The following is a 57,671-nucleotide window of genomic DNA, read 5'->3' on the forward strand; positions in this document are numbered from 1 at the left end:
CTGCAGTTATTAATTACGAAAAAGGAAGAGGTGTATGTATGCGGGACTCGATTAAAGTCGGCGTTATCGGTACGGGAACCATTTCCCAATTTCATCTTGATGCTTATCGAAATAATCCCTATGCGGAAATAACCGCTATTTGCGATGTGAATGAGGCCCGCGCGCAGTCGGCAGCGGAGATTTACGGCGCTGAAAAGGTGTACACCGACTACCGGGAGCTGCTGGCCGACCCGGCCATCGAGGCCGTCAGCGTCTGCACCTGGAACAGCACGCATGCGGAGATCAGCGCGGCGGCTGTCCGCGCGGGCAAAGCAGTGCTTGTGGAGAAACCGCTCAGCCGGACGATGGAGGAAGCGCTTGAGGTCCAGCAGGCCGTCAAGGAGACCGGCGGACTGCTCCAGGTCGGGTACGTACGCCGTTATGACAACAATGCTCTTCTGGTCAAACAGTTCGCAGGCGCCGGAGAATTCGGCGAATTTTATTACGCCAAAGCAAGCGGTATCCGCAGAATCGGCAATCCCGGCGGCTGGTTTGCCGACAAGTCGCGGTCGGGAGGAGGGCCGGTCATCGATATCGGCGTCCACCTTGTGGACCTGTGCTGGTATCTGATGGGCAGGCCGAAGGTCAAGTCCGTCAGCGCCAATATGTACAGCAAATTAGGCAATAGGGGGCATATCCGGAATTTGCGCAGGTACCAAGCCGCAGACTATGGGGCGTCCCTGAATACGGTGGAGGATATGGCGAATGCCCTGATCCGTTTTGAGAACGGGGCTTCGCTTGCCCTGGACGTCAGCTTTACGCTTCACGCCAAAGAAAACCGGACCTCTATTGTTCTTTATGGGGATAAAGGCGGCGTGGAGATCGATCCGGAGCTGACGATGATCACTGAGAAACACGACACTATCCTTAACGTGACCCCGCAGACGGATCATTCCGGCATTCATATTGAATCCGCCTTCCAGAATGAAATCGACCATTTTATTACCTGTGTCCGGACCGGAAACGAAACTATCAGTCCGGTGAATGACGGCGTGGAGGTTATGAAGATTTTAACCGCTATTTATGAATCCGCCGAGAAGGGGATGGAGATTACATGGTAATCCCGGAAGGAAGCCCTCCGGTAATCGATCAGCAAAGAGTGATTCAGGTCCTTCAGGAGCTGGTGCGGATTCCCAGCGTAAATCCGGCTTTTCCCGGGGGAGGCGGAGAAGCCGGGGCTGCGGCATACGTGGCGGTTTTTTTTGAACAGCTGGGTTTGTCCTATGAGAAGCAGCCGGTGGAAAAAGAACGCGATAACGTAGTGGCTCTGCTTCCCGGTTCCAGACCAAGCAGGCTGCTTCTTGAAGCCCATATGGATACCGTGCAGACGGACGGGATGACCATCGAACCTTTCGGAGGGGAGTTCAGGGACGGGAGAGTCTGGGGAAGAGGCGCTTGTGATACCAAAGCATCGCTGGCAGCCATGCTGGTTGCAGTTGAGACGGTTACCAGGAGCGGGCTTATTCCGCCTGTTACCGTCGAACTCGCCGCCGTCGTGGATGAAGAAGCGACGTATAAAGGGGTTTCGGCCTTGGCTCAGCGGATTGCAGCGGAAGAAGAAATCTATGTAGGGGCAGTGGTGGGGGAGCCGACGGAGCTTCAGTTGATCGCGGCCCACAAAGGCTGCCTGCGTTTTCATATCGAGGTTTACGGCTTGGCCGGGCACAGCTCGGAGCCCGGATCCGCAGTAAATGCGATAGAGCAAACGAGAATAGTCCTGGACTGGCTTGAAGAAGTGGCCTTGAAGGCGTATCCGCTGCTGCATCATCCCCTGACGGGGCCGCCAACGCATTGCGTCACCCGGATTCAGGGAGGAGTAGCGCATAATACGGTGCCTGATTTGTGCCGGATTACACTGGACCGCCGGACCGTGCCCGGCGAGGAGCCGCTTGAGGTATATGCCGGTTTCAAAGCGGGTCTTCAGAAGCTTCAGGCTGAACATAAAGGATTGTCGCTTGCCGTAAGCGCCCCCTTTATCGTGGATTGTGCGATGGATACGCCGCCGGATGCCGATATCGTGTGCGGCCTGCTTGCTGCTGCAAACAGCCATGGGAGGAAGGCGGAGGTTAGAGGAGCCGCCTACTGCAGCGATGCCAGCAAGCTGGCACGTGCCGGCGTGCCGTCGGTGGTATTTGGCCCCGGCAGCATCCGTCAGGCGCACACCCGGGACGAATGGGTTGAGGTAGAGCAGGTCGTGCAGGCGGCGGACATTTTTCTGCGCCTGATCCTGGGTCTGGAGCCCGATGGGCAGGCCGTTCCAAAGTAACCTAAACAACGTATAGCGAAGGGGCAGAACGGGCAGATACGGGCAAACATAGGCAGAAACGGGCAGTCGGGCTGGCACATCAGCCCCCCTGCTAAGTGGACAAACGCATGATCAGGTCAGCGCTCAGCGATAGGGTTTCCTGCGGGGCACCCGGTCGGTCTATACGCCGTTTGAGCACTTCCACCGCCCGCTGCCCCAATTCCTCCTTGTGCAGATGAACCGTTGTGAGGGGAGGAGAGGACTCAGCGGCCGCTTTGATATTATCGATTCCGGCAATCCGGAGGTCACCGGGCAAAGAAATCCCTGTCTCCTGGAGCCTGTGCATCCACCCCAGAGCCATGTCGTCGTTCGCGCAAATCCAGCTGTCCGGGCGTTCCTCCGGCGGAAGTGCCTCGTAGCGTCCCCACATTTCTTTGAGCCAGCCGGGGCCGCCTTCCATATAGGGAAGATTAAACTCGGATAAGCGTACACCGGGCTCCGCATAAGCCTCGAAGCCGGACCGTACGCCAAGCTGCCTTTCCATAAAGCTGGTGGTCCTTCCATTGTCACCGATAAATCCGATATGCCGCATCCCCAGCGACAGCATATGGCGGACCAATGTGCTGCCGGCTTCCAGGTTGTCGTGGACCACTTTGTCGCATTTCACCATGGGGTCTTTGTGATCAACCAAAACCAAAGGTTTCCCCGTATTCTCCAGCGTATGCAGAACGGGATAGGAGAAGTCGCCCATGACGATAATACCGATGCAGCCAGCCCAGTCCAGGTGGGGGGCGATCGCTTCTTCCGGGGAAGCTGCCCTGCCGATCTCCGTTTCCGAAGGGGCCAAGATCAGGTGGTGCCAGCCCTGCTCGCTGCAGCCGCTAATGAGGCCCGAAAGCACGCGCTGCCAGTAGCTGGCGTTCCCCTGATGGTTCTGCTTCATACAGATGAGCACAAAAGAAGCCGTCGATCTGGTTTCGGATCTTGAAGGCAGCTTGTTTTGCTGCTTATAGTACCCTGTGGTGCGAGCCAGCTCGAGCACACGCGCCCGGGTCGCCTCACTGACGCCTGACTTGCCACTTAATGCGCGGGATACGGCATATTTGGACAAGCCGAGCTGATCAGCGAGAAATTGAATGGATATTTTACGTGCCATCCCTATCTGCTCCTGTTCCATGTGATAAATAACATCCAACCTAACAAATCACCTAACGAAAATGGATAAAAACAAAGCCGGAAGCCGCGCGCCTTCCCGCCGATTCCTAGGAAGAACGACCTGATAAACAAGCCTTTTTTGGGAATTGACGGGGTGTTGGAGAGCGGATAAAATGATCATAATAACATTATTATATCACAACATAACAAAAATAACATATTTATTCGGAGAGGAAGGCGAAAGATGAACGTTCTCGTTTTTTACGATGAAAAATTCCCCTACCCCGGCGAAAGGCCGTCCGCCGAAAGTATCCGGCTGCTGAGCGAGGAAGCCGAGCTGGTAGATGCCGAAGGCCTTGCCGAAAGGTTGGCTTCCCGCAAACGGGAGGTGCTGGTTCATCTTCACGGCCCTTATTTTCCGAAAGAAGCCTGGCCGGCTATTCTGGGGCATCTGGAAGGCGGAGGCGGGCTGTTGCATGCCGGAGGTGTTCCCTTCCGCCAGCCGGTAAGCCGGAATGGCGGCGGTTGGCGGGTAGAACGGGAACAGCTTGCTTACCACCAGCTGCTCGATATTCATGATGCGCTCAGCGTCGATGTGCAGGCGGTGAAGGAAACCCGGGCGTCGGCCGAGTTTCCGGTGCTGAGCGGCCATGAGGGGCTGTTTGGCCTCATGCCGACCATTGGACTTACCCTGCATCCGACAAAATCAAGCGACATGCCTGCAGAGATGGGGTCCAGCGGACCGATGGACGCCGTCATTTATCCGCTGCTCACCGGGGTGGATGCGGACGGACGGGGGCGCTGCGCCCCCGTTGTTATGCTGGAGCAGTATAAAGGCGTCTATGCGGGAGGCCGCTGGATTCTGATTAACCAGCAGCTGGGCCCGGAATTTTGGGCCGGTGATGGGCCGGCGCTGCTGGGGAAATTGGCGCGGTTTGCCGGACTGGGCGTAACGGAGCTGTGGCTGAAGCCGAATTATGCATCGTTTGAGCCTGGTGAGCAGGCGATGATCACGATTCAGCTGCAGGCGCTGGCCCGGACGGAGACCGCCAGCCGGAAATGGACGTTCTCCGTGGCGGTGTACAAGGACGGGGAGGAGCAGCCCGTATGGACAGCCCGCGCTGAAGCGTCCGCAGGGCGGGAACAGCCTGACCTGCAGTTCGTCAGGCTGCCGGTGAGGGCCGCTATCGAACCCGGCTTGTACCACGTCGTATGTGAAGCCGAATCCGATGCGGGCGAACAGCGGGTCCTGACCCAGGGGTTCTGGGGCATGGACCGGGCGCTGCTGCAGTCCGGCGAACCGCTTAAGGCGGGGCGGGATTATTTTACGCGCGGCGGCAAGCCGGTTCCAATCGTCGGCATGACCTACATGGCGTCGGACGTGGCGCGCAAATTCCTGCATCTGCCGAACGTGCAGCGCTGGGACAGCGATATGGCCGAAATGAGCCGGGCGGGGATCAACCTGATCCGTACCGGGGTCTGGACCGCTTACCGCATGATCATGTTCGCCGACGGCCATGCGGCTGAAGAGGTGATGCGGGCGATTGACGCCTTTATCCTTACCGCTAAAAAACACGGCCTGGAAGTGACCTTCACCTTCTTCTCCTTTGCCCCGGAAACCTGGGAAGGGCTGAACCCTTATTTGGACCCGCGTTCTGTGGAAGCCGAAAAACGGTTTATTGCCTCTATCGTAAGCCGCCATCAAGGAACAGTTAACGTGCATTGGGACCTGATTAACGAGCCGTCCCTGTTTAATCCGAAACGGATCTTTGAAGGGCCGGTGACGGCAGCCGATCCTTTCGAGCGGAAAGCCTGGGGGGAATGGCTGCACCAAAGGTACGAAGGCGATCTGAACCGGCTGCAGGAGTGCTGGAATATGACGCCGGATCAGCTGCCGTCCTTCGCATCGGCACCTGTGCCGAATCCGGACGATACTGCCTACCACAGCGTGCTTCAGCCGAAGAAACGCGGACCGATGCTGGATTACGCGCTGTTCAGCATGGACATGCATAACCGCTGGGCAGGCGAGCTGATCGGCACGATCCGCCGCTCCGATCCGGAGCAGCTGGCGACGGTCGGCCAGGACGAGGGCATCTGCTCGCAGCGCCCGTCACCGTTCTTCTATGCTCCGGCTGTAGACTATACGACGGTGCATTCCTGGTGGCAGATGGACCATCTGGCCTGGGACGGCATTTTTACGAAAACGCCGGATAAGCCGAATCTCGTCCAGGAGACCGGGATCATGCACATCCAGCGCCCGGACGGCATGGCCAAACGGAGCGAGGAGGAGCTGCGCAATATTCTGGAGCGCAAGTATGCGTATGCTTTTTCGACCGGGGCAGCGGGGGCGGTGCAGTGGATCTGGAACATCAACTATTTCATGGATAACGCCAACGAATCCAACATCGGCGCGCTGCGCGCGGACGGCACGCAGAAGCCGGAGGCGGACGTTTCCTACGACTTCGGGCGTTTCATGAAGGAGAACGCAGCTTTGTTTGATGAACGGAAGCTGGAGGACGTAGCGGTCGTTTATCCGTTCTCCAACGATTTTTCAAGCCGTAAGCTGGCTTTTGAAGCGACAACCCGGGCGGTAAGGACCTTAACTTTCGGGTTAAATGTTCATCCGCGCGGCGCTTCCGAATATGATTTGGAGAGCCTGCATCGTCATCCGGCCAAGCTGATCATCGTGCCGAGCGCCCATAACTTTGCGGACGAAGCTTTTGAGGAGCTGGTCACCCTGGCCGAATCCGGCAGCACCGTGCTCTGGACCGGACCGCTGCGGATCGATGCTTATTGGGGGCATAACGCCTCAAGGCTGAAAGACAAAATTGCTGCGGCTCCGCTCGGCAACGTGCTGCGTGAAGAACTGCTGGAGCTTGGCGGCGGACGTTATCCGGTTTCCTTCGGCGAGAAAAAGATCGGCCTGCTGGAGCTGGAAAGGCTCCAGGGGACGGATTCGAATCAGGCGCAGGGAACAGTCACCGTGCCGCTTGGCAAAGGAAAGTGGATCTGGTGCCCGCTGCCGGTGGAACTGAACGAGCGCTGGGAAGCGATTGAAGCCCTGTACGAAGAAGCGCTGTCGGCTGCAGGCCTTTCCCCTGAGCTGGAGTGGCTGAAGGGCGGGGAGCTGGCCGGCATTTACGGGCGGAAGCTCGAATACGGTGACGGAAATCTGTTTGTTTTTGTCTCTGAATATGGAGGGGACGCGGAGATCCGGGTATATGATCCCCAATCGCAGAACGAATACGCCTTCCAGCTTCCGCAGGAGCGTTCCGTACTGTTTGCGACGGATGCCGCAGGGAACGTCACATCGGTTTACCGGCCGGAGCAGGTGAAGATCGAGAGGGCAGAGAAGAAGAAAGAGACAACGCCGGTTTAGCAGCTTTGGTTATTAGTTATGTTGGGTTTGCTTTTTGGGCTTACTTTTTTGGGCTTCTGTGATTCCTTTGAATCAGCAGCCGAATGGATTTTTATCAGGAGAGGGCGGATTGCTGTGGGATTGACGAATAAGATCGGAGTAATTGTCGACAGCTTTGGGCTGGGCATCAGGGACGGGCTGATTAAAGCCAAGGAAATCGGAGCGGACGGGGTCCAGATTTGGGTGACGCAGGGGGAGATGGAGCCGGCTAATATGACCCAGGAGAAGCGGGCGGAGCTGAAAAGATTCGTCCAGGAGCTGGGACTGGATATCTCGGCGCTCTGCGCGGATTTCGGAGGGAACGGCTTTAAAGATCCGGCACAAAACGGCTGGAAAATCGAGAAATCGAAGCGGGCGCTGGATCTTGCCCTGGATCTGGACTGCCGCGTGGTGACGACGCATATCGGCATTGTGCCTGAGGATCCGAAGGACCCGGTTTATGCCGTCCTTCAGGAGGCCTGCAACGAGCTGGCGGCTTATGCGCATTCGCTTGGCGGTTATTTTGCGATTGAAACCGGCCCGGAAACGGCGGAACGTCTGAAAGGGTTCCTGGATTCGCTCGATTCCAAAGGGGTGGCGGTCAACTTTGACCCGGCGAACATGGTTATGGTGACAGGTGACGACCCGGCAAAGGGCGTACATACCCTTAAAGAGTATATCGTGCATACTCACGTGAAGGACGGCGTCCGGCTCAAGGAGGTTAACCCCTACGACGTTTATGGAGCGCTGGACCACACGAAGCTGGATCAGGAGCCCGGGTTTAAAGAGGTGCCGGTCGGCGAAGGCGGGGTTGACTTTGACGCTTATTTCAAGGCTTTGCAGGACATCGGTTATACCGGATATCTGACCGTGGAGCGTGAGGTCGGCGATCAGCCTGAAGCGGATATCAAGCTGGCGGTTGATTTCATCAAACGTTACCGGAGTTAAGTTAAGCTTATAGATGGAATACAGCATTTGATTCAAAAAAAAGGCGGCATCCCGTTTCCAGGTTGCCGCTTGTTTCTATTCAATCAAGTTAAATCTCGTTCCAGAAGCGCCGCAGATTAGCAAGGCCGATTCTTGCCCCGTCCCGGCAGGGCTCCATGCCTTCGAATTCCAGGGAGAGATATCCGTCGTACCCGGACTCCTTAACCAGGCGAAGCGTTTCGCGGATGTTCAGGTCGCCTTGGCCTACAATCGCTCCGCGCAAATATTTGCCGGCTGTAGAGCGGAACCAGCCTTCGCCGGGATCCTGGGAGGCAGGGCGGATGTAAAAGTCTTTGATGTGTACGATAGACGCGTACGGCAGGTTGTTTGGCACGGCCGCCAAAGGATCTTCGTCGGCGCAGACGAAATTGCCGATATCCAGCGTCGTTTTGAAATTGGGTTCGCCAACTGCCTGAACCAGCGTTTGAACCCGGTCGCTCTGCTGGATGAAATAGCCGTGGTTCTCTACGCTGGTCGTAATGCCATACCCGGCTGCGTAGCGGGCGATTTCGCGGCAGGCTCCGGCGAGCCGCTCAACCTGGGCGTTGAAATGGCCGATCGAGACGTCCGGCGAGGAAGCTACGTCATGGCGCATCAGAGAAACGCCAAGTTTGGCGGCGATATCGACCTGCCCTTTGACCCGCTCAATTTCCTTCCGTAACAGTTCATCGTCATCTGTCAGAAAGTTCGCTCCAATGGCATAGTTGGAAAGCTCCAATCCGTTATGCTCGGCCCTGGCACGGATCGTATCAACCAGGCCGGGGTTGTCGGTCAGGCTGTAGCCGAGCGGCACGATTTCGACGTGTTCGCCGCCGATGGAGGCTGTATAGTCGATTACGTCTTCGACGGTCATTTCGCCGGCTTGCAGGGCGCCATAAAGGCTGTAGGTGCTTAAACCGATTTTCATAGATAAACCTCCTTGCCGGTAGCGGCAGATTCATAGACGGCATTCAGGATTTTCATGATTTCAACGCCGTCCTCAACCGGACTCAGCGGCTGTTTATTGTGCTGGACGCAGTCGATGAAATGGGCGATTTCGCTTTCGAAGGCTTTCTCGAACTGGAAGCCGGCGCTGTCCGTTTGCGGCTGGATGTTGAGGATGGTGTTGTTTTTCTCGGTGACGATGCAAACCTCGGGATCGATTTCGAAGCCGCCTTTGTCGCCATACAGCTTCACGATGCCTTCGTTTTGTTTGGCATGGAGAGAGAAACTGACGTCGACCATCAGCGAAGCGCCGTTTTCAAACCGGATCAAGGCGTTGGCCATATCTTCCACATCATTCAGCTCGGCGTTGTAATCAGCAGCCTGATAACGGGACAGATTCTGGATATGAGCCCGGTTGCCCAGCTTGCTGTACGTATTGCCGCTGACCGATTTCACCTTCGGGCGGCCCATCATGTACCAGCAGAGGTCGATGACATGGACACCGATGTCGATCAGCGGCCCGCCGCCGGAACGGCTTTTGTCGCTGAACCAGCCGCCGGGATTGCCCATGCGGCGGATATAGGAGGCTTTCGCATAATAAATTTCGCCGAATTCGCCGTTGTCCGCGAAGGTGCGCAGCATCTGGGCATTCGGATCGTAGCGGCGGACAAAGCCGACCTGCAGCAGCTTGCCGGACTTGCTCACCGCTTCCTGTACCTGAAGGGCTTCTTCCACGGTGCGGCAGAGCGGCTTCTCCACCAGGACATGTTTGCCCGCATTCAGGGCAGCGATGCTGATTTCGGCATGGGAGTTGTTCCAGGTGCAGATGCTGACCGCGTCGATGTCCGGGTCGGCCACCAGCTCGCGGTAGTCGGTATAAACCTTCTTCGCGCCATAAGCTGCGGCTGCGGCATTGGCCCGTTCTTCATTCAGGTCGCATACCGCATAAACCTCCGCTCCCGGGTGAGCGGAATAAGGCTTGAGATGATATTCGGAGATCGAACCTGTGCCGATCACGCCGATTTTGACGATGGACATAAATAACAGCAGCTCCCTTCGATTCCAGAAACTTATCAGATGAACCTTTGAAAATGAGCGGGGCAAAACAGGAAAAACACGCCGTTAAAACGAAATGTTCGCCTGGAAGTCTATTGCCCTGAGCGACATTTAACCGTTCACCTTAGGGTTTCGGATTTATTTGTATTGTTATCGATTTGCGGCTGGAAAGCCATGCACCACCTTGCTGTTTGTTTGAACAAATGTGCGATCAGGGGGAATCAGAGATGAACAAACCAGCGGCCTTGCGTGAACCGATGGATATGCCGGATCCTTATTTTCCGGTCAAGCTGCATACCTGCCGACATGGCAGCTGCGGGCGGGAGATGTTTCCGCCGCATTGGCATGAGCATATGGAAGTGCTTTATTTTACGAAGGGAGAGGCCGTTATAGAATGCAATTCCGTCCCTTTCCGGGTCCGTGAGGGGGATGTGCTGATGCTGAACTGCAACGATCTGCACCAGGGAACCTCCCTTTCGGATGAAGTGGAATATTACGCCCTGATCTCCGACTTGTCCTTGCTGCAAAGCCCTTCGCCGGATGCGATGGAGGTGAAATATATAGCGCCGTTCGTCCAGAACCGGATTCTGTTCCAGCATCTGATCCGGGGCGACGAGTCGGTTACTGGAGTCATGGATGAAATTGTGCGGGAATTTGCGGATCAGCAGATCGGCTATGAGCTGGCGGTTAAATCTTCTATTTTCAAGCTGCTGACCTTGCTGCTGAGAGGCTACACGGCCGAGACGCCGAAGGCGTCCTCCGGCGACAATACCCGCAGGCGGAATTTGGAGCGGTTTGCTCCGATTTTTGAATATATCGAACAGCATTATCTGGAGGAAATCAGCGTCTCGCAGCTGTCCCGGTTCGCAGGTCTGAGCCGATTCCATTTCAGCAGGCTGTTCAGCGAGCTTACGGGACGAACCGTGACGGAATACGTCAACCATATCCGCATTTCGAAGTCGGAATATCTGCTTTGCAACACGGAGATGACGATCTCCGAAATCGCGCTGGCCTCCGGTTACCAGGATATTTCTTATTTCAGCCGGACCTTTAAGAAATTCAAAAGCGTTCCGCCTTCCGAGTTCAGAACGTTTGCTCCTGAAGGATCAGAAAGAGGGCGGCCGTGAAACGGCTCCTTCCCCTGCCGGCCGTCCCGCAGAATCAGGGTCCGCGCTTCGGGCGCAACTCACTGTTTTTCTGGATCGTATTTGCTTTTTTGCTGGCGATCGTGCCGGTGTATGTAGTGGCCATGGCTCTGAACGAATCCGGTTCGCGGAGCGTCAAGAAGGAAATTTCCAGCTCCATGCAGTCGCGGGCCCGGTTTTTTATGGGGACCTTGGAGCAGGAGCTGGGCAACACTGTGCTGCTGATGAACAATTTATCCCAGGACTCCGATTTTCAGAAGCTGGGCACGATCGCCCCGGCGCTAGGGCGGACGGAATATTTTCAGGCCGTGGAACGGGTTCAGGGCAAAATGCGGCTGCTCCAGAGCTCAAATCCTTATATTACGAGCGCCGAGGTTTATATTCCCCAAATCGAAAAAACGATCCGGGGCACGACCTACGTGGAGCCTATGGCTGAGAAACAGATTGAGGCCATTAGGCGGAAGTCGGCCAGCTATCTTTTTACATTCGAGGACAAGCTGCAAATGGGTCTAGTTTATCCGGAATACGGTTCATCCGGCAAATCTCCCAACTTTGCGATTCTGGTCACGCTGGATCGTTACCGGGTGCAGGAGGCGATGAAACAGGCGGTCGGCGGAAGCGGGGGCGCCGTTCTAACAGGGAATATGATTCCCTGGTCCGTGTCCGAAAGCTCTGAACCGGCTGCAGCCGAAATCGGGGACAAGCTGATGGGGCAAATTCAGGCGGGAAGCAGGGACCTGAAGGAGCTTTCGGGGAAAGTGATGCCGGTCAAAGTGAGTGGGACCCGTTATTGGGTGAGCGCCCAGCCATCGGACAAACTGGATGCCATGCTCGTCTTGTATGCGCCGGAGCGTCAGTTCCTGCAGTCGCTGGGCATGTACCGGTTTATCTTTACCGGTTTGTCCATCTTCTCTCTATTGATCGTATTGGCCTTCAGTGTGTGGATCTACAATCGGATTCATCAGCCCCTCAACCGGCTTGTCCGGGCCTTCCGGAGACTGAATATTGAGAACCTGCAGCAGGTGGAGCTCCATCATGGCCATCCGGACGAATTCCATTATCTGTACGAGCACTTTAATGAAATGGTTAAGCGGATGCAGATGCTCATTCAGGAGGTCTACAAGCAGAAGATTCATGCCCAGCGGTCCGAGCTCAAGCAGCTGCAATCGCAGATCAATCCGCATTTTTTGTATAACAGCTTTTTTACGCTGCATCAGATGGCGGAGATGTGGGACATCGACAATCTGGTGTTGTTTACCCGCCATCTGGGCGAATATTTCCGGTTTATTACCCGCAGTGCTTCGGACGAAGTGAAGCTGCAATCTGAGATTCAACACGCCCAATCCTACACGTCCATTCAGACGATCCGGTTTCACAGCTGGATTACGGTAGAGTGGGACCCGATTCCGCCTGGCTGGAGCAATCGTACGCTGCCGCTGTTAACCTTGCAGCCTTTAATCGAAAATGCCTATGAACACGGCTTGAAAAGCAAACAGGGGGACGGGAGAATCGAAATTCGAATGACGGCGGAGGTGGATGGCCTGCGACTGTCCATCGAGGATAACGGCGATGCTTTAACGGATAAACAATTATCCGGCTTAAAGGATAAGCTCCGCGGACCGGAAATGGAAGGAGAGGAAGTTACGGGACTGGTGAATGTACACCGCCGCCTTCAGCTGATGTTCGGCGGGCAGTCCGGACTTCAGTTGACCCGCGGCCTGCTTGGCGGCTTGCGGATCGAAATCATTTTGCCTTTGGAGGAGGAGACCCAGGATGTACCGGTTGCTGATCGTGGATGACGAACCTTTTATTGTGAAAGGGCTTACTTATTTGTGTGAGCACACCAGCCGGCTGGATCTGGAGGTTGAGCAGGCTTACTCCGCCGTTTCGGCCCTGGACAAGCTGGAACGGATGCCGGCTGACATCGTCCTTACGGATATCCGGATGCCGGGTTTAAGCGGATTGGAGCTGCAGAAGGCGATCCGCCAACGCTGGCCGAGGACCAAAGTGATTTTTCTGACCGGCTATGATGATTTTGCTTATATTCAGGAAGCCACCCGGGACGGCAGCGCGGATTATATTTTAAAAACCGAAGGCAATGCGGCCGTGCTGGCTGCCCTCAGGCGGACGATTGTTTTGCTGGAAGAAGAGTTTAATGCCTCCAGGCTGCTGGCGCAGGCGGAAGAGAGGATGGCGCGCACGCTTCCGCTGCTGCAGAGGCAGTTTCTGCTCGACCTGCTGTACGGTCAGGATATTGTTGAAGCCCCTCGCTCTCGCTCCCATTTTGCCGAACTGAAGTTTGAGCTGGACGAGACTGCTCCTTGTCTGCTGGTGCTCTGCAGGATCGACGAAAGCGCGGCCCTGGATCGGGGGATGAAGGCGAGATTCGGGTATGCCCTGGAGCAGCTGGCTCATGAGCTCATAGCGTCTTTTGCCCACATGGCTGCCATAGAATATGAGCCGTTTCGGAACGCCTGGTTCATTCAGGATACAGCTTGGGGCGGCAGTGTGACCGGAGGGAACCCCATGCAAAGCTTTAATCTGATCAAACATGCCTTGGAGCAGGTTCAGAACCGTTCCCGAGGCCTGCTGGGACTTCGGATCTCACTGGCTGTTGCCGGAGATTGGGTCTGCTGGAGGGAAATCCCCGGAAAGTTTGAAGACCTGAAGCTGCTGCTTGGAAGCGGATTGGGCTGCGGCGAAGAGACGCTGCTTGTCGAGCATGAGCCCCGCACCGGCAAAGGGCTGGCGGAACGAAGCAAAGACGCGGCAGTCCGGACCGTAACCAAAAAGGCGGAACTCATGCGCGCATCTCTTGAGCAAAGGGACCGCAGAGCTTTTGAAGAACTGCTGGAGGATTTGACAAGCTCCATATTCGAAGAGAATTCTCCGGCTGGAACGCTGGATAAAATCACTGTCTATTATCAGATCGTTTCGTTGTATTTCCCTTATATTCGCCAGGTTGAAAATGCATTGGATTCGGCCCGGGGCCGGTTTATCGACCTCGGCAGGCTGACCCGGTACGACAGCCATTCCTCATGGAAGGACGCAGCAGCTTATATCAGACAGATGGCGGATTGCATCTTTGAAAGCTTGGAGAACGGAAGAAACGAGCAGCAGCATGAGGTTATCGACAAGGTGAACTTATATATCGAGCAAAATTTATCGGGGGATCTCTCCTTAACACAGATTAGCGACAAGGTGGGCCATAATCCCTCTTATTTATCCAGGCTGTACAAGCAGGTAACCGGACAGGGATTATCTGAAGCGATTACAGCGGCGAGATTGGCGAAAGCCAAGCAGCTGCTGGAGGAAACGACGGATAAAATTCATGAAATCGCAGCCGCAGTCGGTTTTATTTCGCCGCCTTATTTCTATCGTTTCTTCAAGACGGCTACCCATTTGACTCCGCAGGAGTACAGAGAAATCACAAACAAGTAAACAAAAGATAGCAAAGTAAAGAGCTTAAACTAGATAGCTCTTTTTTTGTCCCCTTATACTTTTGTTAAGCCATTGTAAAGTTTTCTTCAGAACTAATGTCAAGTAACGGGTCTCATGCTGGCATGCAGTCCAACCCAATTACAAGGAGGTTAGCGGAATGAAGAGAAAGAAAAAAGGTTTGGCGCTGCTTACGGGTTTGCTGGTGATATCCATGGCGCTAAGCGGATGTGGAAGCGGTAACAGTAACGGGAAAAACAATAGCGCCGCAGGGGAGGCGTCTACTGGCGCAAACACCGCGGCCAGTGAGCCGGGTGATCCATTTGGCGCTTATAATCCGCCAGTAACCCTTTCCGCCGTAAAAATGCTGAGTGAAGAAGTGAAATTCCCGGAAGGGCAGGACATTGAACACAATGTCTGGAGCGACCTGTACAAACAGATGGGTATTGATGTGAAGTATAAATGGACGGTAACAGGGAGCGACCAATACGATTCCAAGCTGAATATCGCCATCGCATCCAAGGATCTGCCCGATTTTATGATGGTCAACGAAACACAGCTCAGACAGCTTGCCGATGCCGGACAGCTGGCTGATTTGACGGAAGCCTTCAACAACTACGCAAGCGACGATCTCAAAGCGGTCATGAAAATTGACGAAAATGCTTTGCCGTCCGCTACCTTTGACGGGAAGCTGCTCGCTATTCCGTCCACCCAGCCGGTGATCGGCGGTTCGGCTCCGCTCTTGTGGGTCCGGGCGGATTGGATGAAGAAGCTCGGCTTGCAGGCGCCAACAACGATGGACGACGTCGTGAAGATGGCCGAAGCTTTCGCTGCAAACGACCCGGACGGCAACGGAAAAGCCGATACTTACGGCCTCGGGCTGACTCAGAAGATCGGGCAGAGCACGGACAGCATCGGCATTTTCAACGGATACGGAGCTTATCCGCAAATCTGGGTGGATGACGGCTCAGGCGGCCTCCAATACGGCAGCATCCAGCCGGAAATGAAAGAGGCGCTGGCTACGCTGCAGAAGATGTATGCAGAGAAGCTGATCGACCCGGAATTCGGCGTGAAGGATACGGTAAAAATGTTCGAAACCATTACCTCCAATAAACTCGGCATGGTGGTGGGGCCAAGCTGGTATCCGGCGTGGCCGTTCTGGGATATGGTGAAAGCCGACCCGTCGGTCGATTGGGTATCTTATCCGATGCCTTCGGTAAAAGGCGGCGAAGCTACCGTCCAAATGCCGTTCTCTGTTTCCCAATATTATGTGTTAAAGAAAGGCTACAGCCATCCCGAGCTGATCGTAAAGCTGGCCAATCTGTATTACCAGAAGCTGTACAGCGATGAAGCCGAATTTGATAAATACGGACAAGTCACCACGGCGACCGATTCGATCGGGGTTAATAAATATTCGCTGGTTGAGGTCGTGAATCCAAATAAGGATTTGATCCGCCAGCAGGAGCTGGAGGAGGCGCTCAAAAGTAAAAGCGACGCCGGCATTTCCAGCTCGGAGACCAAAATCATGTTTAAGGAATTCAAGACGTATCTGGACGGAACCAATCCGGCCGGCTGGTCGGGTTATGCTGCCAACGGTCCGGACGGTGCGATGAAGCAGCTGCGCATTCTGAACGATGCCGGAAAAGTCATCAGCAACGGATTCGTCGGGGCTCCTACAGAAACCATGGCTGAGAAAAAGGTAACGCTCGACAAGCTTGAAATCGAAACGTTCACCAAGATCATCACCGGCGAAGCATCCTTGGATTCCTTCGATTCCTTCGTGAAGAGCTGGAAATCGCTTGGAGGGGACCAGATTACGAAGGAAGTTAACGAATGGAAAACCTCACATTAACTTCTGAGCGGCACAAAGGGGAGGAACCTTCAGGGGTTCCTTCCTCTCCCGGAGAAACGGTCCCTTCGCCGGGCAGAAGGTCCGCTTTGTCGCTGCAGCTGGGAAGGCAGTGGCCGCTGCATCTCATGGTTCTGCCGGCCGTTGTGATTGTGCTGATCTATTGTTATTGGCCGATGGTGGGCATCATTATGGCTTTTCAGAAGTTTGACCCGTTCAAAGGCATGCTCCATTCCAAATGGATTGGACTTGATAATTTCAAGTATGTATTCGCTTTGCCGGATACGCCGCATGTCATCTTCAATACGATCTTTATTGCGGCGATGAAGATCGTTGCCGGGCTGGTCGTACCCATCACGATAGCCCTGCTGCTGAACGAGCTGCGGAGCGAATTGATCAAACGTGGTGTGCAGACGCTGATTTATTTGCCGCATTTCTTGTCATGGGTTATTCTCGGCGGCATTTTCATTGATATTCTGTCGCCGACCACCGGGATTGTTAATCAGCTCCTGGGCCTGTTCGGCATAGAGCCGATCTTTTTCCTGGGCAGCAACGCCTGGTTTCCTTATACGCTTGTTGTGACCGACGTTTGGAAGGAATTCGGGTTCAGCACGATCGTTTATCTGGCGGCCCTGACGTCCATCGACCCTTCGCTGTACGAAGCGGCCACGATGGACGGGGCCAGCCGCTGGAAGCAGACCTGGCACGTCACGCTGCCCGGCATGCTGCCGATCATTATTTTGCTGGCTACACTCAGCCTGGGCAACGTGCTGAATGCCGGCTTTGACCAGGTGTTCAATATGTACAGCCCAACCGTATATGAAAGCGGGGACATTCTCGATACCCTGATCTATCGGATAGGCCTGGAAAATGCGCAATACGGCGTGGCTACGGCAATCGGCCTGTTCAAGTCGGTCGTTTCGCTGATCTTTATCGTCACTTCTTACAGCCTTGCATCCAAATTTGCGAACTATCGAATCTTCTAGCGGAGGAGGTCAAGCCGATGCATCTGATGACACCCGGACGCAAAGTTTTTCTCGTCCTCAATTATACCCTGCTGATCGGGATCGGCCTGCTCTGTCTGCTGCCGATAGTGCATATCCTCGCCGTTTCGCTCAGCTCCAAAGGGGCGGCCACAACGGGAGCGGTAAAGCTTTGGCCCATCGAGTTCACTTGGAGCTCCTACGAATATGTACTGAACCGGCCCCAGTTTCTGGCGTCCATGTGGATCAGCGTTCAGAGGGTGCTCCTGGGAACGGCAATCAGTATGCTGCTTACGCTTCTGACGGCGTATCCGCTGTCCAAGGAATCCTCACAATTCAGATTCCGGACGGGTTACGCGTGGTTTTTTGTCTTCACTACGCTGTTCTCCGGCGGGTTGATTCCCTGGTACGTAACCGTCAGGGATACCGGACTGGTGGATACGTTGTGGGCCTTAATTATTCCCAACGCTGTAGGCGTATTTAACGTTATATTGCTGCTCAACTTCTTTAGGGGTCTGCCGAAGGAATTGGAGGAATCCTGTTTTATAGACGGAGGCAGCTACTGGACCAGCTTGTGGAAAATATACGCCCCGCTGTCTTTGCCTTCCTTGGCCACGGTTACGCTGTTTACGATGGTGGGTCATTGGAACTCCTGGTTTGACGGGCTGATCTTAATGAATTCCCCTGACAACTATCCGCTATCGTCCTATTTGCAGACCGTCATCGTGCAGGAAGACCTGTCGCATATGAATGCGGATCAAGCGGCGGCGATGGCCGACGTGTCCAACCGGACATTCAAGGCTGCCCAAATCTTCGTAGGCTCCCTTCCGATTCTGGTGGTTTATCCTTTCCTGCAGCGATATTTCGTGAAGGGTATAGTGCTGGGGAGCGTGAAGGGATAGAAAGAAATGATGCCTTTTAACAAAGCAGGCAAGCCTTTGGGCGTGCCTGCTTTGTTATCTGCTGTTCAAGTTAGTGTTTTCAATTTCGGAGACTTTAACAGGGAATAGAGGAATGAAATCTCGGCCCAAGCAGCTCAAATCGAACAAACGAAAGTTTATTCTGCCAGCCTGGGCGAATCGGGTCTGCACAGCATGAATCTGCTTGATTCTGCTTGATTCGGGCCTTCTTTTAATAGGATAGGAACGAAATGTAAACTTTCTGCCCCGGGGTCAATTCAGGCTGCCTGCTGACCGATAACAAGAACAGAGGAGGGAGGAAGAAGATGGATATTCCAGCAATGTCTATGTCAATGAGCCAAGCCAAGCTTGCTCAGGCGGTTAGCGTACAAGTGATGTCTATGGCGAAAGACCAGGCCCAAATCCAGGGGCAGAATCTGGTACAAATGATGGAGAAGAGCAGCAACCCCAATCTGGGGAAAAATCTCGATATCTCCATTTAGCAGCCAGAGTTGCCCTTAGTCCGAAACAAGCAGGCATGCCTTCAGGGGCATACCTGCTTTGTTTTTTTGCGAGATATCAGCATATTCCGGGGTCTCGGGAGTCTCAATCCCTCCCGGCCGTGGTGTGAAGCAATCCGGGACGTAATGTGATAAAATAATTAGGTTGCTAGACATTTAACCGCAGAATGCCGATTCGGCTTTGCCTCGCCTGGGAAGAGAACAGGGCAGGCTGCAAGCTTGAAGGGCGATGCTAAACAGATTGCTATAGATGGAGGGGAATAAGATGCTGCCGATTGATCCGGAGTATATTCAACAGAGAATTGAACAGATGAAAGACCAAGACTTATATATCCATCTTGAGCTGACGAACGGAGCTTATGCGGCGCATAACGATGCGTCCAGACATCCGGCCGCCAACTTTATTAAGAACGCGGTTATTCGCTACGTCCATGGCGGGATTTCCGGTGTCGGCCCTTATTACCGGGTCGGATTGAAGATGGAGCAGGGCTGGATTTATTCCGAAGGTTTGACCCATTATGAAGAGACGGAGAATGACCGGCTTATTCTGGCAGGGCATGACAAGGACGGAAAGCTTGTCGTGGCCTTGCAGATCAGCCCGTACCCTTTTGAATAAAGTCAAGGAATGGAGATGAGGAGATGATCACCGATATGGAACGTTTCGATAATCACCGTGTGCTGGTCGTGCTGCCTCACCCGGACGATGAAAGCTTCGGCGTCTCGGGAAGTTTGGCCAAATACGTGAAGAACGGCTCCCGGGTTACATACGCCTGTTTGACCCTTGGGCAAATGGCACGCAATATGGGCAGCCCTTTATTTGCGAACCGCATTACGCTGCCTGAAATCCGCAAGGAGGAGCTGGCGCAGTCCTGCAGGGCCATCGGCATTCAGGATTTGCGGATGCTTGGCTTCCACGATAAAACGATTGAATTCGAAGAGCGGGAACTGCTGGACGGGGCAATTTCAGCTTTGATCGAAGAGCTTGGCCCAACGGTTATTTATACTTTTTATCCCGGTTACGCGGTTCACCCCGATCATGATGCAACAGGAGCCGCCGTTGTCCGCTGCGTAGAGAACCTGCCGGCCGAAAGAAGACCGGTTGTCCGCGCCATGGCGTTCTCCAGAGGCTGCGAAGACATCATCGGGCCGCCTGACGTCCGGGTGGATGTCAAGGATTTCGTGAAACAGAAAGTGGCCTCGGTGCAGTCGCACAAATCGCAGTTCTGGGTGCCTGAGCTTAAGAAAGCCAGCCAGAAAGAGTTGGAGGACCGTTTCGGCACGGAGCGGTTCTGGACCTTGAAATTCGATTGACTGTTAAGTGCTGATGTTTGACTGTTGACTTGACGGTTGCTTGTAAGGAAATCTTAATAGACTAAAAGCCCGGCACATATCCCTGTACCGGGCTTTTAGTCTATTAAGCGCCTTACTTCGAAATGTCCAAAAATCCTTCCCCAAACACGTCACGCACGTCGTGAATGGTAATAAAGGCCGCCGGATCGACGGCTTTTACAATCTTTTTCAGCGGGGAGACCTCCTGTTTGCTAATGACGATATAAAGGACTTCCTTCGGATTTTTGGTGTAATAGCCATGGCCCGACAGCACGGTAACGCCGCGGTCCATTTGGGTAATGACCCTCTCGGCAATGTCGTCCTGCTTCTCCGAAATGATCGTTACCGCCTTCTTGGGGTTCAGTCCTTCGATGATGAAGTCCATCACTTTCGTACCCACATACAAAATGACGATGGTTAACATCAACTTCTCCGCACCGATAATAAAATAGGAGGAGAAGGCAACGATCAGATCAAAAAACAACAGCGCGTAGCTGATATTCCAATCGAGATATTTATTGGCGATCCGGGCCAGAATCACGGTTCCCGCCGTAGTGCCGCCTACCCGCACGATCAAGCCTATTCCCAGTCCCACCAGCACGCCAGCAAAGATGGCATTAACGGTCAATTCGTTGGATTGAACCCTCCAGTTTGCCGTCAAATGCAGAAACAGGGAATTAAAGGCGACGGCAATGATCGTGTACAGCGTGGTCCGCCGGTCCAGAAATCTGTAGCCGACAATCAGCAGAAACCCGTTGATAACGATATTGACAATAGAAGGCGACCATTGAAACAAATAATATAAAATGATGGTGACCCCGGTTACGCCGCCCTCGCCAAATTCATTTGGGATAACAAACAGGTTGACGGCCAGAGCGAATAAAAAGGCACCTAAAATGATAAACGCGATATCCGCAGCTTTCTTCTTCATAACTTACTCTAATCCTCTCTGCAAGCATGTCTCCATTTACAACCAGATCATCGTATCGACTTCCTTCATCAAAGTCAATACGACTTTGACACTTTACTTTGTTATCTAATTCACTCGGGAAAGAAGATTAAGGGTTTCCTGTCTCAAAAAAATAAGATTGGCGAGACGGCTGGTTCCAGCGCCGGCCAATCATAAAAAAGCACCCGATAGGGTGCCTCTGCAAATGAAATTTAATGAAATTTTATTTGTGCGTAGACGTTAGACTCGCTGGTTTTGAGCTTGTGATACTCATTGCTGTCCGGCTTCTTTGTAGGCTCCGGCCATGATGTCCTCAATTAGAGTAGGGCCGGTTGGTCTCCATCCGAGCAGTTCCCGTGTGCGTTCGCTGGATCCGGTCATGGACAAATTAAAGAAACTGCCGACAAATCCGAAGTGCCCATCGGCATCTTCCTCCGCGATCGAGGCAACCGGAATGTCGAAGGCGCGCCCGATGGCTTCGGCGATCACCCGGGTAGTGATGGCTTCTTCTGCGATTGCATGCAAGCGTGAACCGGCGGGCGCTTTCTCGAGTCCCAGCCGAATGAGACGGGCGGCATCGGATTGGTGTACGGCGGACCAAACGTTGGAACCGTCACCGATGTACCCGGACACGCCTTGCTTGCGCGCAGCGGAAATCAGGAAATGGATGAATCCCCAGTCTCCAGTCCCGTGGACCGATGGGGCAAATCTGGTGATGATAGTCCGCACTCCACGATTGACGTAATCGAGAGCGAGATTCTCGGCGCCTCCCCGATCGGAGTCCGCACCGACAGCCGGCGAAGGATCGGTTTCCAGCACCATCCGGCCCTCAACCAACCCGGAGATGCCATTAGCGACTATAAAAGGCCGGTCGGTACCGGCCAAGGTTTCGGCAAGAGTTTCGACTGCCGCGCGCTCAGCGCGGTCCGACTCTGCCGGATTGGCCCAGTCGTGTTTGTTGGCCAGATGAATGACCGCTTCGGCCCCAGCCGCCCCCCGGCGAAGGGAGTCAAGATCATCAAGATCCCCGCGCAAAGCCGCTGCCCCTTTTGCTTCAAGCAGTGCCGCAGAGGCATCCGACCGAGCTAATCCGACTACCTTGTAGCCGGCTCGCAGCAGTTCATCTACAGTGGCTGATCCAATCCAGCCGGTTGCTCCGGTAACAAATACATTCATGTTTTTACCTCCTTGCAGCCATTCGAATGGCTGCCATTTCTATTTTTTTCGGTCCTCGCATCGCCCGGAATCCAAGCCGACATCAGGGTTGTTTATAGTTTCGAGACACCGTGTAACTTAATATAACAAATACAATACATAGTGTCCAGTAATTTATTTTGAAGAACAAACAGGAAGGGGATCAAGGAGAAATAAGACACTTCGTCCGTCTATGTGTTTGAATGTGGACAATGAGCGTAATGTCCATGTATAGTTGAGGCATGAATATGAATACAGAACATGCTCATGGCGGCCGCCCTCGAAGCGAGGAGGCCAGGGCGGCAATTTTGAATGCGGTCGATGATCTTTTGGTCGAAATCGGCTATGCGGCAATGACGATGAAGGGCATCGCTGAAAGGGCTGGAGTGTCCCGCCAAACCGTTTATCGGTGGTGGTCGCACAAAGCGGAAATTCTATTTGAAGCCAGCGCAGCTGATGCCGAAGAAGAGCTTTCGATTGACCCTGCAGGGGATAAACTTAGCGATCTTACGGCCTATTTGGAAGCGCTTGTCCGCTTTCTTGCACACTCCCCGGCAGGCGCCGCTTATCGGGCGCTTTTGGGCGAAGCGCAGCACGATTCTGCCGTGGCGGAACTTCTATCCGTGAAGGACCTCCTTGGCGATAGCGCCCGGGTTGTGCTTGAGCGTATGTTCGGACAAGATGAGCTTCCGGTCCCGCTTGATCAGGCCACTGCTTTGTTGATCGGACCGAGCTTTTTCTGGATTTTGAGCGGACGCAATCCTGCTCAGCTCGTTCCGCGGAAACTGGCTGCGGACTTCCTTCAAGACCTCCAGTCACGCCAGTCGCCTTGAAACGAAGGTTTGCCCGGAAGCAGCCGGGTCTTACTGGCGAATGGCAGCCAACCGTGCTTGAGGTCATAGGGGCAAGCCCGATAAGCCCCTGAAGCCAAAAAGCGGGATGGAAAACATTATGTTTTCCATTCCGCTTTTGTTGTAGCTTAACTTTGTATTTGCAAATAATCCTGTTGATAAATCGTATGGACTCTTTCCAGGACAGCGTTTGCTTGATCTCTGAATTTTAATTCGGCAATCTGGCCCTTCATCAGAAACACGCCTGTTTCCTCCCGGTGTTCCCCGAAAGCGCCCTCGTACAATCTGCCGGCTCCTTGCGTGGGCGGCGGGAAAAACAGCTTCATCAAAGCTTTAACCAGGAGAGGCAGGCCGGAATTTTTCCCTTTTCTTAACGTATTGTTGCTGCCCGGATCAACGCTGCGGATCTTGATTTGGTCCTTGGCCAGTTGAGGAGCAACAGCTTCTGTCCACAGCGAGAGGGCCAGTTTGGAAGCTGAGTATGGGCCCAGCAGCTTGCGGAACGTTTTGGGGTGCTCCAGGATTTCAAGGTTAAACTTTTTTGTAAAATTCAGTGCTGAAGAGGAAGTGTTGATAACCGTTTTAAAATGGCTGCTTGCGATAAGTTCCTTTAATTCGTTCAACAGGATATAAGGCACAACCGTCATCAGCTCATAATGCAGCTCGCGTCCCTGACTGGAGTAGCTCAGCTCCGAAAAGGAGCCGCCGGCGTTGTTAAATAAGACATCGATCCGCCGCTCTTTTTCTTTGATCGTTTTGATCGTCTTGTGTAAGCCGGCGTAATCGGCAAGATTTGCCGTCTTATAAACCCGCAGCTGCCCTTTTGCGGCCGCTTGCCCGATCTGCTTATCGTCTGACGGAAAGTCGGAGCGGGTCAAAGCAATTACCTGCCAATCCTCCGCCAGCAGCTTTCGGGTTAACTCAAGGCCGATCCCGGCGTTTGCGCCTGTTATCAATGCGATATGTTCACGCGGGTTGTTATTCATTCTAAATCTCCTCCTGTTAGTGGGACATTTCCCTGATAGCGCACATTCTAGAAGCTGGAGCCGACTCCAAGTCAAGGCGCGGGAGGAGAGTTTTTTTCTGAAAGGGTGAAACTTGACCTGGAGCCGGCTCCAAGTTGTATAATGCATTAAACACAATTTTCGGGAGGGAACAGAATGAAAGAAGAACTGGCTTACGGAATAAAGCAGACCTCCAGGCTTACCGGGATTCCTGAAGATACGATCCGTTATTATGAGAAAATATCGCTGCTTCCCCGCATTGAACGCAAAGAGAACGGGCACCGCGTCTACCGGCAGGAGGATATTCAAACGATCCGCCTGTTGTCCTGCCTGAAGAAAACCGGGATGCCGCTCGAAGAAATGCGGCCTTTTCTGGAGGTTTCGGCGAATGCTGACCCGGCGGAGTATCCTGAGCTGGTGGAGCTCCTGAGAGGCCACCGGGAGAATATTGTCAGCCAAATCGCATCCCTGCAGCAGGTAGTCGATTTTATCGATATGAAGCTGGAGGAAGGGAGGTACCGGGGAGACTGTCTTGATGAAACGCTGGCGGAAGAAGGACGGGGAGAGACGGAAAGGGAAGCAAGGTCCATTTCCCCGGTTCAGATGAGCTATTTTCCGGTAACGTCTGCAAAGGACCATGCAATTTAAACGATGAACCCATCAGCGGAATTAAAAAAGAAAGGGACGCGCCAGCTAGGGTTTAGGCATCGTCCCTTAAAAGTTCTAGATTAAGTTAGAGTATAATGATACACCTCAAACGTCTGCAGGGTCGGGCACCAGCGGGACTGCTCAATGACGAGACGAATCCGGCGTGCCGCGACAGGTGGGAAGCGGCAGATATGCTTGTAGCCGATCACCGTACCTTTATAAATCGGCCGCCAGCAGGCTTCTGATTCGTTGGCTCGCGCTCGCTCGCTCTTGGACATCTCATCCGCCGTTGTATCTCTGTTCACATTTCCGACCTCAAGAACTTCCTCGTCCTCTAAAACCTCGATCCGGAAAGCTTCAACCCGCTGCCCTACCGAAATATGCTCCTGCAATACGATCCGGTTAAACGTTTGTGTCCCGCCAAGATCAAATTCCAGTTCAGCCTGCTCGGCTCCTTCGGGTGCCGACCAGTAGGTATCCGCAGCGCTAAAGACCGCCGGGCCACCATGCTCGGCGTCAAGACTGGCGGAGGTTTTGACCGCCGCATTCGCTGCCAGATTGCGGCTGTACAGCCTGCGAATGCGTTCGCCGAGCCCGGCCAGGCTGCGCACATCCTGCTCGTGAATGAGCCCCCGGCGGTCCGGCGGCAGGTTGAGCAGGAAAGCGGAGTTGCCGCCAACCGTCCGCTCGTACAGCTCCATCAGCTCATCCGGCGATTTGACCTTGTCATTCTCCGAAGCATGGTAGAACCAGCCGGGACGGATAGAGGTATTCACTTCGGCCGGATACCATACTAGCGCCTCCGCCTTCTCGATAATGCTGCGGCTGCCAAGATCGTCTTCATCAGAATTGATGCGGGAAGCAAAGATCCCGTCATCCTCGGACTGCGACTTCTCCTGGATTTTCTCGTTATCCTGCAGGCTTGCGGGCACCACGCTCCATTCGGAGGTGCGGGTATGTCCGGCTTCATTGCCGCACCAGCGCACATCCGGCCCACAAACCGATATAACGGCATTCGGCTGATGCTCACGGATCATGGCGTAATAGCGGTCCCAGTCATAGACCTGCCGTTTGCCGTTCGGGCCTTCGCCGCAGGCGCCGTCAAACCAGACGCTGAACAGCTCGCCGTAGCCGGTCAGCAGCTCGGTTAACTGCTTGGCGAAGAAGTTGTTATAGGCATCTGAATCCCCATAGCTCGGCTCGTGCCGGTCCCACGGAGAGAGATAGATGCCGAATTTCAGTCCGGCTTCCCGGCAGGCATCCGATACTTCACGGACCAGATCGCCGTGGCCGCCCCGCCAAGGGCTGTTCTTCACCGAATGCTCGGTTACCGCGCTGGGCCATAAGCAGAAGCCGTCATGGTGTTTGCAGGTCAGGATCAAGGCTTTCATGCCGGCCGATTTGCAGGCCGCCACCCACTGGCGGGCATCCAGCTCAGTCGGTTGAAACAAGACGGGAGACTCGTCGCCGAGTCCCCATTCCCGGTCCGTGAACGTGTTCACGGTGAAGTGGATAAAAGCGTAAAATTCTAGGGACTGCCAGGCCAGCTGGCGCGGAGCCGGCTTGACCCGGGCAGCTTCCCGAATAGAAATGGCCATGGTTTTGTCTTCCTTTAGCAAGTTATTAACTTTCGCAACCCGATGTATCTATCTTGTTCTGCTGCTTATTCTTAATGGTTGAATTTCAATTTCCCGTTATACAGCTGTGTAACCTGCTCATCCGTCAGAGCGCCGCTGAGGATGAGGACTTCGTCCATCAGGCCGTAATAAGGATTTTTGCCTTCGGCCGCCGTAGACTGATTGCCGAGCAGCAGCGGTTTGTTATTGGCAAACAAGTCAGCGCCTTCCTTAGACACGGGCATGGACATGACGAGTTCGCCGTTGATATAAATCTTATACGTGTGACGGTCATAAGACTGTACGACCTGGCTCCATTTTCCCGCCGGGACGGTCAGATCGGAGCTCGGGCCAAGCGTTGTCGGATACCAGCGGGCGCCTTTAGTTCCGTCTTGGTCCGCCAGGATGAACGGATTCTGGAAGCCGCCGGCCGGGGCGTCGGTCAGCAGCGTGGCGCTGTACATTTCATTGGCATTGTCACCTTTGGAATACAGCACCTCGGCACCGTTCGCCGCTGGAGCGGACAATCCGTAATCATCCGGTTTGACCCACATCGAAATCGTATATGAGCTTCGTTTCAACTGTTCACTATCCGGAATGGAAATGTAGCTGTCCGGCGCTGAACCGTTATTACCGAAGCGGAGCGCACGTCCCTTGTAGCTGTCATTATTAATAATATCGACCGAAGCCGATTTGGTGGCGTTCAGTCCGCTCCCTGAGCTGTCCTTCACCTCGCTGCTGTTGCTGCGGACATTGTCAAAGGTGTAATGGGCAACCACGTCCACTTGTGCCGGTTCTGGCTGTTCCGGGGCTGTGCCGGCTGGATCGCCTTTAGCTCCAGGATCGTTATATACGGCGATTTCAGCGAGAGAAGGGGCATTGGCCGCTTGATGCAGGGTCATTCTGATTTGGCTTGCGGTCACCGGTTCAAATACCGCGGTATGACTGGCGCCGATGCCATAACCCTCATAAAAAGACACCCAGTCCGTTCCATTCCAGTAGTCATAGCTGTAGGAGCCGACGGCAGGCTGGAAGGGGCGGTAATTGCCCGTCTCCGGCGGAGTGGTCACATACTCCTCTGCTTTGATGGAGTTAAAGGTGGATTCCTCTCCTAAATCAATCGTAATCGACTGCTCCTTATTTGTGCTTGACGTCCAATACGTGCTCGGCAGGCCGTCCGTGATGGAACCGGCTGCGTAAGGCGTTGTGCTCGTAAAGTCGGTGGTCACCTTTTTTCCCAAAGCCAGGTTCACGATTTCCGGCGGATTCTCCGGCGTAACCCGGTCTCCCTGCTGCACTTCCTGTATGCCGATGTCCGGCGCTTCTCCATAATAAAGCGGATTTCCGTAGAAATCCTTGTCGCCGAGCTGCGGCACGTAGATGCCGGCGTCAACCAGCGGCGAGCTTTCCTGCAGCTTGTAGCCGTCCCAGACGGTCGCGCCGCTCAGCACCCCGTTTGGACCAGCGCTAGGCGCCTGGCCGGGGTTCACAAAACCGGGATCGGCGGTGATTTTATGCGGATCCTCCGGTAGGCCGGTAGCCGTAAATCCGTTAGCCGAATAGAACACGTTATGGCTGAATTTGCCCGTGCCGTAATCATCTGGGGAAGCAGCCCAGGTAGACGGCGATGGACCGGTTTTGTCGTAGAACACATTGTTGTAGAAATAATACGGCACTTGATTGAAATAAGCCCCGATGTCATCGTTCCGGTTGGTGAATGCGGTTTTTTGGCCATCATAGATAAACACGTTGTTCAGGAAATAGGCAGGTGAAGAGTCCGGTCCGAACCAGCCAAACTTGATCAGGTATTCACCGTCATCGTCGCTGATATTATAGCGGGCGATGTTGTTGGCGCTGCGGCCCAGATAAGACATCCAGCCCATCGGGTTGTCATGCGTGTAGTTGTATTGATAAACGATATTGATGTTCGGGGAATCAAAGTCAAAAGCGGTGCCATCCCCGTTGGTGGCGTCCGTGGTGGTTGGACCGCCGTATACCTCGTTGTTCTGGAACACAACGTTCCAGGATTTCCAAGGGTAAATACCCGCAGCCTGAGCGTTATAACGTTTCATCCAGCCGTCCAGCACGTTGTATTCGACTACGGCGTCTTTGGCGTCGCACAGGTCGATGCCGCCTTGGGCGATGTCCTGCAAATAGTTGTGTCCGATATAAATGTTTGTCTGCCACAGGCCGTATCCGCCGATTTCGTCCTGGAAGTCGGTTTTGGTCGTGTAGTTGAAGTTGGCGATGCCAAGCAGATCGACATGTTTGATAAAGTTGCGTTCAATGCGGACGTCGTCAAACGTCATGTTTGGCTTCAGGGAACCGATCACGTAGAACATGATCCCGCCGTTAAACGAGGCGTTCTTATATTCGTTGGGCCATTCGTCAGGGCTGTCTACATCATGAATGTAGCAGTCGCTGATGTAGATATGGTGCATGACGCTATTGCCGCCGTCAGGCACTTTATCGGTGTCCAGCACGACCAGAATGCCGTCGCGGATGTTCGAGGGTTCGCCGTTCTTGTAAGTCGTTGCGACCAGGTCGGTATCAAAGTCGTCGTCGTTGGTTACTTCCAGGTGGCGGATCTCCCAATATTCCTGGTTCTGCAGAAAAACAGCCCCGGTCTGGTGGTAAGGACGCTCCACACCGCCGCCGTTGATCACCGGCAGATCGCCTTCGCCGTACCGGTCGATAAGAATCGGCGCCCCTTCGGTGCCGGAGCCTTTCGGCCACAGCTGGCCGTTCCATACGCCGCCGGATTTGAACAGCAGGGCGTCGCCCGGCGAGAAGGTGGTGGCGTTGATTTTATCGAGGGATTTCCAGGCTTGGTCCGGACTGGTTCCGGTATTGGCATCGCTGCCTGCCGCAGAGTCCACATAATAGATGGTTCCCTTCACGTCCGGAATGCCGGCAGACGCAGAGGCGGAGGAGGCTGTTCCGGTCGATCCGGGTGTTCCTGCCGCCGCCGTTTCGACTGCAGCTGTCTCGGCAGCATAAGCGGCAGAATAAGCGGCAGATCCGCTGGAAGCGGAAATGCTCCACAGAGGGGTTAAAGCCATCAGCATGGACAGGAATAAATAACCAGTTTTCTTCAAATTCGTCCGCTCCTTCTTTTTCAAGAGTAAAAAAGATATAAGGATGGTCAGCGTACTTCTGAATTCACCGTTATTTCGTCATAAGCGATTTGTGATAAGAGATTCGTCATAAAGAGATTGCGTCGTAAGAGGTTGGCTGAATGTTCACTTTCGCGGCTTGTACGGCAGAACGGATATAAGCATCGAAATGGTCGCGGAGCAGCTGCTCCTGAATTTGATCCTGCACTTCCTCCAAAGGAGTGGGCTGGTTTCTCCGTACGGAATCCAATTGCAGCAGGATATAGCTTGAGCCGTCGTCCAAGACGGAGGAATGGTGGCCAGGCTGCAGGTTGGCTGCGGCGGAAGTGAAAAGGTCGTGGGTCTGAAAAATAATCCCGCTCCCGCCGGAGCCGCTTTCCGGAACGGGGGCAGACGGATCGGAGCTGCCGCTGGCTTCGCTCGCGCTCGCCGCCTTAAGCGTCTGCTTGCTGAAGGCAGCGTCTTTGGCCTGCAAAGCTGCTTCTGCCGGGGATTTACCTGCATCCAGAAACTGTAGGACCCGGTTTGCCTCCTGCCAAGCAGATGTTTTGTCCGCTTCCCCGTAAGGAATGCTGATCAACTGAACAGCATATTCATCCCGGCTTTGAAACAGCTGCGGGTGAGCATCATAATAAGCTTTAATGTCTTGTTCCGCCGGCTTCAGCCTGCTTGCTCCAAGCTTCTCCTGAAGCTGCTGCTTCAGATGGCTCATGTAGTAATCGTAATATTGGTCAAGTGTAAAAGAAGCCAAGCCGTAGACAGGCTGCTTGGTCTGCAGATTCTGGCTGCGCTGCCGGTTCAGCGTCTGCCAGTCGGCCAGAAGGCGGGAGAAGGAGATATCGCCGATCAGGCCCTGCTCCCGGGCCAGCCGCTGAATAGTTTTGCTTTCGGCGGCGGCTTTGTCGGTCCGCTGCTTCAAGGCCTGCAGCGGGGTCTCCCCGCCGAAGTCATGGGTCCAGTAATCCGGCTGGTCTTCAGCGCCGTATTTGGCGTTGAAGGCATTGGTCACCGCGCTTTTCTCGCGGTTCATCAGCAGCCGGTATTCCTGAGCCGTGACCGGCTCGCCGTCCACCGTCAGAATGACGGCGTCTTCGCCAGGGGCAGCCGCTGCGGCTCCGGCGGGTTTTTCGCTGCTGGCCCAGCCGGTCAGCGCGGGGGATAAGGCCGCTGCTGTACCGCCGGCAGCAGCGAGCAGAATGACGGCGGCGGCCAGCATCAGCCGCCGCTTGCCGCGCCGGGAATTTCGATTCAGGTTCATGCCGGGCACCTCCTGAAGCTGTGGTTTCAGTTCACTTTAATCGGCAATCTGCAATCTGCAATCTGCAATCGGTTGCCGGGCGGCTAACCTAGATCCGGCTGATCCGCCAAGCGGACCTCAGGCCGCGCGCAGCCGTGCAGTTCAAAGACGACAAGCTCATTGCGCCCTTTCTTCAGCAGGGGGGCGGGGATGTACAAGGTCCGCTGCGGTCCCGCGTTCCAGTAACGGCCGAGATTAAAGCCGTTCACGTAGGCGACGCCTTTCGTCCAGCCGTCCAGCCGCAGGAAGGTATCGGCCTTCTCCTGAACTTCGAAGGTGCCGCGGTAAAACGCCGGCCGCTCCGCCGTCCCCCCGATCTCGCTGCCTGCGCCTTGATCGGCGGCAGTATCGTTGCCCGGAACCGGCGCAAATTCCAGCTTGCCCAGCGATGCATATTCCAGCGGCAGCGGATGGATCGTCCAGCCATACAGGAATTGGTTGCCGTGGCGAACCCCTTCCGTGATGCCCTTCGGGTCTCGCAGCAGCGGCCCGTAGTTGATGCGGCCCATATTTTCCACGAGAATATCGAGCTTGAGTCCCTCAGGCGGAACAGACAGCGGCAGTGCTGACGGTGACCAGCGTTCGATCGTGCCTAAATAACGCCCGTTGCCGTATACAAGGGCCCGGTCGCTGACCTGCTGAAGCACAAGCTCCATTTCTTGGCGGGGGCCGGGGATCGTCGTGGAATACAGGATAAATCCGTACGTCTGTCCCAGCTTCTCCATCGGCTCCGGCGAAGAGCGGTACACGGGGGAGGACAGCTCCTCCAGCGAGTCAAACAGCGCAGCGCTTTCCGTCAAAGCCACCTGCCCGTAATCCGCAGTAGGAATCGGGTCGGGCAGCGAAAGAGGAGGAAGCTCTGCAAACCGCGTTATGACTTCACGGACCGCAAAATATTTGTCCGTCGGCACCCCGTGTTCGCTCAGCAGCGCATTATAGTCGTAGCTGCCGACGGTCGGCTCATAGGCGTTGATATGATTGGCCCCGTTATAGAAGCCAAAATTGGTGCCGCCGTGGAACATATACAGATTAAAGGAAGCTCCGCTTTCCAGAATGTCGGCAATGGTCTGGGCCGTATCATCCGCGGTCCGCGTATGGTGCTCCTCCATCCAGTGGTCGAACCAGCCGTTCCAGAATTCCATCACCATCAAGGGAGCATCCGGCTGATATTCGCGCAGCTTGGCGAAAGCTTCCTTCGGATGGGAGCCGAAGTTTACCGTAGCCAGCACGCCTGGAATTGTGCCGCCCTGGAGCATAAAGTCCTCGGGACCGTCGGACGTGAACAGCAGCACGTCGATGCCGCGCTCCTGCATCGCTTTCTTGACGGCCTGCAAATACGCTTTGTCGTTGCCGTAGCTGCCGTATTCGTTTTCAATTTGCATCGCGATAATCGGCCCGCCGTTTGTGCACTGCAGGGGACGCAGCAGCGGAAGCAGCACATCGTAATAAGCCTCCACTTTGCTCAGGTAAACCGGATCGTTCGAGCGCAGCCGCACATTGGAATCGGCCAGCAGCCAGGCCGGAAGGCCGCCGAACTCCCACTCGGCGCAGATGTAAGGACTTGGCCTTACAATGACATGCAGGCCCAGCTCCCCGGCCAGAGTAAGGAAAGACACCACATCGGCCATACCTTCAAAGTTAAACGTTCCTTCCTTAGGCTCGTGCAGATTCCAAGGGATATAGGTTTCCACCGTGTTCAACCCGCAGGCCTTCAGCTTGAGCAGGCGGTCCCGCCAGTAATCCGGAACGACCCGAAAATAGTGGAGCGCGCCGGACATAATCCGCACGGGCTCCCCGTTCCAAACAAAATCGTTGTTCTGTACGCCAAAAGTAAAAGAATTCACCACTTAACCCTCCCGATCGTTTCTGAAGACGGGTGCCCCGCCGTATTTTGCTGCAAGCTCTGATTTCGGTATCCCGGCCTGAATTCCTTGTTTAAGAAGTGTTTAAGTCTCCCGGAGAATCCAATTTCAAGGCCGCTTTGGCTGGCGATCAGCCCTTCACGCCGCCCATCATCATGCCGTCGGTGAGCCGTTTTTGCAGCAGGGCATAAATAATAATGGTCGGGATGAGGACGATCACAAGTCCCGCGAACAGCGAACCCCAGTCGGTTGCGTACTGCTGGATTTGCATCAGATTGGACAGGCCGATCGGGATCGTTTTTTTCTCATCGCTTGTAATCAAAGTCAAGGCCAGCACGTATTCGTTCCAGAAATCAAAGAACCCAAACACAATTAAGGTGACGATGGCAGGGCGGGTGATCGGTAAAATAATCCGGAACAAGGTGCTGGTATACCCGCACCCGTCGATCAACGCGGCTTCCTCGAAGTCCTTCGGAATGCTCTTCATGAACCCGATCATCAGGTACACGGAGAAAGGCAGACTGCCGGTTGCATATACAGCGCTCAGCCAGAAACGGTTGTCGAGCATATGCAGATTGTTCATCAGGATAAAAAGCGGCACGATGATGTATACGCCGCCAATAAACAGACCGGCCATGTAGACGTTGGTTGTTAGGGTTTTTCCCCTGAAGTTCATCCGCCCAAGCGCATAAGCCGTCGGCAGGGCTGCTGCGAGCAGGATCACCATCGACATGGCGACCACCAGCACGGAGTTCAGCATATAATCACCGATGCGGGCTGTCGTAAAGGCATTTACGTAGTTGGACCAGTTGAAATGCTTGGGCAGCGTCCAGGGGTTCTCCATCACCTCCTCATTGGTTTTCAAGGATGCCAGCACGTTCCACACCAGCGGGTACACGACAATCAGGGCCTGGATAATGAGCAGGAGGCGAAGGAGCAGCCTTCCCAGCCAGGCGAAGGGTTGTCTGCCGGTGTGCGGCATGGTTTGCGGCGGATGGGAGGAGCGGGCAGGTTGGGCACTGGCGTTAGCGGCCATCTTAGTTGTTCCCCCTTTCCGTTAGTCGGTTGCTCAGCAGGGCGAGCAGGAATGAGACGATAAACACGAACACGCCGACGGCCATCGCGTAACCGAAATTGGAGTTGGCGAAAGCCTGGCTGTACAGATAAGTCATCACCACTTCGGAATGGCGGTCCGGTCCTCCGGCCGTCATGATTGAAACGATAACGAAGCTGATGGTTAAGACGCCGTTGATGCTGAAGATGATGGTAATCCGGATGATCTCCCACAGCATAGGGACTGTAATATGGAAAAATTGCCGGACCGGCGTCGCCCCGTCGATGCTCGCCGCTTCGTACAGTTCGGGCGAGATGCCGTCGATGCCGGCCATATACATAACCATGTAATAACCGGCGGCCTGCCAGATCATCGTAACGGCCAACGCCCACAGGACGGTGCGGGCATCACCCAGCCAGGCCAGCGCCCATTTGCCGAGACCGATGCTCTCCAGCCCGGCATTCAGGAAGCCGATGGTCGGGTGGTAAATGAACGACCAGAGGATCGCGATGACGACAAAGGACAGGATGCTCGGGAAAAAGAACACAGTCCGGTACAAGGAACGTTCCCGGAGCTTCGAGCGGGTCAGAATCGAGGCGTTGACCAAAGCGATAAACAAGGTGATTACCGGGACGACCAGCATCAGGAAACCCGTGTTGCGAAGCGAAAGCAGGAATACATCATCGTGAAAAAGGTCGGTGAAGTTTCTCAGGCCAACCCACTGGGGTTTGTCGCCGATTCCCGTCCATAAATAAAAGGATTTCTGAAACACCTCAATGGTGGGGTGAATTTTGAACAAAGCCATCAGCACGAGTCCGGGCAGCAGACAGAATAGAAGGAACCAGCTGCGTTTGGCTTTCATGGACATGGGGGTTCACCTCCTAAAGGACTATTGAGCTGGGTGGTTCAGGGAGCAGAACGTTGTACATGCGGTGCTTTCATGCAGGTGATTCCGATGAAGCTGCTGCAAGGTTGCCGCTGCAATGAGGCCGCTGCGATGTCGAATGTTCTTCCGATCGCTGTTCCTCCCGGATTTCTTTAACTAGGTTAAGAAGGATGAAATCCGGGAGCCCGCCTATGCTTCCGAGGCAGCTTTCCTTTGGAAAGCTTTTATGCGGACGCTCACGCTTCTCCAGAATCACTTGCCCTCTCCGCTGAGCAGCTTGGCGCACTCCATATGGAGTGCCCGGCTAAGCAAGAAGGCCGCTCAAAATGTCATTTACATCGCTGAATTTGTAATAGGGTAAAAGGTTGAGCGTGTTAAAGGCCACGCTCTCCGGCAATTTGATGCCGGCTTTCCGGCACCGGAAGCGAGTTTTTCTCAGCGCCTTAATTCCCGTTCTGCTCAAGCTCCTTGTTTAGATCGTTATACAGCTTGGTGAGCTTGCTGCTGTAATCGTCGAGGCTCATCTGTTTGTTCATGATGGAAGAGATCGGTTTGTAGACTTCGTCGCTCGGGTTGTATTTGCTGCCTTTGGCAACGGACTTGAAGCTGCCGTTAACGGCGACCATGCCGCTGTCCACGGCTTTATAGACGTTATAAGTGGTTTCGGAGATGTAAGGTTTGGCCAGGTCGGGCGCGCCTTTGATGGCCAGCACGGCTTTTGATTTCTCAGCGTTCAGCTTTACGCTTTCGTCGGTGTAGAGGTAGCGCAGGAAGGCTTTGGCCAGCTCGATATTTTTGGCTTTGGCCGGGATGACAACCTGCTCGACGCTGGTCAAAGCGCTTACCGGATCGCCGACCTTAAAGGTCGGTACGCCGAGGAAACCGAACTGGAAGCCGACCTCGCGAGGCGCATCCTTCATTTCATCCTCAAACCAGGTGCCGTTCGGAATGAACATCGCTTTGCCCTGCAGGAAGGCCGTTTGCGCCTGGGTGTGGTTCAGGGCGACGGTGCCTTTCATCAGGCCGTTGTCCGTAGTGGCGATTTTTTCGATAATGCCCCAAACCTGCTTGAAGCTGTCGCTGGTCCAGAAGGCCGGGTCGTAATCAAAGAACTGGTTCAAAGCGTCCTGGCCGCCGACATTGTAGATGGAAGGCACAATCATTTCCTCGAGATAACCCGGGTAAAGGCCTTGGTAGGTGAACAGCGCCCGGCCGTTTTCTTTGGCGGCGTCGTTCAGGGCAAACAATTCATCCCACGTTTTGGGAACCTGAATGCCTTTGCTGTCAAACAGGCTTTTGTTGTACCAGAGGCCCATAACGCCGAAATTGAAAGGGGCCAGATACACTTTGCCGTCCCCGTAAGGGGACATGGCCCGGGACTCCAGGACGCCTGGTAAAATTTTATCTTTCAGCGCGCCCGATCCGCTTTCGTCTTGGCCGTCAAAGACGTCCGTCAAATCCTCGAGGGCATGATCTTTGATCAGGCCGTCAAGAATCGGGGTGTTGTCGCTGCCCGCGATATACATCAGGTCAGGCGGATTGCCGGCGACGATCTTCGGCCGGACCAGCTCGGCGATTTTTGGACTCGCTGTAATGTTGATTTTGGTGCCGGGGTAAGCTTTCATAAAGTCATCTGCGATCGTATCCCAATATTCGCGGCCGTAACCGCCCTGGAAGACGGCGATGTTCAGCTCGGGGTCGGCAAAACCGCTCGTATTGGATGATGCGGAGCTCGCCCCCGCATTGCCGCTTGCGTTATTGGCGCTGCCTCCGTTGCTGCCGCAGCCGGCCAGCACAAGAATGGCCGACGCTACAACGCCAAAGGTTTTGAATCGTGTCTTTAAGCTCATGGAATGACCTCCCCTGAAAAATATGTGTTCATTATATAGGCGGAACGCCGATCGCCAAATGTACAAAACAGCGGAATCAACTGGACGATCTTTTGGAATTTTACATAGCTTTAACAAAAAGCTGGACGATTTTAGGGTCAGGCTAAAAATCGTCCAGCTTTGTTTAAAAGATTAACTTTCGATGTCAGCTGCTTCCCAAACCAAGCTGGGAAGAAGGCAGCAAGCAGCAGAAGGCCGGAAGCCTGAAGCGGCTTCCGGCCGGATCTCATCAAACGGAGTCAGGAGGTTTGCGGTTTGATTTTTTTTGGAGAGATGCCGAATTTGCGTTTGAACAGCCGGTTGAAATAATAAGGATCATGAATGCCGACCTCCGCAGCCGCCTCTTTGACCAAATAACGGCCCGTGGCGAGCAGCTCATACGCTTTGGCCATTCGGAACTCGTTCAGATAGGTCAGAATGCTTTGTCCGGTTTCCGTCTTGAACAGCTGGCATAAATAAGCTTCAGACAGATTCACGTACGCAGCAACTTCCGGCAAGACGATCCGCTCGGCATAATGCTGATGCAAATAGTCAAGCACATGGGCAATCTCGGGCCGCAGGGAGGCGGAACGCAGGGACAAAGAAGGCCCAGGCATTGGGATCTTCAAAGGAGCCCTGTCGTTGATTGCGCTTTCATTGCTCAGTTCCCTTGGCGGTTCGATTTCCGGCCAGAGGGGAACGGACGGCGCGCTAACCGACGCTGCGCTGGAAGCGGGCCAAACGACGGGGAAACTCCGGGCTTCGGCAAGCAGCCGGGATTTGAGGCTTCTGCACTGCCGGAGCTGCTGGACAAGCTCCTGAATCGTATCGGCTCCGTCCGTATAAACCATCCCGGTTTGAAGGTTGTAATACATATGGGTAAGGCTGGCGATCCGATTGGCCAAATGCTCCGGCACAATCAATTCCCCGGCCTCGCCCCCCTGACTGCCGGTCACTGCCAGCAGCCACTCGCCTAACCCCAGCTTAATGGCCGCTTTGCAGGCAGAGCCGGGACAGAGCTCGCCGAGCAGGCTGACCCAGGCCGGTTCAAGGCGGCTGGCCTCCTCACGGGACAGGGAAGGGGCTGGTGCGGCAACGGCGAGAAAGAGCAGCACCTGTTCGCCGGGCCTGCAGCCTGGCGGAGAGGGGGCAGGTCCTCCCGCCGCGGGAGAACGCAGCGGGCTCCCCTCGGCTTCTCCGGCGGCCTGGGCGACCTTTTGCAGCCAATCCGGAAACAAAGCGCGATTGGCTTCATAGGTTTCATTGGCTTCATAGGCTGCAGTCGCCGCAGCGGCATAACCCAGGCCTTCTGCCGGTCCTGCCGATCCAGCGGCTCCAGTCGAACCGGATGTTCCAACTAAACCGGCTGTCCCCGCTGCCCCGGTTGAGCCAACGGATTCCATTGAATCCGCCGCCCACCCGGCTGCAGCGGCTGAACCTGCTACCAGGTTGTCTTCCCGGTTTGCCTGATATCCGCCTCTGCTGGCAGATCCGGCCCGGCTGGGCATGTGCACTTTGTTGTCCAGCTTATCGGCGATTTCATGCAGTACCTCCATAAAGTTGTCCTTCTCCAGCGAAAGCTTGAGCATATAGTCATAGGCTCCCTGCTTCAGCGCTTCCCGGACAAGCTCAAAATCATTATAATTGCTGAGGACCAGCACTTCTCCGTCAAAGGGAATGTGTTTAAGCTGCTTGATCAGCTGCAGACCGTCCATGTCAGGCATTTTGATATCGGTAATGATGATGTCAACGCCGGAAGGTCCGGCCTGCCTGACCGCATCCAGCGCGGCCTGTCCGCTGGCGCAGGAGCCGGCGTGCACAAAGCGCCCGGTCTCCCAGCGGATCAGGGTTTGGACGGCATGCCGAACAATCAGTTCATCGTCTACAATCAGCACTCTATACATATGCTTTGTCCTCCTCTTGAACGTAATGTAACGGTAAAGTCAATACGGTCGTTGTGCCCTGTCCGGGCGCGCTTTCCGTACGAAGCCCGTAGGCAGCGCCGTAATGCAGCTGGATTCTTTCGTGCACGTTATGAATGCCGATGCCGGACAGGCGGCTGCCGGCGTGGTCTTTATGCTCCAGCTCGGCGGGATCAAACCCTTTGCCGTCGTCGCTCAGCGTCAGGATGAGATGGCCGTGACGAAAGGCAAAGCTTACGCAGATATGAATCCGTTTATGGTTGGCAGCGCCGTGAAGAATCGAGTTCTCGACAATCGGCTGCAAAATAAACTTCGGAACGATAACATCCTCGTCCGGCTCTACAGGCTGACATTCCAGCTCAAACGAATCCCCGTACCGGATGCGCTGAATGTTGGCATAATGGCGCAGATTCGCCATTTCTTTGCTTAAAGGAATCAATTCCTCACGGTCAAGGATCGTATTGCGCAGCAGCTCAGATAAAGAGCCGATCCCCTGGGTCAGCGATTCGTTGCCGCTCAGCATAGCGCTCCACTTCAGGGAATTAAGCGTATTAAACAGAAAATGAGGGTTGATCTGGGCTTGAAGCATTTTGAGCTCGGCATCGCGTTTGGCCTGCTGCTCCAGCTGGACCTGCCGGATCAGCAGCTTCAGCTCGGTCACCATATCGTGAATGGTGATCGTCAGCTGCTGCATTTCATCCGGCGGGGCTACCGGCTTCGGTATCGGATCGAACCGCCCTTTATGAATCCGTTTGGCATACCGCAGCAAAGAGCGGAGCGGCGAATTGATGCTGTCATAGATCCAGAGCCCGATAACGCTGGACAGGATCAAGGTGAGCAGGCAGAGCAGCACGATGTTTCCGCGCAGGTCGCCCAGCTCGGAAATGATATAAGAATGAGGAATCAAGCCGATCAAATACCAATTGGCTGCATCTATAAACGTGCTGCTAACCAAATACTGCTTGGACCAAATTTTGGTCTGGAAAGATTCAAGCCTGCCGGCTTCGTGCTGCGCCTCGATCCGCCGCGTTAAATCGGCTTGGTTCAGACTGCCCTGGGGGAGCGAAGAGCTGCTGGAAGAGAGGGTAACGCCGCTCCGGTCAGTGATATAGACGCTGCTGTCCTTGCCCAAATCGACCGATTGGAACATGTTGCGGGCGAACACTTTTTCATCCATAGCGATGACCAGATACCCGATTTGCAGATTAAGATTTTCGGCGGAATAAATTTTGCGGCTGAGCGCAATGACGGTAGACCCGCGGTTGGAACGGAGATATGACCAGTAGGCGTTGCGGGGAGCGCCTTCCGTCTGTTGGACCATGCTGCTGAGCTGGTTATCCGGGTACCATTGGTATCCGAGATCAAAGAACGTCTCGCCGTCGTTCGTCATAATTACGATGTTGGACAAATTGCTGAAGCTGAAGAACTGCGGACCAAGCTCGTTTCGGATCCGGGTCTGCAGCGTATTTTTATCAAAGTCGCTTAAAGAGGAGTAACGGGTAAGCCCGTATTGGATGGAATCGTTAATAATAATATTTTCGCTGAGAGTTTCGTATTGGCCCAGCTCGCGGGAAATGTTGCGGGTAAGCTCCGTTAACGTTTGACTGGAATAAGCACTTATTTTATCCGTAATGGAAGCCTCATAGATTTGATTGGAGTAGAAGGCTACAATCGCGACCGGCAGCAGGGAAGTGATAAGGAATGCCGTAAGCAGCCGGTTCTTGATAGAAAGGCGGCGCAGCAGGAAAGAGGTCTTCTTGTACAAGGGAGAGCGGAATCCGGAATCCAAGACTGAGCACCTTCTTCGTCATCTTTTGTACCATGATAGCAGAATCTGGCGAACTGGCAACTGTACAGGTCAGGATAGTTTGCCAGGCAAGTTGACAGAAATATCTAATTGATGCTATATAAAAAGAGGATTAGCACTCTTGTTAATCGAGTGCTAAAGAGATTTCAACCCACATTCTATCCGAGCTTGAAAGGAGAACCATTCATGGCAAAGATGCAATTTAAGGCCGAGTCCAAACGTTTGCTGGACATGATGATTCACTCCATCTACACGCAAAAGGAAATTTTTCTGCGCGAGCTGATCTCCAACAGCAGCGATGCGATCGACAAAATTTACTACAGAGCTTTAACCGACGAGAACCTGACCTTCAACAAAGAAGATTATTATATTAAAGTGTCCGTGGATAAAGACAGCAGAACGCTCAAGCTGTCCGATACCGGGATCGGCATGACGCGCGAGGAGCTGGAGAACAACCTGGGCGTCATTGCCAAAAGCGGTTCCCTGGCCTTCAAGAACGAAAACGAAGCGAAAGACGGCTTCAACATCATCGGCCAATTTGGCGTAGGTTTCTATTCCGCTTTTATGGTCGCCGACAAGGTAACCGTTATCTCCAGAGCACTGGGCAGCGACGAAGCCTTTAAATGGGAATCCGAAGGTGCTGACGGCTACACGATTGAACCGGCTGGCAAGGATGCCGTCGGCACCGAAATCATCCTCAAGATCAAAGAGAATACGGAAGACGAGAAATATGATGAATTTCTGGAGGAATACCGCCTCAGAACGATCATCAAAAAATATTCCGACTTCATCCGTTATCCGATCAAGATGGACGTCACCCGGCAAAGACCGGTCGAAGGCAAAGAGAATGAATACGAGGATTATACCGAAGAGCAGACGATCAACAGCATGGTGCCGATCTGGCGCCGCAACAAAAACGAGCTGACCGACGAGGATTACCAGAACTTCTACTTCGAGAAGAGATACGGCTTCGACAAGCCGCTTAAACATGTCCACATCAGCGCGGACGGCGCGGTCGTCTACAACGCGATCCTGTTCATTCCGGAGAACACGCCTTTCGACTACTATACCAAAGAATATGAGAAAGGCCTTGAGCTCTATTCCAACGGCGTGCTGATTATGGAAAAATGCGGCGACCTGCTGCCGGACTATTTCAGCTTCGTCAAAGGGATGGTCGATTCTGAAGACCTGTCGCTCAACATCTCCCGCGAGCTGCTGCAGCATGACCGCCAGCTCAAGCTGATCGCCAAAAATATCAAGAACAGAATCAAAAGCACGCTGCTCAGCCTGCAGAAGGACGAACGCGACAACTATGAAAAGTTCTACAAAGCGTTTGGCAGACAGCTTAAATTTGGCGCTTACAGCGATTTTGGCGCCAACAAAGACGATTTGCAGGACCTGCTGATGTTCCACTCCTCCAAGGAGAACAGGCTGGTTTCTCTCGCCGAATATGTCTCCCGCATGCCGGAGGATCAGAAATACATCTATTACGCAACCGGCGAATCGGTAGAGCGGATTGAGAAGCTGCCGCAAACCGAGCTGGTGGCCGATAAAGGCTACGAAATGCTGTATTTCACCGACGATATCGACGAGTTCGCGATCAAGACGATTGTCAAATACAAAGACAAAGAATTTAGAAACGTCTCCAGCGGCGATCTGGGCATTGAATCCGACGAATCGGCGAAAGCGGCCGAAGCGGAGCAGAACGAGAACAAAGACCTGTTCGAGGCGATGGCCGGCATCCTCGGCGACAAGGTTAAAGCCGTCAAGGCTTCCAAACGCCTGAAAAGCCATCCGGTCTGCCTGTCCTCGGAAGGCGAGCTGACGATCGAAATGGAGAAGGTGCTCCGCTCCATGCCGAACGGCGAAGACGTCAAAGCCGACAAGGTGCTGGAAATCAACGTGAACCATCCGGTGTTCAGCTCCCTGAAAGCTTCCCTGGAGAGCGACAAAGAGAAGCTGAGCCTGTACACAAACCTGCTGTACAACCAGGCGCTGCTGATCGAAGGCCTGCCGATCCAGGATCCGGTGGAATTCACCAACGATATTTGCAAAGTGATGGTCTAATTACCGGCCTTCAGCCCGTGAACGCAGAAAAGCCAAGACAAAGGAATCCTCTTTGTCTTGGCTTTTCTCATTTCTGCTGCTCTGCTGCCTGCCCGGGGGCTATCCTGCCGATCCTTGCAGGACCGACCCTGTGAACCCCAGCTTTTGTGAAATTTCATCAGCGGCTTGACGCACCTTGACAGACAGCTGCTCAATCCGCCCTTGATCAAATTGGACCTCCAGGCCGGCGGTGCTTAAAGCGGCTATTATTTGTCCGGCATGATCAAAGATCGGCGCGCTCAGCTCGGCCGTATAGTTCTCAAGCTCCGAGCGGCTGAAGCTGTAACCTTTGGATCTGGCATCTTCCAGCGCTTCTCGCAGCACCTGCTTGTCCGTGATTGTGCCGGAAGCAATCGGTTTCAAATTCACTTCTTTCAAATAGGACTCCCTTTCGTCCTCGGGCAAGAAAGCCAGTATCACCCGGGAAGAGGCCCCGGCATAGAGAGGGGCTTTCCTGCCGATTTTGGTGAACAAGCGAACGGGATGGTCGGTATCCAGCTTTTCGATATAGATCGCTTCCCTGCCGTCCCGAAGCACGAGATGAACGGCTTCCTTGATGTCATCCTTAAGCTGCTCCATCACCGGCAGCGCAGTGTGCCGGATGTCCAGCCGCTCAGCGACCAGGTTGCCGAACTGCAGGAACAAAAGGCCCAGCGAATATTTGCCCTCCTTATCCTTGCTCAGCAGTCCCATTTCCTCCAGCGAGCCGATCATGCGATGCACCGAGGTTTTGGGAATCCCTGACAGCCTGGCCATTTCATTGATATTCAGTTTGTGATGGTTCAGAAACAGATTCAGCAGATCCATGGACCTGACTACCGTTTTATTTTTGTTCTGCACGTTTGCCTCCTAAAAATTCCCTTATGCTTCCTGTTAAGTATCAAGTATACAACCAGTTTAAGCGAAAATGCAGCAACGTCCAGATGAAAAATCCGGCTGATCCTAAAATCAGACTGATTTTTTTGATTTTTCTCTTGCTTTATCTTTAATCCCCACTATAATGATCGTATATATAGGTATTCATATTTCGGTCAATTAATTCCGAATTTCGGTACAGATGAAGGGGGCTGTAAACGTATGGAGCAAAGCGTAATCCGGGTTTCGAACAGAAAGGATATCGTAGATTTCGTCAATTCGCATCCGGTCAGCAAATCCGGCTTCAAAATTATTTTGCTGGCTCTCGCCGGCGTATTCGTGGATGCCTACGATTTCACGAGCATCGGAATCGGTACGGCACAGCTGCAGGAGCAGTTCGGCTTGTCCGCCGTGGAACTGGGCAGCTTGACAGCCATCATGGCGGTGGGTTCGCTTCTGGGAGCGATTTTTGGAGGGTATTATACGGATAAATTCGGGCGGAACAAAATGTTTCTGATCGACTTGTTTCTCATGGTATTCGCCGCATTCGGAGCGGCTTTGTCGCCCAATTTCGGCTGGCTCGTGTTTTTCCGGCTGTTGATGGGGATCGGAGTCGGGCTGGATATTCCGGTGGCGCTGAGCTTTATAGCCGAATTCAGCAACCTGAAGAAGAAGGGGAGCAACGTGACGCTCTGGTGCCCGCTCTGGTTTACGGCGGCATCCATAACCGGGTTGATTGCCCTGCCTTTTTATTTGCTGGACCAGCATGAATACATCTGGAGATGGTCCGTCGGCATCGGCGGCGTTTTTGCCCTGATCGTCCTGTTCCTGCGTTATTTCTTTATGAATGAAAGCCCGCTGTGGGCGGCGCACTATTTGTCGATTGAGGAAAGCGCCAAGGTTCTCCGGAAGACCTACAACATCGAAGTGATCGTCACGGAGAACGCCGAAACAGGCAAGGCCGAAAAGGCCAAACAAGCGAAACCGTCTTATAAAGCGATTTTTCAAGGGAAATACAAGCTCAGAACGATATTGGCTTCCATTATCACCTTTACCCAGAGCATGGAATATTTCGCGGTTGGTTTCTATATTCCGACCATTTCCAGCCTCTTGTTCGGCAAAGGCGTCATCTACGCGATCGTCGGCACTATCGTGTTTAATCTGTTTGGTGCCTTGGGCGGGTTCCTGGGCGCTTCGTTAAATACCCGCTGGGGGGTCCGCAAGCTGTCCATCGCCGGCTATATCCTTGCCGGGCTTGGGCTTCTGCTGATGGGCGGGGTCGGCAATGTGTACGCCGGAATATCGGCGGTGCTGCTGGCGGCATTTATTTTCGGACATGCGTTTGGTCCGGGCTCGCAGGGAATGACGATGGCGACTTTGTCCTATCCGACGGAGCTCCGTGGTCTCGGAACCGGCTTTGGACAGGGCGTAACCCGAGCAGGCAGCATACTTGGCTTTTTCCTGTTCCCGGTCGTGCTGGCCGCGGCAGGCCTCTATAATACTCTGCTGATGCTGGCGGTTGTGCCCGTGCTGGGTTTAATTGCAACGCTGTGGATTAAATGGGAGCCGGTTGGATTAGACGTGGAAAATGGAAAAGAAATTTCGGCTTAACGCAGGGATTTTTGTAAAATAGCCAAAATTTCCGCTTGAATCGTTTTTGTCCAGAAAAAAAACTTGATTTTTACGGAAATGCCTTCAAAATAAACTATAAAATCACCGAATAACGGATTTTAAATACCGAAATTCGGTACAACATTCGTAAAGGTTTATGAAGAGATTACAGAAGAGGGGTTTCCCTTTCAGGAGGAACGGTATGGTGATCCACAATCCAAACGGTGCCGATGCCTGGAGCGGACTTCAAATTCTTCCGCTTGGCGATTCGGCCCTGGTGATCAAATTTGGCGATGCCATTGATCTGGAGACGCACAAGCGCATCAGGCAGCTGTCCGAATATTTGGAGCATCATCCTTTTGCAGGAATGACCGAATACGTCCCCGCTTTTACGACAGTCACCATTTATTATGACCCATGGAAGGTTGCAGCCGAGTCTGCTTCCGCAGACGGGGACGTCCGGCAGTCTCCGTTTGAGGCAGTCAAGGCTGCTGCCCTGAACCTGCTGCTGGAGCTTAAGGATACGGATTCGGCGGCCCCGGCCACGGTTCGCATTCCGGTTTGCTACGGCGGGGAGCTGGGACCGGACTTGGAGGAAGTTGCAGCCGTCAACGGGCTGACGAGAGAAGAAGTGATCAGCATTCACAGCTCGGCCGATTATTTGGTCTATATGCTGGGGTTCGCGCCGGGATTTGCTTATCTGGGCGGCATGTCCGGCCGCATAGCAACTCCCCGCAGGCAAACGCCTCGGCTGGCCATTCCCGCGGGAACCGTAGGCATTGCCGGGGAACAAACCGGGGTTTATCCGATTGAAACGCCGGGGGGCTGGCAGCTGATCGGCAGAACGCCGATCCGCCTGTTTGTACCAGACCGGACGCCGCCGACGGTGCTCAAGGCCGGAGATCTTGTCCGGTTCTACCCGATTTCCCGTCAGGAATACGAGGAATGGGAGGAATCGAGCTTATGAGCCTTAGGATTGGCAAACCGGGTCTGTTGACCACGGTACAGGATCTGGGCCGGTTCGGCTTCCAGAAATACGGCGTCATTGCAAGCGGGGCGATGGATGCCTTTGCCCTGCGGGCAGCGAACCTGCTGGTCGGCAACCCTCAGGGGGCAGCCGGTCTGGAAGTTACGATGCTGGGGCCGGAGATTCAATTTGAACATACGACGTTGATTTCGGTCTGCGGCGGCGACTTGTCCCCGCAATTAAACGGCCGGCCTTTTCCTTTATGGAGAACCGTGCTGGTTCCGAGTGGCGGCGTGGTGAGCTTCGGCCGGATGAAGCTTGGCTGCCGTGCTTACCTGGCGGTTGCGGGCGGCATTGACGTACCGCTGGAAATGAACAGCCGCTCGACCTATTTGCGGGCCGGCATCGGAGGTTTTCAGGGCCGGGCGCTGAAGTCGGGGGATGTTCTCCCGGTTGGCGAACCGACCTATCAGGGCTCACAGCTGCTGAGGCTGCTGGCCCGGGATGCGGACAGGGAAGCCGGGGCGGTCAGCCGCTGGTCGGCTGCTTCGAGCCTCAGGCCTGCTTATTCCGCCAACCCCGAGGTAAGAGTTATAGCTGGCGCGCAGTATCCGGATTTCTCGGCAGACAGCCGGGTCTCCTTTGAACAGGACGCCTATTCCGTTCTGCCGGAGTCGGACCGTATGGGCTACCGGTTCAGCGGCGGTTCGTTAAAGCTCGAGAAGCCGGCTGAAATGATTTCAACGGCGGTCACCTTCGGAACGGTTCAGGTTCCGCCGGGCGGTAATCCAATCGTGCTGATGGCGGATAGGCAAACAACCGGCGGTTACCCGGTAATCGCCCAGGTGGCATCGGTGGATTTGCCGCTGCTCGCCCAGGTGAATTTGGGCGGCAAGGTACGGTTTCGCCTCATATCGCTGGAGGAAGCCGAAGAGCTCCAGCTGCAGCGGGAGGCAGCCCTGCAGACGTTCGAAAGCGGGATAAGCAGCCTGCGTTAGCCGGTTTAATAAGCTGAAGCCTTACGGCAGTACACCTTTCGGCTCTTTAATGTGTTACCGAGGGAACGAGGGATCAGGGCAGAGGATAATAGGGAGTTATTTTAACCAAGTGGAGAGGAGGGCGGTTATGACTGAGGGCGGTTATTCCAAATTGGAAATATCGAATTTAAAGGTTGAATATTACGCTAAGAATCAGCGGACCGTAGCTTTGGAAAATGTGGATCTGAAAGTCGAGGACGGTGAATTTGTCTCCGTGATTGGTCCCAGCGGCTGCGGGAAATCCACGCTCCTTAAGGTGGTGTCGGGCCTGCTGACGCCGGCTGCCGGAACGGCCCGGATCGACGGTAAAGAGATTAAGGAAATTCCGGGACAGGTCGGCATGGTCTTTCAGAACGATGCGCTGCTGCCTTGGAAGAGTGTGGCGGACAATATCCGGCTGCCTCTGGTGATTAAAGGGATGTCCAAGCAGGAGCAGGACGCGGAAGTCAAACGCCTGCTGCAAATGGTCGGGCTGGAAGGCTTTGGCCACTATCATCCCAAACAGCTGTCGGGCGGTATGAAGAAGCGGGTCGCCTTGGCCCGGACGTTTGCTTACGATCCGGACATTTATTTGATGGATGAGCCGTTTGGACCGCTTGATGCCCAGACCCGGGTGAAGATCGGTGAGGAATTTCTGCATATTTGGGAGCATGTAGGCAAAAGTGTGCTTTTCATCACCCATGACATCGAAGAAGCAATTGCTTTGTCCGACCGGGTTATCGTCATGTCTTCCCGTCCGGGAAGGATCAAAGCTGAATTCAAGGTGAATCTGGAGCGTCCGCGTCCCTTCTATGATATTCGCTTTGACCCCGTCTTCAAAGAATTGCAGAAAGAGATATGGACCCAGATGTCCAGCGAGGAATAGGAAGGAGAGTGGAAGATATGGCCTCGGAACCGAAAGAGAGAAGCTCCGGCTCGGCTAAAGCCGCTCCCGGCAGGTACAGCAGCAGCAGTGTCTGGCTGGGCCGAATTATCTTATTTGTTGTCCTTATCGGTCTTTGGGAGTTTCTGTCGGGCCGGGCGTTTAACGCTTTTTGGGTCAGCAAGCCGTCCCTCATCGCCAAACGGATTTATGATATGACCTTGAACGGCGATTTGTGGTATCACCTAAGCGTTACGCTTCAGGAATCCCTCGTCGGCCTGCTGATCGGTATGGTTGGCGGTACGCTGCTCGGGATTGTTATCGCTTTTAGCGGCATTTTTCAAAAATGGGTTTATCCCTACATCATGGCTTTATACAGTCTTCCCCGGGTATCGCTGGCTCCGCTATTTATCGTCTGGTTTGGCATTGGCATGTCGTCCAAAATTCTGATGGTTGTAGCGATGGTTATCTTCGTCGCTTTCTATAATGCTTACGAAGGCGTGCGAAATATCGACAAGGACCTCCTGGACATGATGAGCACTTTCAAGGCGAAATGGAACCATAAGCTGAACTGGGTGGTATTTCCGTCCATCACGACCTGGATTCTGACCAGTCTACGGCTCAATATCGGGATGGCGCTGATCGGCTCGGTCATCGCCGAACTGGTCGGGTCCAACCGCGGATTGGGTTATTACATTACTTATTCTTCAAACATGCTGGATACGACGGGCATCTTCACCGGTCTGGTCCTGATCATGCTGATTGCTGTCGTTCTGGAACAGATCATCATTCAGGTTGAGCGCCGTTTGCTGAAGTACCGCTAATTCAATCCAAATACTACATTTCAAAGGATAGGGGAGGAAAGAAAATGAGACAAACAAAGATTTCGCTTGCAGCGCTTCTGGTATTGATGATGGTGGTGCTGGGAGCATGCGGGAACGGGAACAATTCCGCATCTTCCGTGAACAGCGCAGATCCTTCCGAGACTTCTTCCGGCACGGGAGCCAGCTCAAGCAATGGGGGAGAAACAAACAGCACACCGGAGAAGGCCACGATTCGTGTAGGTCTGGTAGGCGGGGGCATGACTCCGATCATCACGCAGATCGGCATCAACGACGGCTCTTACGAGCAGGCGGGAATTACCGTTAAGAAAGAGGAATTCAGCTCCGGCGCCGATATGGTGCAGGCTCTGGTAGGCGGAAGTCTGGATATTGCGCTCGGCTCCTACGAACACGTGCTGAGACAGCAAAAGAATGGGCTTGGCGTGAAAGCTTACGGGGAAATCTTTAACGGCGGCGGTTATGCGCTGGTAGTTAAGAAGGATGCCCCTTACCAATCGCTGGCCGATTTGAAAGGCAAAACCCTGGCCGTTACCAAGGTCGGCAGCTTGTCCGATACGGTGCTTCGCGAAGGGCTTAAAGACGCAGGCATCGACGGCAGCAAAGATGTGCAAATCATCAACGGCGGCAGCGGCGCTACCATGCTGGCAGCGATCGAAAGCGGCAAGACTGCCGGTGGCATGGCTTCCGAACCCACCGTCTCGCAGATGGTAGCTACAGGCAATTATCGTGTGCTTTACGATCCGCCGTATGATTTTGCCGGGATCGTCGTGATGGCCAAAACCGATTGGGTAGACAAAAATCAGGACGCTATGCGCCGTTTCCTTCAGGTCAGCAGTGAAATCAATGACCGTGCCCAGCAGGACCCCGCTTCCGCAGTAGCCGCTATGCTGAAGGAGTTTAACCAAGTTCCCGCGGACGTGATGGAGACGGCTGTGAAGAACCAGTTGGCCAAGGTGCCGGAGGGTTTGAAAGTAACCGAAGCCGGCGCCAAGAAAGTGTCCGACATCGAAATCGAGCAGGGCGTTATCAATAAAGAAATTCCGTTTGATCAAACCGTAGACCTGTCCTTACTTCCACAATAAAAAGGAGTGACCTGCAGATCATGGCCAAAGATTTAAGATCCTATCTGTCACAGCTTGTTCAGCAAAATGAAAGCCAAGTCCGGCTGGTCGATACGGAGGTTGATCCTCGTTTCGGCATTACGGCCTATGCGGCGGCATTGGCTGAAAAAGGCGATTATCCAGCCCTGTTGTTCAATAAGGTAAAAGGCTCCGATATCGCCTGCATCTCCAACTTGCTTACATCCTACGAACGAATCGCTTTGTATTTAGGCTGCGATGTGCAGGACATTCCCCGCGTTTATGGGGAGAAGCTGCAAAAGCCGATTGATCCGGTCGTCATCGAGCGCTCCGAGGCAACGGTCAAGCAGCAAGTGATTGAAGAGAAGGACGTTGATCTGTCGAAGCTGCCGATCCCGGTGCATAACGAGCTGGACGGCGGGCCATATCTGTCTGCGGGTGTCATGATCATACGCGATCCGGATTCGGGTCTGATCAATGCGGGCATTTACCGCCATCAGATCTTCAACGAACGCGACATGGGCGTTTGGTTTCTGGGTGCGCACCACGGCGGCCTGATTTATAAAAAATATAAGCAGCAGGGCAAGCCGGCCCCGATTGCCATCGCGCTGGGCCATCATCCCGGCTTCCTGATGGGAGCCGTATCCCGGGTGCAGGGCATCGGCGGCGAATATGAAGCGGCGGGCGCCTTGATGGGCGAAGCGCTGGAGCTGGTCAAAGCCGACACCTCGGATCTGCTGGTTCCGGCTCATGCCGAAATCATTCTCGAAGGCGAAATCCTGCCGGACAACGATCATGCCGAAGGACCGTTCGGCGAGTGGCCGGGCCACTACCTTGGCGGCGGCTCCGTGCCGACTATCCGCATTACCCGGATTACGCACCGGAACAATGCGATATTCCAGGACATCGTAGCCTCGGGGCGCGAGCATCTGGTCGTGGGCGGCGTGCCCCGTTCGGGCAGCATTTATCAGACGGTCAAACAGGTTGTGCCGAGCCTGAAGACGGTTAATGTGCCTTTCTACAGCCGAATGAACTGTTACATTTCGCTGCGCAAGGAGCGGGATTCGGATGTGAAAAAGGCAGCCTTCGCCGCGCTGAACACCGAGCAGGAGAATCTGCGCCACATCGTGGTTGTTGATGAAGACATCGACGTGTTTAATGGCGAAGAAATCGCCTGGGCGATAGGTACCCGTTTCGATGCCGAACGCGATCTGCTCGTCATTCCGAAATGGAACGGTCCGGGCGGACTGCTTCCGACCAACTGGGAGTATAACGCAGAAGGGAAAAATACGCCGCGCATGTCCAGCGCCGTAGTTGTTGACGCAACCAAACCGGCACCGCCGGTCGTCTTTCCTAAGCGGGCCGTGGTTCCGCGGGAGCAGGTGGAGCTGGCTGAGCTTGAGTCGCTGCGCGGCTTAAATGCGGAAGAGAAGGGCAAATGGCTGCCGTAAGGCAGTACATATAAACATTTAAACATTCCAAGCCTCAAGCCATTTGCGGGGGTCTGCTGAGAAGCAGAACCCCGCAAGTGGCTGGGGCTGGCTTGTTTCTTAATCGAAGTTGGCCTAGCAGAGGAGTCAGCCGGTGGAAGCCGTCTGATTTTTCGAATTTATCGAGCTAAACAACGGGAGGGAAAACAAAGATGAGAATGGTGGATTTGAACTGTGATATGGGGGAAAGCTTCGGCGCTTACAAGCTGGGCAGAGACGAGGAGATATTAAAATATGTGACGTCCGCTAACATTGCCTGCGGGTTCCACGGCGGCGATCAGGCGACGATGCGCAAGACGGTCAAGCTGGCTTTGGAGCATGGTGTTGCTATCGGTGTGCATCCGGGCCTGCAGGACCTGATCGGCTTTGGCCGCCGGGATATGGATATTTCGCCCCAAGAGGCTTATGACCTTGTAGTTTACCAGATTGGCGCCTTATGGGCCTTCGTTAAAGCGGAAGGAGCCCGCCTGCAGCATGTGAAGGCGCATGGGAATTTGTACAACATGGCCGCCAGAAATGCCGCGCTGGCTGAAGCTATTGCCGAAGCAGTGTATAAGGTCGATCCCGAGCTGATTCTGTACGGCCTGGCCGGCAGTGAACTGATCAAGGCGGGGTCGAAGGCGGGGCTTCGTACTGCCAGTGAAGTTTTTTCCGACCGTACCTATCAATCCGACGGTTCCTTGACCTCCCGCCGGCTGCCTGATTCGATGATCACGGACGAAGAGGTGTCGCTCAAGCAGGTGATCCGTATGGTTTCGGAAGGCAAGGTGCTGTCGCAGCAAAAGGTGGATGTGCCGATTCAGGCCGATACCATCTGTGTGCATGGCGATGGCGTGCATGCCGTCGAATTTGCGAGCAAGATCAGAACCTCGCTGGAAGCTGCCGGGATTACCGTGCAGGCTCCCGGCAAAACAACTGGACTGAACGCCTGATAGGCGAAACAAAGGAGGAGAAACCGTGGAGAAGCTGCATTTGCAGAGTGACGTATTGATTATTGGCGGCGGCGCAGCAGGCATGATGGCTGCCCGCGCGGCAGCCGATGAAGGAGCCGAGGTGATTCTGGCTGACAAAAGCCTGATCGGACGGGGCGGAGCGACTATCCTGGCGCAGATGACCGTAGCCGTTGCATTGGGGGAGGCGGAAGAGGATAACCCGCAAATTCATTTTGAGGACACCATGAAAGGCAGCCGCGGACTCGCTGATCCGGAGATCGTCCGCGCTATCGTGGAGCGGGGACCTGAGGTGATTCTCGAGGCTGAGCGTTACGGGGTTAAATGGGCGCGTACGCCGGAAGGCAAACGCTCTCAGGCTTTTGCACCGGGGCATTCCAAAGCGCGCTGTGTCTATGTGGATATTCTGAACACGGGCGGCGCTACGTCCGCCGGACTCAAGAAATCGATCTGGAGAGACCCGAAGATCAAACGGCTTAAGAACATCATGATTACCAAAATTGTTGTGGAGCAGGGACGCGCCGTCGGGGCGGTCGGCTTTGAAATGGAGCAGTTCCGGCCGGTCAGCATCGCCGCTTCTTCTATTATTCTGGCGACAGGCGGCCTGACGGAAGCTTTTGCCCGCAACAGCGCTTCGGCCAACATGACCGGCGACGGTTATGTGCTCGCCGCAGAGGCGGGGGCGGAGGTGCGCGACATGGAAATGGTGCAGTTCTTCCCGATTGCGCACCTGTTCCCGCCTCTGGTGGGCATTGACCCGATTATGTGGGACCCGTTCCGCTACAAGCTGGGCGGCCGTCTCTTGAACGGCAATGAAGAAGAATTTATGGACAAATACAATGGTGAAGTGGCAGGCAGGTATACAGCTGCCCGCGACCAGACTACGCTGGCGATCTTCCGCGAAGTGGAAGCCGGCCGCGGCACGCCGCACGGCGGAGCTTATCTCGATTTCCGGATGGTGCCGGAGGAGAAGCTGAAGGAAGCGTTTGGTCCGGTAATCGACATTCTGCGGAACCAGGGGGTAGACCTGACCAAAGATATGGTCGAGGTGGCGCCGATGGCCCACTTCATGCTGGGCGGCGTAAGGGTGGACGACAAGATGAGAACACGGGTGCCGGGTCTGCTGGCTTCCGGCGAGCTGATCTACGGCATGCACGGCGCCAACCGGTTGTCTGGCAACGCGATTACCGAAGCGCTGGTGACCGGGCGTATTGCCGGGGAAACGGCTGCCAAGGATAAAGCTCCGGTCGATGAGAAGGCGGTTCGCCAGGCGCTGGATGAGGAAATGGCCGCACTGAAGACGTTCTGGCATCCGCAGCCGGTAGAGAAAGACACGGCCTCTTTGCAGGCTTTTAAACGCAAGCTGCAGCAGGTGATGTGGCAGGGAGCCGGACCGCTTAGAACGGAACAAGGATTGTTCGAAGCGCAGAAGGCTCTGGCGGAGCTGAAGCAGGAGCTTGAGGCGATTTCACTCGCCCAGCCAAGCAAATTTGCTTTAAGCCTCATTGAGAAGGTGGAGGCCGCCAATTTGCTGAAAGTCGGCGAAGCGATTGTGCTCGGCGCTTTGGCCCGCAAAGAAACACGCGGCGCCCATGTTCGCCTGGACTATGACGAAACGCTTGCTGTCCCTTATAGTTCAAGCTTTGAACTGGGAGCGGACGGGAACTGGCTCGTCAAGCAGCTTGAACTGCCCGCAGCTGTACAATAAGGAACCCCAATAGGGTGAATCAGAAGGGAGAACAAACATTATGCCGGTTGTGAATTTAAACGTCTTGCGCGGTGAAGCAGAAGGAGGAGAATATACCGAACATTTCGAGGTGCCTTATGAGGACGGGATGAGCTTGCTGGATGCGATTTTCTGGATTCGGGAACACCAGGACCCTTCCTTTGCGGTCCGGTATTCCTGCCGCTCGGCAAATGCCTGCAAGGAATGCTCGGCCCTTGTGGACGGAAAAGCCGGGTATCTGTGCAGTATCCGCGCCGTACCGGACAGCGAAGTCAAGATCGAGCCGCTGCGCGCTCTTCCATGGATCAAGGATTTGGCGACCGGACTGGAGTGAGCTTCGGCTCCATATAAGCGAATGCTTCCGAAGCAAGTTTTATTGCGAAGTAACTCGAAGTAGTAACGCTTCATAAAACTAAGCGAATGCTTCCGAAGCAAGTTTTATTGCGAAGTAACTCGAAGTAGTAACGCTTCATAAAACTTTTAGGAGGAACCTCTATGCCCTGGCTTCAGCCGCACAGCTTAAGCGAAGCGCTTGAGCTGCTTTCCAGAAATCATCCCCGCATTGTATGCGGGGGCACGGATTTGTTTGTGAATGCCCAGCGAAACGGGATCGAAGCCCAGTCCACCGACTGGCTGGACATCGGCCGGATCGAGGAACTGAAACATGCCAGCCGGACTGAAGAAGGGCTGGAGATCGGCGTAGCGGTAACCGCAGCCGAAATTTGGCAGGGCAGCTTGTTTGCCTGCGTGCCTGCCCTGCAGCAGGCGGCCAAAACGGTCGGCGGCTGGCAGATTCAGAACCGCGCCTCGCTTGGCGGCAACGTGGCCAACGCTTCACCTGCCGCCGACATGGTCGTCCCGCTCGTCGCTTATCGGGCAGAGGTTCGGCTTGCGAGCCAGACAGGCAGCCGATCCGTCCCGGTGTCCGAGTTTATAATCGGACCGAAACGTACAGCGCTGCGCGAAGGCGAAATGATTGTCTCGCTGTTTATTCCGGCCCGCAGCCTTGATGTCCCTCAGGTTTTTCTGCGTCATGATCAGCGTTCCGCTACGGATATCTCCATCGTATCTGTCGCGCTGCTGCTCAGTGCTAAAGCGGGTCAAATCGAATGGGGGACAGCGGCTGTTGGAGCCGCCGCGCCTAAACCTTTTGTCCTCGGACCAGAAGAAGAGCAGGGCTGGTCAGGCGAACTGGATGCCGGCAAACTGCAGCAGCTGGGCGACTTGTACGCCCAAGCCAGCTCGCCGATCACGGATGTCAGAGCCGGCGCGGATTACCGCCGGTCTTTGGTTGGCACTTATATCAAACGGGCAGCAGGTCTGCTGCTGGATCAGATTTCGGGATCCGAGAAAGGGGAAGTCGTATGACAGATCACAAGTTAACTTTGGCGATGTCGGAAAGCGACCGTACGCTTAAGTTGTTAACCGGGGCGCGCAGCATCCCGGGTTTCGCTATAGATGTGCAGCAGGAATCTATTGAAGATATTTTTGTGAAGCAGATTTCACAGAGCGCTTATGATGTGTCCGAGTTGTCCCTTGCTTCTTATTTGATTGCCAGAGGCGGAGGAGATGCGCGTCTGACGGCGATCCCTGTTTTTCTGTCCCGTTCATTCCGTCATAATGCCATTTATGTCCGTTCTGACAGCCCGTGGCAGCATCCTTCCGAGCTGAAGGGCCGCAGGTTCGGATTCCCCGAATACCAAATGACGGCTGCGGTTTGGGTGCGGGGCATGTTCCGGGATGAATGGGGAATCTCGAACGAGGATATGCAGTGGTTTACGTTCCGTCCGGAGAGGGTGCCGGTCGAAATACCGGCCACGCTGACCGAAGGCGACATCTTTGAAGCTTTGGCAGAAGGCAAAGTCGACGCGATTATGACGGCCCGCCGTCCGCCGGCTCATTTGTTCCCGGCATCGGGTGAAGGCGGCGTGCTTCGCCGGCTGATTCCGAATGTCTGGGAGGCGGAGCGGGAGTATTACGGCCGCACGGGTATTTTTCCAATTATGCACCTTGTTTCGGTTAAGGCACAGACTGCCGAACGTTATCCGGAGCTGCCGAAGCAGCTCTACCAAACCATGCTCGACATCAAAGACGAAGGCATCGCCGGCATGCTGGAGACGATCAAGAACTATACCTCTGCGCCGTTTATCTGGGAGTCTGTGGAGAGCTCGGCCAAGCTGATGGACGGGGATTTATGGCCGTACGGCATCAAGAGGAACCGGGCGCAAATCGAGAAATTCATCACCTACCTGCAAGCGGACGGCCTGCTCCATCGCAGTCTTTCCCTGGAAGAGCTGTTCCATGATTCCGTACTGGATACTTAAATTAACCTAGGGAGGCGGTTTTGTGAGCGCTGGACAACAAGACGGCAATTTCAAGCTGAACCTGAACGGGCAAGAAGTGGTGTGGAGCGGGGAACCTGCCGCATCGCTGGCTGATGTTATTCGTGAACAGCAGGGACTAACCGGAACCAAGATCGGCTGCCGGACCGGCGAATGCGGAGCGTGTACCGTGCTGCTGGAAGGCCGTCCCGTCGTATCCTGCTTGATCCCGGCGGCTTCCGTTCAGGGGCAGCAGGTTGAAACGATCGAAGGACTGGCACGTCTGGAGGAATTTCAATCGCTGATGGCAGCGATGCAGGAGAACGGCGGAGTGCAATGCGGGTTTTGTACGCCGGGGGTCATGGTAACAACCTGGGCCTGGCTGCAGAATCCGGCTTTGTTTAACGGAGACCTGGGTTCTGCTTTGAAAAATAACTTGTGCCGCTGCACGGGTTACCTCGGCATTATCCGTTCGGCGGAGCAGGTTTTGGCGGGAAGAGGTGCGGGCGTATGAGCGAACTCCGAAAAAAATCGCCCGCCGACCTCAGCGCCAAGCTGGCCGGCGAAACCCGTTATTTGCATGACCTGAACTTTCCGGGTCAGCTGGTGGGCGCTATCTACCGAAGTCCCTATGCACACGCCCGGATTCTCTCCATTAACGTGGAACGGGCCAAGCAGGTGGAAGGTGTAGCAGCGGTGCTGACGGCCGATGATTTGCCAAGCTATAAATATGGTCCGACGAAATTTAAGGATTGGAACCTGCTCGCCAAGGACCGGGTGCTGTTCATCGGGGATGAAATCGTAGCTATTGCGGCTGAAACAAAGGAAGCGGCGCAGCGGGCGCTTGAATTGGTGGAAGTCGAATTCGAGCCGCTGCCTGGCGTGTTTGATCCGGAGGATTCGCTGAAACCGGGGGCTCCTCTTCTGCATGAGGATGTAGAGTCCAACAAACCTATGCAGGTCAGCGTAAGCCGTGGCGATCTGGAGGAAGGCAAACGGAAAGCGGCTGTAGTCAAGGGCGGGCGTTATTACTCCAACCGGGTTTACCAGGGACATTTGGAGCCTGTTGGCGCAATTGCGAGCTGGTCTGACGAAGAGGGCATCACCATCTGGGCTCCTTCGCATATCCCTTATCGGGCGAGAGAGACCTATGCGGCAGGCTTTGGACTGCCGGAAGATAAGGTGCGGATCATTGTGCCGCCCATCGGCGGTTCTTTTGGCGCCAAATACGTACTGAAGGTGCATGTCATCGCGGCTGCGCTGGCTATGGCTGCCCGCCGTCATGTCAAAATCATACTGGACCGTTATGAAGATATGATTACGGCACATCCTCGCGTTCCATTGACGTTCGACATTGAAATCGGCGCGGACGAGGAAGGCCGTTTTGTTTATAAAGAGCTTACCGTTTACGCGGATGCGGGAGCACGTGTCTATTGGAGTCCAAACGTCGTTTCGACGGTGTGCACACGCGCCGATAATATCTATCATTTCGGCAGCGTCAAATCGGAAGGTTATCTTTGCTACACCAACAACAGTCCAACAACCTGCATGCGCGGCTTCGGCAACGCGGAGATGTTGTTTGCCGTGGAGAGCGTCATTGACGAAATAGCGCTGGAGCTGAATATGGACCCGGCCGAACTCCGCTTAAAAAATATCGTCCATCAAGGCGATACGACGCTTCACGGCTACCGCCTCGATACATGCAAGCTGGATGAATGCATTGAGAAGGTTAAGGAGCTTTCAGGCTGGCATCGCAGAGCTTCGCTGCCGCCTTACCGCGGGCT

General features: G+C 54.5%; 47 protein-coding genes (2 of these 47 running past the window's edge). 31 read left to right on the forward strand and 16 right to left on the reverse strand.

Annotated elements, in window-relative coordinates; translation table 11 throughout:
- The 3 genes in view from AWM70_RS00500 to AWM70_RS00510 are tightly spaced (at most 25 nt apart) and all read left to right on the forward strand, a layout consistent with a single transcriptional unit that may run on beyond the window.
- Nucleotides 1-13 carry the 3' end of an alanine racemase gene (locus AWM70_RS00500; protein ID WP_237167799.1) on the forward strand. Its footprint begins 1,142 nt before the window's first position, so only the last 13 of its 1,155 coding nucleotides appear in the window; the start codon falls outside the window, past its left edge; it ends in the stop codon at nt 11-13.
- 25 nt (nt 14-38) lie between these two features.
- The gene (locus AWM70_RS00505) at nt 39-1,100 is read left to right on the forward strand and encodes a Gfo/Idh/MocA family protein (RefSeq protein ID WP_068693384.1); all 1,062 of its coding nucleotides are present in this window, start codon (nt 39-41) and stop codon (nt 1,098-1,100) included.
- Nucleotides 1,094-2,305, forward strand: coding sequence for an ArgE/DapE family deacylase (locus AWM70_RS00510; protein WP_068693390.1), 1,212 nt, complete (start codon nt 1,094-1,096; stop codon nt 2,303-2,305). The genes AWM70_RS00505 and AWM70_RS00510 overlap by 7 nt, the downstream gene beginning before the upstream one ends.
- A gap of 91 nt (nt 2,306-2,396) precedes the next feature.
- On the opposite strand, the gene AWM70_RS00515 is transcribed toward AWM70_RS00510, so the two are convergent.
- Nucleotides 2,397-3,440 (reverse strand): LacI family DNA-binding transcriptional regulator, encoded by a 1,044-nt coding sequence (locus AWM70_RS00515; RefSeq protein ID WP_068700204.1) that lies wholly within the window; start codon nt 3,438-3,440, stop codon nt 2,397-2,399.
- Between the two features lie 243 nt (nt 3,441-3,683).
- On the opposite strand from AWM70_RS00515, the gene AWM70_RS00520 reads away from it, so the two are divergent.
- Nucleotides 3,684-6,818: a beta-galactosidase gene (locus AWM70_RS00520; RefSeq protein WP_068693402.1), complete on the forward strand. Its 3,135-nt coding sequence runs from the start codon at nt 3,684-3,686 to the stop codon at nt 6,816-6,818.
- A gap of 114 nt (nt 6,819-6,932) precedes the next feature.
- Nucleotides 6,933-7,784: a sugar phosphate isomerase/epimerase family protein gene (locus tag AWM70_RS00525; protein WP_068700206.1), complete on the forward strand. Its 852-nt coding sequence runs from the start codon at nt 6,933-6,935 to the stop codon at nt 7,782-7,784.
- 88 nt (nt 7,785-7,872) lie between these two features.
- On the opposite strand, the gene AWM70_RS00530 is transcribed toward AWM70_RS00525, so the two are convergent.
- Both AWM70_RS00530 and AWM70_RS00535 read right to left on the reverse strand, forming a co-directional pair.
- The gene (locus AWM70_RS00530) at nt 7,873-8,730 is read right to left on the reverse strand and encodes a sugar phosphate isomerase/epimerase family protein (protein ID WP_068693404.1); all 858 of its coding nucleotides are present in this window, start codon (nt 8,728-8,730) and stop codon (nt 7,873-7,875) included.
- Nucleotides 8,727-9,785: a Gfo/Idh/MocA family protein gene (locus tag AWM70_RS00535; protein ID WP_068693405.1), complete on the reverse strand. Its 1,059-nt coding sequence runs from the start codon at nt 9,783-9,785 to the stop codon at nt 8,727-8,729. The genes AWM70_RS00530 and AWM70_RS00535 overlap by 4 nt, the downstream gene beginning before the upstream one ends.
- A 245-nt stretch (nt 9,786-10,030) precedes the next feature.
- On the opposite strand from AWM70_RS00535, the gene AWM70_RS00540 reads away from it, so the two are divergent.
- The 9 genes from AWM70_RS00540 to bshB2 all read left to right on the forward strand — a co-directional run bounded on the left by AWM70_RS00540 (nt 10,031) and on the right by bshB2 (nt 19,949).
- On the forward strand, nt 10,031-10,930 hold the full coding sequence (locus tag AWM70_RS00540) for an AraC family transcriptional regulator (RefSeq protein ID WP_068693406.1): 900 nt from the start codon (nt 10,031-10,033) through the stop codon (nt 10,928-10,930).
- Entirely contained in the window at nt 10,927-12,747 is a 1,821-nt protein-coding gene (locus AWM70_RS00545) for a sensor histidine kinase (protein ID WP_237167800.1), read from the forward strand. The genes AWM70_RS00540 and AWM70_RS00545 overlap by 4 nt, the downstream gene beginning before the upstream one ends.
- Entirely contained in the window at nt 12,722-14,389 is a 1,668-nt protein-coding gene (locus AWM70_RS00550) for a response regulator (protein WP_068693408.1), read from the forward strand. The genes AWM70_RS00545 and AWM70_RS00550 overlap by 26 nt, the downstream gene beginning before the upstream one ends.
- A 157-nt stretch (nt 14,390-14,546) precedes the next feature.
- Complete coding sequence (locus AWM70_RS00555) at nt 14,547-16,238, forward strand: extracellular solute-binding protein (protein ID WP_068693412.1); 1,692 nt, start codon at nt 14,547-14,549, stop codon at nt 16,236-16,238.
- 125 nt (nt 16,239-16,363) lie between these two features.
- On the forward strand, nt 16,364-17,221 hold the full coding sequence (locus AWM70_RS00560) for an ABC transporter permease (protein WP_068700210.1): 858 nt from the start codon (nt 16,364-16,366) through the stop codon (nt 17,219-17,221).
- A 17-nt stretch (nt 17,222-17,238) separates the two neighbouring features.
- Nucleotides 17,239-18,120 (forward strand): carbohydrate ABC transporter permease, encoded by an 882-nt coding sequence (locus AWM70_RS00565; RefSeq protein WP_068693415.1) that lies wholly within the window; start codon nt 17,239-17,241, stop codon nt 18,118-18,120.
- A gap of 323 nt (nt 18,121-18,443) precedes the next feature.
- A complete protein-coding gene (locus AWM70_RS00570; protein ID WP_068693420.1) occupies nt 18,444-18,620 on the forward strand; it encodes a YjfB family protein in 177 nt (58 codons plus the stop codon).
- Nucleotides 18,621-18,903: 283 nt separating this feature from the next.
- Nucleotides 18,904-19,254 carry a YojF family protein gene (locus AWM70_RS00575; RefSeq protein WP_068693422.1) on the forward strand — a complete coding sequence of 117 codons (351 nt, stop codon included), beginning with the start codon at nt 18,904-18,906 and terminating at the stop codon, nt 19,252-19,254.
- A 23-nt stretch (nt 19,255-19,277) separates the two neighbouring features.
- Nucleotides 19,278-19,949, forward strand: coding sequence for a bacillithiol biosynthesis deacetylase BshB2 (gene bshB2 / locus AWM70_RS00580; RefSeq protein WP_237167801.1), 672 nt, complete (start codon nt 19,278-19,280; stop codon nt 19,947-19,949).
- A 112-nt stretch (nt 19,950-20,061) separates the two neighbouring features.
- On the opposite strand, the gene AWM70_RS00585 is transcribed toward bshB2, so the two are convergent.
- Together AWM70_RS00585 and AWM70_RS00590 are read right to left on the reverse strand one after the other, a co-directional pair.
- Nucleotides 20,062-20,898: a YitT family protein gene (locus tag AWM70_RS00585; protein WP_068693424.1), complete on the reverse strand. Its 837-nt coding sequence runs from the start codon at nt 20,896-20,898 to the stop codon at nt 20,062-20,064.
- Between the two features lie 288 nt (nt 20,899-21,186).
- Nucleotides 21,187-22,092, reverse strand: coding sequence for an SDR family oxidoreductase (locus tag AWM70_RS00590; RefSeq protein ID WP_068693426.1), 906 nt, complete (start codon nt 22,090-22,092; stop codon nt 21,187-21,189).
- Between the two features lie 266 nt (nt 22,093-22,358).
- On the opposite strand from AWM70_RS00590, the gene AWM70_RS00595 reads away from it, so the two are divergent.
- Nucleotides 22,359-22,943 (forward strand): TetR/AcrR family transcriptional regulator, encoded by a 585-nt coding sequence (locus AWM70_RS00595; RefSeq protein WP_068693428.1) that lies wholly within the window; start codon nt 22,359-22,361, stop codon nt 22,941-22,943.
- Between the two features lie 146 nt (nt 22,944-23,089).
- Here AWM70_RS00595 and AWM70_RS00600 read toward each other — a convergent pair whose 3' ends face one another.
- Nucleotides 23,090-23,947, reverse strand: coding sequence for an SDR family NAD(P)-dependent oxidoreductase (locus AWM70_RS00600; RefSeq protein WP_068693430.1), 858 nt, complete (start codon nt 23,945-23,947; stop codon nt 23,090-23,092).
- Nucleotides 23,948-24,121: 174 nt separating this feature from the next.
- Between AWM70_RS00600 and AWM70_RS00605 the strand changes: the two genes are divergently transcribed.
- Nucleotides 24,122-24,613 (forward strand): MerR family transcriptional regulator, encoded by a 492-nt coding sequence (locus AWM70_RS00605; protein WP_068693432.1) that lies wholly within the window; start codon nt 24,122-24,124, stop codon nt 24,611-24,613.
- 80 nt (nt 24,614-24,693) lie between these two features.
- Here AWM70_RS00605 and AWM70_RS00610 read toward each other — a convergent pair whose 3' ends face one another.
- The 9 genes from AWM70_RS00610 to AWM70_RS00655 all read right to left on the reverse strand — a co-directional run bounded on the left by AWM70_RS00610 (nt 24,694) and on the right by AWM70_RS00655 (nt 39,999).
- Entirely contained in the window at nt 24,694-26,211 is a 1,518-nt protein-coding gene (locus tag AWM70_RS00610) for an alpha-L-fucosidase (RefSeq protein ID WP_068693434.1), read from the reverse strand.
- 71 nt (nt 26,212-26,282) lie between these two features.
- On the reverse strand, nt 26,283-29,327 hold the full coding sequence (locus AWM70_RS22475) for a LamG-like jellyroll fold domain-containing protein (protein WP_083180069.1): 3,045 nt from the start codon (nt 29,325-29,327) through the stop codon (nt 26,283-26,285).
- Between the two features lie 106 nt (nt 29,328-29,433).
- Nucleotides 29,434-30,603, reverse strand: a complete 1,170-nt coding sequence (locus tag AWM70_RS00620) for a peptidyl-prolyl cis-trans isomerase (protein WP_068693436.1) — start codon at nt 30,601-30,603, stop codon at nt 29,434-29,436.
- Nucleotides 30,604-30,686: 83 nt separating this feature from the next.
- Nucleotides 30,687-32,420, reverse strand: a complete 1,734-nt coding sequence (locus AWM70_RS00625) for a glycoside hydrolase family 35 protein (RefSeq protein WP_068700214.1) — start codon at nt 32,418-32,420, stop codon at nt 30,687-30,689.
- A 214-nt stretch (nt 32,421-32,634) separates the two neighbouring features.
- A complete protein-coding gene (locus tag AWM70_RS00630; RefSeq protein WP_237167802.1) occupies nt 32,635-33,540 on the reverse strand; it encodes a carbohydrate ABC transporter permease in 906 nt (301 codons plus the stop codon).
- 1 nt (nt 33,541) lies between these two features.
- Complete coding sequence (locus AWM70_RS00635) at nt 33,542-34,426, reverse strand: carbohydrate ABC transporter permease (protein WP_068693438.1); 885 nt, start codon at nt 34,424-34,426, stop codon at nt 33,542-33,544.
- A gap of 461 nt (nt 34,427-34,887) precedes the next feature.
- Nucleotides 34,888-36,294 carry a carbohydrate ABC transporter substrate-binding protein gene (locus AWM70_RS00645; protein ID WP_068693442.1) on the reverse strand — a complete coding sequence of 469 codons (1,407 nt, stop codon included), beginning with the start codon at nt 36,292-36,294 and terminating at the stop codon, nt 34,888-34,890.
- Nucleotides 36,295-36,572: 278 nt separating this feature from the next.
- Entirely contained in the window at nt 36,573-38,216 is a 1,644-nt protein-coding gene (locus AWM70_RS00650) for a response regulator (RefSeq protein ID WP_068693444.1), read from the reverse strand.
- Nucleotides 38,209-39,999 carry a sensor histidine kinase gene (locus AWM70_RS00655; RefSeq protein ID WP_068700217.1) on the reverse strand — a complete coding sequence of 597 codons (1,791 nt, stop codon included), beginning with the start codon at nt 39,997-39,999 and terminating at the stop codon, nt 38,209-38,211. Before AWM70_RS00655 ends, AWM70_RS00650 begins: the two co-directional genes overlap by 8 nt.
- A 228-nt stretch (nt 40,000-40,227) precedes the next feature.
- Here AWM70_RS00655 and htpG point away from each other — a divergent pair, with 228 nt between their 5' ends.
- Nucleotides 40,228-42,108, forward strand: coding sequence for a molecular chaperone HtpG (gene htpG / locus AWM70_RS00660; RefSeq protein ID WP_068693446.1), 1,881 nt, complete (start codon nt 40,228-40,230; stop codon nt 42,106-42,108).
- A gap of 99 nt (nt 42,109-42,207) precedes the next feature.
- On the opposite strand, the gene AWM70_RS00665 is transcribed toward htpG, so the two are convergent.
- A complete protein-coding gene (locus tag AWM70_RS00665) occupies nt 42,208-42,987 on the reverse strand; it encodes an IclR family transcriptional regulator (protein WP_068693447.1) in 780 nt (259 codons plus the stop codon).
- Between the two features lie 237 nt (nt 42,988-43,224).
- On the opposite strand from AWM70_RS00665, the gene AWM70_RS00670 reads away from it, so the two are divergent.
- The 14 genes from AWM70_RS00670 to AWM70_RS00735 form a co-directional block, all read left to right on the forward strand.
- Nucleotides 43,225-44,613 carry an MFS transporter gene (locus tag AWM70_RS00670; protein ID WP_068693448.1) on the forward strand — a complete coding sequence of 463 codons (1,389 nt, stop codon included), beginning with the start codon at nt 43,225-43,227 and terminating at the stop codon, nt 44,611-44,613.
- Nucleotides 44,614-44,815: 202 nt separating this feature from the next.
- Nucleotides 44,816-45,580, forward strand: coding sequence for a 5-oxoprolinase subunit PxpB (pxpB, locus tag AWM70_RS00675; RefSeq protein WP_068693449.1), 765 nt, complete (start codon nt 44,816-44,818; stop codon nt 45,578-45,580).
- Complete coding sequence (locus tag AWM70_RS00680) at nt 45,577-46,578, forward strand: 5-oxoprolinase subunit C family protein (protein ID WP_068693450.1); 1,002 nt, start codon at nt 45,577-45,579, stop codon at nt 46,576-46,578. Before pxpB ends, AWM70_RS00680 begins: the two co-directional genes overlap by 4 nt.
- Nucleotides 46,579-46,705: 127 nt before the next feature.
- Complete coding sequence (locus AWM70_RS00685; RefSeq protein ID WP_068693451.1) at nt 46,706-47,482, forward strand: ABC transporter ATP-binding protein; 777 nt, start codon at nt 46,706-46,708, stop codon at nt 47,480-47,482.
- A gap of 17 nt (nt 47,483-47,499) precedes the next feature.
- Complete coding sequence (locus tag AWM70_RS00690) at nt 47,500-48,303, forward strand: ABC transporter permease (protein WP_068693452.1); 804 nt, start codon at nt 47,500-47,502, stop codon at nt 48,301-48,303.
- A gap of 44 nt (nt 48,304-48,347) precedes the next feature.
- Complete coding sequence (locus AWM70_RS00695; protein ID WP_068693456.1) at nt 48,348-49,403, forward strand: ABC transporter substrate-binding protein; 1,056 nt, start codon at nt 48,348-48,350, stop codon at nt 49,401-49,403.
- A gap of 20 nt (nt 49,404-49,423) precedes the next feature.
- Nucleotides 49,424-50,851 carry a UbiD family decarboxylase gene (locus tag AWM70_RS00700; protein ID WP_068693458.1) on the forward strand — a complete coding sequence of 476 codons (1,428 nt, stop codon included), beginning with the start codon at nt 49,424-49,426 and terminating at the stop codon, nt 50,849-50,851.
- A 191-nt stretch (nt 50,852-51,042) separates the two neighbouring features.
- Nucleotides 51,043-51,822, forward strand: coding sequence for a LamB/YcsF family protein (locus AWM70_RS00705; RefSeq protein WP_068693459.1), 780 nt, complete (start codon nt 51,043-51,045; stop codon nt 51,820-51,822).
- Between the two features lie 25 nt (nt 51,823-51,847).
- Complete coding sequence (locus AWM70_RS00710) at nt 51,848-53,548, forward strand: FAD-binding protein (RefSeq protein WP_068693460.1); 1,701 nt, start codon at nt 51,848-51,850, stop codon at nt 53,546-53,548.
- Nucleotides 53,549-53,588: 40 nt separating this feature from the next.
- Nucleotides 53,589-53,900 carry a 2Fe-2S iron-sulfur cluster-binding protein gene (locus AWM70_RS00715; protein WP_068693461.1) on the forward strand — a complete coding sequence of 104 codons (312 nt, stop codon included), beginning with the start codon at nt 53,589-53,591 and terminating at the stop codon, nt 53,898-53,900.
- A gap of 161 nt (nt 53,901-54,061) precedes the next feature.
- Nucleotides 54,062-54,934 carry an FAD binding domain-containing protein gene (locus tag AWM70_RS00720; RefSeq protein ID WP_068693462.1) on the forward strand — a complete coding sequence of 291 codons (873 nt, stop codon included), beginning with the start codon at nt 54,062-54,064 and terminating at the stop codon, nt 54,932-54,934.
- Nucleotides 54,931-55,890: a substrate-binding domain-containing protein gene (locus tag AWM70_RS00725; protein ID WP_068693463.1), complete on the forward strand. Its 960-nt coding sequence runs from the start codon at nt 54,931-54,933 to the stop codon at nt 55,888-55,890. Before AWM70_RS00720 ends, AWM70_RS00725 begins: the two co-directional genes overlap by 4 nt.
- 22 nt (nt 55,891-55,912) lie before the next feature.
- Nucleotides 55,913-56,401, forward strand: coding sequence for a (2Fe-2S)-binding protein (locus tag AWM70_RS00730; RefSeq protein WP_068693465.1), 489 nt, complete (start codon nt 55,913-55,915; stop codon nt 56,399-56,401).
- Nucleotides 56,398-57,671, forward strand: the 5' portion of a protein-coding gene (locus AWM70_RS00735; protein WP_068693467.1) for a xanthine dehydrogenase family protein molybdopterin-binding subunit. The gene runs 958 nt beyond the window's last position; only the first 1,274 of its 2,232 coding nucleotides appear in the window; it begins with the start codon at nt 56,398-56,400; its stop codon lies off the right edge, out of view. Before AWM70_RS00730 ends, AWM70_RS00735 begins: the two co-directional genes overlap by 4 nt.

This window comes from Paenibacillus yonginensis (genome assembly GCF_001685395.1).
Classification (GTDB): Bacteria; Bacillota; Bacilli; order Paenibacillales; family Paenibacillaceae; genus Fontibacillus; species Fontibacillus yonginensis.

Bases quoted from the DNA above. Each gene is read 5' to 3' on its own strand.
- AWM70_RS00505 (WP_068693384.1), top strand. From the start codon at position 39: ATGCGGGACTCGATTAAAGTCGGCGTTATCGGTACGGGAACCATTTCC.
- AWM70_RS00510 (WP_068693390.1), top strand. From the start codon at position 1,094: ATGGTAATCCCGGAAGGAAGCCCTCCGGTAATCGATCAGCAAAGAGTG.
- AWM70_RS00515 (WP_068700204.1), bottom strand. From the start codon at position 3,440: ATGGCACGTAAAATATCCATTCAATTTCTCGCTGATCAGCTCGGCTTG.
- AWM70_RS00520 (WP_068693402.1), top strand. From the start codon at position 3,684: ATGAACGTTCTCGTTTTTTACGATGAAAAATTCCCCTACCCCGGCGAA.
- AWM70_RS00530 (WP_068693404.1), bottom strand. From the start codon at position 8,730: ATGAAAATCGGTTTAAGCACCTACAGCCTTTATGGCGCCCTGCAAGCC.
- AWM70_RS00535 (WP_068693405.1), bottom strand. From the start codon at position 9,785: ATGTCCATCGTCAAAATCGGCGTGATCGGCACAGGTTCGATCTCCGAA.
- AWM70_RS00540 (WP_068693406.1), top strand. From the start codon at position 10,031: ATGAACAAACCAGCGGCCTTGCGTGAACCGATGGATATGCCGGATCCT.
- AWM70_RS00550 (WP_068693408.1), top strand. From the start codon at position 12,722: ATGTACCGGTTGCTGATCGTGGATGACGAACCTTTTATTGTGAAAGGG.
- AWM70_RS00555 (WP_068693412.1), top strand. From the start codon at position 14,547: ATGAAGAGAAAGAAAAAAGGTTTGGCGCTGCTTACGGGTTTGCTGGTG.
- AWM70_RS00560 (WP_068700210.1), top strand. From the start codon at position 16,364: ATGGTTCTGCCGGCCGTTGTGATTGTGCTGATCTATTGTTATTGGCCG.
- AWM70_RS00565 (WP_068693415.1), top strand. From the start codon at position 17,239: ATGCATCTGATGACACCCGGACGCAAAGTTTTTCTCGTCCTCAATTAT.
- AWM70_RS00570 (WP_068693420.1), top strand. From the start codon at position 18,444: ATGGATATTCCAGCAATGTCTATGTCAATGAGCCAAGCCAAGCTTGCT.
- AWM70_RS00575 (WP_068693422.1), top strand. From the start codon at position 18,904: ATGCTGCCGATTGATCCGGAGTATATTCAACAGAGAATTGAACAGATG.
- bshB2 (WP_237167801.1), top strand. From the start codon at position 19,278: ATGATCACCGATATGGAACGTTTCGATAATCACCGTGTGCTGGTCGTG.
- AWM70_RS00585 (WP_068693424.1), bottom strand. From the start codon at position 20,898: ATGAAGAAGAAAGCTGCGGATATCGCGTTTATCATTTTAGGTGCCTTT.
- AWM70_RS00590 (WP_068693426.1), bottom strand. From the start codon at position 22,092: ATGAATGTATTTGTTACCGGAGCAACCGGCTGGATTGGATCAGCCACT.
- AWM70_RS00595 (WP_068693428.1), top strand. From the start codon at position 22,359: ATGAATACAGAACATGCTCATGGCGGCCGCCCTCGAAGCGAGGAGGCC.
- AWM70_RS00600 (WP_068693430.1), bottom strand. From the start codon at position 23,947: ATGAATAACAACCCGCGTGAACATATCGCATTGATAACAGGCGCAAAC.
- AWM70_RS00605 (WP_068693432.1), top strand. From the start codon at position 24,122: ATGAAAGAAGAACTGGCTTACGGAATAAAGCAGACCTCCAGGCTTACC.
- AWM70_RS00610 (WP_068693434.1), bottom strand. From the start codon at position 26,211: ATGGCCATTTCTATTCGGGAAGCTGCCCGGGTCAAGCCGGCTCCGCGC.
- AWM70_RS00620 (WP_068693436.1), bottom strand. From the start codon at position 30,603: ATGAACCTGAATCGAAATTCCCGGCGCGGCAAGCGGCGGCTGATGCTG.
- AWM70_RS00625 (WP_068700214.1), bottom strand. From the start codon at position 32,420: ATGTCCGGCGCGCTCCACTATTTTCGGGTCGTTCCGGATTACTGGCGG.
- AWM70_RS00630 (WP_237167802.1), bottom strand. From the start codon at position 33,540: ATGGCCGCTAACGCCAGTGCCCAACCTGCCCGCTCCTCCCATCCGCCG.
- AWM70_RS00635 (WP_068693438.1), bottom strand. From the start codon at position 34,426: ATGTCCATGAAAGCCAAACGCAGCTGGTTCCTTCTATTCTGTCTGCTG.
- AWM70_RS00645 (WP_068693442.1), bottom strand. From the start codon at position 36,294: ATGAGCTTAAAGACACGATTCAAAACCTTTGGCGTTGTAGCGTCGGCC.
- AWM70_RS00650 (WP_068693444.1), bottom strand. From the start codon at position 38,216: ATGTATAGAGTGCTGATTGTAGACGATGAACTGATTGTTCGGCATGCC.
- htpG (WP_068693446.1), top strand. From the start codon at position 40,228: ATGGCAAAGATGCAATTTAAGGCCGAGTCCAAACGTTTGCTGGACATG.
- AWM70_RS00670 (WP_068693448.1), top strand. From the start codon at position 43,225: ATGGAGCAAAGCGTAATCCGGGTTTCGAACAGAAAGGATATCGTAGAT.
- pxpB (WP_068693449.1), top strand. From the start codon at position 44,816: ATGGTGATCCACAATCCAAACGGTGCCGATGCCTGGAGCGGACTTCAA.
- AWM70_RS00680 (WP_068693450.1), top strand. From the start codon at position 45,577: ATGAGCCTTAGGATTGGCAAACCGGGTCTGTTGACCACGGTACAGGAT.
- AWM70_RS00685 (WP_068693451.1), top strand. From the start codon at position 46,706: ATGACTGAGGGCGGTTATTCCAAATTGGAAATATCGAATTTAAAGGTT.
- AWM70_RS00690 (WP_068693452.1), top strand. From the start codon at position 47,500: ATGGCCTCGGAACCGAAAGAGAGAAGCTCCGGCTCGGCTAAAGCCGCT.
- AWM70_RS00695 (WP_068693456.1), top strand. From the start codon at position 48,348: ATGAGACAAACAAAGATTTCGCTTGCAGCGCTTCTGGTATTGATGATG.
- AWM70_RS00700 (WP_068693458.1), top strand. From the start codon at position 49,424: ATGGCCAAAGATTTAAGATCCTATCTGTCACAGCTTGTTCAGCAAAAT.
- AWM70_RS00705 (WP_068693459.1), top strand. From the start codon at position 51,043: ATGAGAATGGTGGATTTGAACTGTGATATGGGGGAAAGCTTCGGCGCT.
- AWM70_RS00715 (WP_068693461.1), top strand. From the start codon at position 53,589: ATGCCGGTTGTGAATTTAAACGTCTTGCGCGGTGAAGCAGAAGGAGGA.
- AWM70_RS00720 (WP_068693462.1), top strand. From the start codon at position 54,062: ATGCCCTGGCTTCAGCCGCACAGCTTAAGCGAAGCGCTTGAGCTGCTT.
- AWM70_RS00725 (WP_068693463.1), top strand. From the start codon at position 54,931: ATGACAGATCACAAGTTAACTTTGGCGATGTCGGAAAGCGACCGTACG.